Annotated in this window: 59 protein-coding genes, 1 tRNA gene and 1 pseudogene (2 of these 61 running past the window's edge); 35 read left to right on the forward strand and 26 right to left on the reverse strand. The window is 33.8% G+C overall.

Annotation, left to right across the window (positions count from 1 at the left end; translation table 11 throughout):
• The 3 genes in view from ACXX80_RS14205 to ACXX80_RS14215 are tightly spaced (at most 57 nt apart) and all read right to left on the reverse strand, a layout consistent with a single transcriptional unit that may run on beyond the window.
• On the reverse strand, positions 1-262 hold the 5' end (the start) of the coding sequence (locus tag ACXX80_RS14205; RefSeq protein ID WP_121365143.1) for a tRNA threonylcarbamoyladenosine dehydratase. Its footprint begins 452 nt before the window's first position; only the first 262 of its 714 coding nucleotides appear in the window; it begins with the start codon at positions 260-262; its stop codon lies off the left edge, out of view.
• Positions 263-319: 57 nt separating this feature from the next.
• Entirely contained in the window at positions 320-973 is a 654-nt protein-coding gene (locus ACXX80_RS14210; protein ID WP_458553779.1) for a TatD family hydrolase, read from the reverse strand.
• Positions 973-1,575: a DUF1684 domain-containing protein gene (locus ACXX80_RS14215; protein ID WP_458553780.1), complete on the reverse strand. Its 603-nt coding sequence runs from the start codon at positions 1,573-1,575 to the stop codon at positions 973-975. Before ACXX80_RS14215 ends, ACXX80_RS14210 begins: the two co-directional genes overlap by 1 nt.
• Before the next feature lie 96 nt (positions 1,576-1,671).
• On the opposite strand from ACXX80_RS14215, the gene ACXX80_RS14220 reads away from it, so the two are divergent.
• The 4 genes from ACXX80_RS14220 (at position 1,672) to ACXX80_RS14235 (ending at position 5,323) form a co-directional block, all read left to right on the forward strand.
• On the forward strand, positions 1,672-2,889 hold the full coding sequence (locus tag ACXX80_RS14220; protein ID WP_417991943.1) for an MDR family MFS transporter: 1,218 nt from the start codon (positions 1,672-1,674) through the stop codon (positions 2,887-2,889).
• A gap of 146 nt (positions 2,890-3,035) precedes the next feature.
• On the forward strand, positions 3,036-3,404 hold the full coding sequence (locus ACXX80_RS14225; protein WP_417980841.1) for a BlaI/MecI/CopY family transcriptional regulator: 369 nt from the start codon (positions 3,036-3,038) through the stop codon (positions 3,402-3,404).
• 20 nt (positions 3,405-3,424) lie between these two features.
• Positions 3,425-5,104 carry a M56 family metallopeptidase gene (locus ACXX80_RS14230; RefSeq protein ID WP_458553782.1) on the forward strand — a complete coding sequence of 560 codons (1,680 nt, stop codon included), beginning with the start codon at positions 3,425-3,427 and terminating at the stop codon, positions 5,102-5,104.
• 78 nt (positions 5,105-5,182) lie between these two features.
• Entirely contained in the window at positions 5,183-5,323 is a 141-nt protein-coding gene (locus ACXX80_RS14235; protein ID WP_458553783.1) for an SsrA-binding protein, read from the forward strand.
• On the opposite strand, the gene ACXX80_RS14240 is transcribed toward ACXX80_RS14235, so the two are convergent.
• Positions 5,320-5,832 carry an adenine phosphoribosyltransferase gene (locus ACXX80_RS14240; protein ID WP_458553784.1) on the reverse strand — a complete coding sequence of 171 codons (513 nt, stop codon included), beginning with the start codon at positions 5,830-5,832 and terminating at the stop codon, positions 5,320-5,322. The two genes, ACXX80_RS14235 and ACXX80_RS14240, sit on opposite strands and share 4 nt — an antisense overlap.
• Before the next feature lie 102 nt (positions 5,833-5,934).
• Here ACXX80_RS14240 and ACXX80_RS14245 point away from each other — a divergent pair.
• A tRNA-Arg gene (locus ACXX80_RS14245) sits at positions 5,935-6,008 on the forward strand.
• Between the two features lie 153 nt (positions 6,009-6,161).
• On the opposite strand, the gene ACXX80_RS14250 is transcribed toward ACXX80_RS14245, so the two are convergent.
• From ACXX80_RS14250 to ACXX80_RS14260, 3 genes are read right to left on the reverse strand one after another with little or no spacing between them, the layout of a single operon-like run.
• Entirely contained in the window at positions 6,162-6,623 is a 462-nt protein-coding gene (locus tag ACXX80_RS14250) for a hypothetical protein (protein WP_458553785.1), read from the reverse strand.
• 11 nt (positions 6,624-6,634) lie between these two features.
• A complete protein-coding gene (locus ACXX80_RS14255) occupies positions 6,635-6,946 on the reverse strand; it encodes a hypothetical protein (protein ID WP_458553787.1) in 312 nt (103 codons plus the stop codon).
• A gap of 16 nt (positions 6,947-6,962) precedes the next feature.
• The gene (locus ACXX80_RS14260; protein WP_458553789.1) at positions 6,963-7,625 is read right to left on the reverse strand and encodes a LexA family transcriptional regulator; all 663 of its coding nucleotides are present in this window, start codon (positions 7,623-7,625) and stop codon (positions 6,963-6,965) included.
• Between the two features lie 150 nt (positions 7,626-7,775).
• On the opposite strand from ACXX80_RS14260, the gene ACXX80_RS14265 reads away from it, so the two are divergent.
• The 27 genes from ACXX80_RS14265 to ACXX80_RS14395 all read left to right on the forward strand — a co-directional run bounded on the left by ACXX80_RS14265 (position 7,776) and on the right by ACXX80_RS14395 (position 24,349).
• A complete protein-coding gene (locus tag ACXX80_RS14265; RefSeq protein ID WP_458553790.1) occupies positions 7,776-7,967 on the forward strand; it encodes a hypothetical protein in 192 nt (63 codons plus the stop codon).
• A 12-nt stretch (positions 7,968-7,979) separates the two neighbouring features.
• Positions 7,980-8,762 (forward strand): phage antirepressor KilAC domain-containing protein, encoded by a 783-nt coding sequence (locus ACXX80_RS14270; RefSeq protein ID WP_458553792.1) that lies wholly within the window; start codon positions 7,980-7,982, stop codon positions 8,760-8,762.
• Between the two features lie 150 nt (positions 8,763-8,912).
• The gene (locus ACXX80_RS14275; RefSeq protein ID WP_458553794.1) at positions 8,913-9,179 is read left to right on the forward strand and encodes a helix-turn-helix domain-containing protein; all 267 of its coding nucleotides are present in this window, start codon (positions 8,913-8,915) and stop codon (positions 9,177-9,179) included.
• Complete coding sequence (locus ACXX80_RS14280; RefSeq protein WP_458553796.1) at positions 9,169-9,429, forward strand: hypothetical protein; 261 nt, start codon at positions 9,169-9,171, stop codon at positions 9,427-9,429. Before ACXX80_RS14275 ends, ACXX80_RS14280 begins: the two co-directional genes overlap by 11 nt.
• The gene (locus tag ACXX80_RS14285; RefSeq protein ID WP_458553797.1) at positions 9,420-10,373 is read left to right on the forward strand and encodes a hypothetical protein; all 954 of its coding nucleotides are present in this window, start codon (positions 9,420-9,422) and stop codon (positions 10,371-10,373) included. The genes ACXX80_RS14280 and ACXX80_RS14285 overlap by 10 nt, the downstream gene beginning before the upstream one ends.
• Positions 10,373-10,852 (forward strand): HNH endonuclease signature motif containing protein, encoded by a 480-nt coding sequence (locus tag ACXX80_RS14290; protein ID WP_458553799.1) that lies wholly within the window; start codon positions 10,373-10,375, stop codon positions 10,850-10,852. The genes ACXX80_RS14285 and ACXX80_RS14290 overlap by 1 nt, the downstream gene beginning before the upstream one ends.
• Entirely contained in the window at positions 10,839-12,947 is a 2,109-nt protein-coding gene (locus tag ACXX80_RS14295; RefSeq protein ID WP_458553800.1) for a DNA translocase FtsK, read from the forward strand. The genes ACXX80_RS14290 and ACXX80_RS14295 overlap by 14 nt, the downstream gene beginning before the upstream one ends.
• 68 nt (positions 12,948-13,015) lie before the next feature.
• A complete protein-coding gene (locus tag ACXX80_RS14300) occupies positions 13,016-13,705 on the forward strand; it encodes a hypothetical protein (RefSeq protein WP_458553802.1) in 690 nt (229 codons plus the stop codon).
• A gap of 94 nt (positions 13,706-13,799) precedes the next feature.
• Positions 13,800-14,573: a hypothetical protein gene (locus ACXX80_RS14305; RefSeq protein WP_458553803.1), complete on the forward strand. Its 774-nt coding sequence runs from the start codon at positions 13,800-13,802 to the stop codon at positions 14,571-14,573.
• A gap of 74 nt (positions 14,574-14,647) precedes the next feature.
• The gene (gene dcm / locus ACXX80_RS14310) at positions 14,648-16,033 is read left to right on the forward strand and encodes a DNA (cytosine-5-)-methyltransferase (RefSeq protein WP_458553804.1); all 1,386 of its coding nucleotides are present in this window, start codon (positions 14,648-14,650) and stop codon (positions 16,031-16,033) included.
• A 111-nt stretch (positions 16,034-16,144) separates the two neighbouring features.
• Positions 16,145-16,321: a hypothetical protein gene (locus tag ACXX80_RS14315; RefSeq protein WP_458553805.1), complete on the forward strand. Its 177-nt coding sequence runs from the start codon at positions 16,145-16,147 to the stop codon at positions 16,319-16,321.
• Between the two features lie 22 nt (positions 16,322-16,343).
• Complete coding sequence (locus ACXX80_RS14320) at positions 16,344-16,583, forward strand: hypothetical protein (RefSeq protein ID WP_458553806.1); 240 nt, start codon at positions 16,344-16,346, stop codon at positions 16,581-16,583.
• Entirely contained in the window at positions 16,580-16,717 is a 138-nt protein-coding gene (locus ACXX80_RS14325; RefSeq protein ID WP_458553808.1) for a hypothetical protein, read from the forward strand. Before ACXX80_RS14320 ends, ACXX80_RS14325 begins: the two co-directional genes overlap by 4 nt.
• Before the next feature lie 65 nt (positions 16,718-16,782).
• On the forward strand, positions 16,783-17,586 hold the full coding sequence (locus tag ACXX80_RS14330; RefSeq protein ID WP_458553810.1) for a tyrosine-type recombinase/integrase: 804 nt from the start codon (positions 16,783-16,785) through the stop codon (positions 17,584-17,586).
• A gap of 18 nt (positions 17,587-17,604) precedes the next feature.
• Entirely contained in the window at positions 17,605-18,015 is a 411-nt protein-coding gene (locus ACXX80_RS14335; protein ID WP_458553811.1) for a single-stranded DNA-binding protein, read from the forward strand.
• 3 nt (positions 18,016-18,018) lie between these two features.
• Positions 18,019-18,192 (forward strand): hypothetical protein, encoded by a 174-nt coding sequence (locus tag ACXX80_RS14340; protein ID WP_458553813.1) that lies wholly within the window; start codon positions 18,019-18,021, stop codon positions 18,190-18,192.
• 184 nt (positions 18,193-18,376) lie between these two features.
• Positions 18,377-18,607: a hypothetical protein gene (locus ACXX80_RS14345; protein ID WP_458553815.1), complete on the forward strand. Its 231-nt coding sequence runs from the start codon at positions 18,377-18,379 to the stop codon at positions 18,605-18,607.
• Positions 18,600-19,361 carry a DUF6291 domain-containing protein gene (locus ACXX80_RS14350; RefSeq protein WP_458553817.1) on the forward strand — a complete coding sequence of 254 codons (762 nt, stop codon included), beginning with the start codon at positions 18,600-18,602 and terminating at the stop codon, positions 19,359-19,361. The genes ACXX80_RS14345 and ACXX80_RS14350 overlap by 8 nt, the downstream gene beginning before the upstream one ends.
• Before the next feature lie 4 nt (positions 19,362-19,365).
• Entirely contained in the window at positions 19,366-20,220 is an 855-nt protein-coding gene (locus ACXX80_RS14355) for a hypothetical protein (RefSeq protein WP_458553819.1), read from the forward strand.
• Position 20,221: 1 nt separating this feature from the next.
• The gene (locus ACXX80_RS14360; RefSeq protein ID WP_458553820.1) at positions 20,222-20,773 is read left to right on the forward strand and encodes a DUF6445 family protein; all 552 of its coding nucleotides are present in this window, start codon (positions 20,222-20,224) and stop codon (positions 20,771-20,773) included.
• Between the two features lie 17 nt (positions 20,774-20,790).
• Positions 20,791-21,036 carry an Acb2/Tad1 domain-containing protein gene (locus ACXX80_RS14365; protein WP_458553821.1) on the forward strand — a complete coding sequence of 82 codons (246 nt, stop codon included), beginning with the start codon at positions 20,791-20,793 and terminating at the stop codon, positions 21,034-21,036.
• 73 nt (positions 21,037-21,109) lie between these two features.
• Entirely contained in the window at positions 21,110-22,165 is a 1,056-nt protein-coding gene (locus ACXX80_RS14370; protein WP_458553822.1) for a nucleoid-associated protein, read from the forward strand.
• A 6-nt stretch (positions 22,166-22,171) separates the two neighbouring features.
• On the forward strand, positions 22,172-22,747 hold the full coding sequence (locus ACXX80_RS14375; protein ID WP_458553824.1) for an NUMOD4 domain-containing protein: 576 nt from the start codon (positions 22,172-22,174) through the stop codon (positions 22,745-22,747).
• Positions 22,723-23,004: a hypothetical protein gene (locus ACXX80_RS14380; RefSeq protein ID WP_458553826.1), complete on the forward strand. Its 282-nt coding sequence runs from the start codon at positions 22,723-22,725 to the stop codon at positions 23,002-23,004. Before ACXX80_RS14375 ends, ACXX80_RS14380 begins: the two co-directional genes overlap by 25 nt.
• Positions 23,001-23,342 (forward strand): hypothetical protein, encoded by a 342-nt coding sequence (locus ACXX80_RS14385; RefSeq protein ID WP_458553828.1) that lies wholly within the window; start codon positions 23,001-23,003, stop codon positions 23,340-23,342. Before ACXX80_RS14380 ends, ACXX80_RS14385 begins: the two co-directional genes overlap by 4 nt.
• The gene (locus ACXX80_RS14390; RefSeq protein WP_458553829.1) at positions 23,339-24,055 is read left to right on the forward strand and encodes a hypothetical protein; all 717 of its coding nucleotides are present in this window, start codon (positions 23,339-23,341) and stop codon (positions 24,053-24,055) included. Before ACXX80_RS14385 ends, ACXX80_RS14390 begins: the two co-directional genes overlap by 4 nt.
• Before the next feature lie 42 nt (positions 24,056-24,097).
• A complete protein-coding gene (locus tag ACXX80_RS14395; RefSeq protein ID WP_458553831.1) occupies positions 24,098-24,349 on the forward strand; it encodes an HU family DNA-binding protein in 252 nt (83 codons plus the stop codon).
• A 14-nt stretch (positions 24,350-24,363) separates the two neighbouring features.
• On the opposite strand, the gene ACXX80_RS14400 is transcribed toward ACXX80_RS14395, so the two are convergent.
• From ACXX80_RS14400 to ACXX80_RS14415, 4 genes are read right to left on the reverse strand one after another with little or no spacing between them, the layout of a single operon-like run.
• The gene (locus ACXX80_RS14400; RefSeq protein ID WP_458553832.1) at positions 24,364-34,032 is read right to left on the reverse strand and encodes an LPD38 domain-containing protein; all 9,669 of its coding nucleotides are present in this window, start codon (positions 34,030-34,032) and stop codon (positions 24,364-24,366) included.
• A gap of 3 nt (positions 34,033-34,035) precedes the next feature.
• Positions 34,036-35,451 carry a hypothetical protein gene (locus ACXX80_RS14405; RefSeq protein WP_458553834.1) on the reverse strand — a complete coding sequence of 472 codons (1,416 nt, stop codon included), beginning with the start codon at positions 35,449-35,451 and terminating at the stop codon, positions 34,036-34,038.
• The gene (locus ACXX80_RS14410) at positions 35,451-36,113 is read right to left on the reverse strand and encodes a hypothetical protein (protein WP_458553835.1); all 663 of its coding nucleotides are present in this window, start codon (positions 36,111-36,113) and stop codon (positions 35,451-35,453) included. The genes ACXX80_RS14405 and ACXX80_RS14410 overlap by 1 nt, the downstream gene beginning before the upstream one ends.
• Positions 36,106-36,744 (reverse strand): GIY-YIG nuclease family protein, encoded by a 639-nt coding sequence (locus ACXX80_RS14415; protein WP_458553837.1) that lies wholly within the window; start codon positions 36,742-36,744, stop codon positions 36,106-36,108. The genes ACXX80_RS14410 and ACXX80_RS14415 overlap by 8 nt, the downstream gene beginning before the upstream one ends.
• 341 nt (positions 36,745-37,085) lie before the next feature.
• On the opposite strand from ACXX80_RS14415, the pseudogene ACXX80_RS14420 reads away from it, so the two are divergent.
• The 3 genes and pseudogenes from ACXX80_RS14420 (at position 37,086) to ACXX80_RS14430 (ending at position 38,255) form a co-directional block, all read left to right on the forward strand.
• A pseudogene (locus tag ACXX80_RS14420) lies at positions 37,086-37,159 on the forward strand.
• A gap of 15 nt (positions 37,160-37,174) precedes the next feature.
• Complete coding sequence (locus ACXX80_RS14425; protein ID WP_458553839.1) at positions 37,175-37,861, forward strand: NUMOD4 domain-containing protein; 687 nt, start codon at positions 37,175-37,177, stop codon at positions 37,859-37,861.
• Positions 37,833-38,255 carry a GNAT family N-acetyltransferase gene (locus tag ACXX80_RS14430; protein WP_458553841.1) on the forward strand — a complete coding sequence of 141 codons (423 nt, stop codon included), beginning with the start codon at positions 37,833-37,835 and terminating at the stop codon, positions 38,253-38,255. Before ACXX80_RS14425 ends, ACXX80_RS14430 begins: the two co-directional genes overlap by 29 nt.
• A gap of 12 nt (positions 38,256-38,267) precedes the next feature.
• On the opposite strand, the gene ACXX80_RS14435 is transcribed toward ACXX80_RS14430, so the two are convergent.
• The 15 genes from ACXX80_RS14435 to ACXX80_RS14505 form a co-directional block, all read right to left on the reverse strand.
• Positions 38,268-39,002 carry a hypothetical protein gene (locus tag ACXX80_RS14435; protein WP_458553842.1) on the reverse strand — a complete coding sequence of 245 codons (735 nt, stop codon included), beginning with the start codon at positions 39,000-39,002 and terminating at the stop codon, positions 38,268-38,270.
• 17 nt (positions 39,003-39,019) lie between these two features.
• Complete coding sequence (locus tag ACXX80_RS14440) at positions 39,020-43,744, reverse strand: Ig-like domain-containing protein (RefSeq protein ID WP_458553843.1); 4,725 nt, start codon at positions 43,742-43,744, stop codon at positions 39,020-39,022.
• The gene (locus tag ACXX80_RS14445; protein WP_458553845.1) at positions 43,737-44,441 is read right to left on the reverse strand and encodes an NUMOD3 domain-containing DNA-binding protein; all 705 of its coding nucleotides are present in this window, start codon (positions 44,439-44,441) and stop codon (positions 43,737-43,739) included. Before ACXX80_RS14445 ends, ACXX80_RS14440 begins: the two co-directional genes overlap by 8 nt.
• Positions 44,441-45,292 carry a hypothetical protein gene (locus tag ACXX80_RS14450; protein ID WP_458553847.1) on the reverse strand — a complete coding sequence of 284 codons (852 nt, stop codon included), beginning with the start codon at positions 45,290-45,292 and terminating at the stop codon, positions 44,441-44,443. Before ACXX80_RS14450 ends, ACXX80_RS14445 begins: the two co-directional genes overlap by 1 nt.
• The gene (locus tag ACXX80_RS14455) at positions 45,292-45,990 is read right to left on the reverse strand and encodes a hypothetical protein (protein ID WP_458553848.1); all 699 of its coding nucleotides are present in this window, start codon (positions 45,988-45,990) and stop codon (positions 45,292-45,294) included. The genes ACXX80_RS14450 and ACXX80_RS14455 overlap by 1 nt, the downstream gene beginning before the upstream one ends.
• A 669-nt stretch (positions 45,991-46,659) precedes the next feature.
• Positions 46,660-47,715 (reverse strand): hypothetical protein, encoded by a 1,056-nt coding sequence (locus tag ACXX80_RS14460; protein WP_458553849.1) that lies wholly within the window; start codon positions 47,713-47,715, stop codon positions 46,660-46,662.
• A 62-nt stretch (positions 47,716-47,777) separates the two neighbouring features.
• Entirely contained in the window at positions 47,778-49,127 is a 1,350-nt protein-coding gene (locus tag ACXX80_RS14465) for a hypothetical protein (RefSeq protein WP_458553850.1), read from the reverse strand.
• 22 nt (positions 49,128-49,149) lie between these two features.
• The gene (locus tag ACXX80_RS14470; protein ID WP_458553852.1) at positions 49,150-50,295 is read right to left on the reverse strand and encodes a hypothetical protein; all 1,146 of its coding nucleotides are present in this window, start codon (positions 50,293-50,295) and stop codon (positions 49,150-49,152) included.
• A 135-nt stretch (positions 50,296-50,430) separates the two neighbouring features.
• Positions 50,431-50,736: a hypothetical protein gene (locus ACXX80_RS14475; protein ID WP_458553854.1), complete on the reverse strand. Its 306-nt coding sequence runs from the start codon at positions 50,734-50,736 to the stop codon at positions 50,431-50,433.
• 77 nt (positions 50,737-50,813) lie between these two features.
• On the reverse strand, positions 50,814-53,234 hold the full coding sequence (locus ACXX80_RS14480) for a hypothetical protein (RefSeq protein WP_458553855.1): 2,421 nt from the start codon (positions 53,232-53,234) through the stop codon (positions 50,814-50,816).
• A 6-nt stretch (positions 53,235-53,240) separates the two neighbouring features.
• Positions 53,241-55,517 (reverse strand): hypothetical protein, encoded by a 2,277-nt coding sequence (locus ACXX80_RS14485; protein ID WP_458553857.1) that lies wholly within the window; start codon positions 55,515-55,517, stop codon positions 53,241-53,243.
• A complete protein-coding gene (locus ACXX80_RS14490; protein ID WP_458553858.1) occupies positions 55,517-55,894 on the reverse strand; it encodes a hypothetical protein in 378 nt (125 codons plus the stop codon). The genes ACXX80_RS14485 and ACXX80_RS14490 overlap by 1 nt, the downstream gene beginning before the upstream one ends.
• Entirely contained in the window at positions 55,891-56,472 is a 582-nt protein-coding gene (locus ACXX80_RS14495; RefSeq protein WP_458553859.1) for a hypothetical protein, read from the reverse strand. Before ACXX80_RS14495 ends, ACXX80_RS14490 begins: the two co-directional genes overlap by 4 nt.
• A gap of 49 nt (positions 56,473-56,521) precedes the next feature.
• The gene (locus tag ACXX80_RS14500; RefSeq protein WP_458553861.1) at positions 56,522-57,199 is read right to left on the reverse strand and encodes a hypothetical protein; all 678 of its coding nucleotides are present in this window, start codon (positions 57,197-57,199) and stop codon (positions 56,522-56,524) included.
• 28 nt (positions 57,200-57,227) lie between these two features.
• Positions 57,228-57,671, reverse strand: partial view of an N-acetylmuramidase domain-containing protein gene (locus ACXX80_RS14505; protein WP_458553862.1) — the 3' portion only. Its footprint extends 117 nt past the window's final position; 444 of the gene's 561 nt are visible here — the last part of the coding sequence; its start codon lies off the right edge, out of view; its stop codon occupies positions 57,228-57,230.

A 57,671-nucleotide genomic window follows, 5' to 3' on the forward strand; every position in this document is an offset into this window, starting at 1 on the left:
TATCCATTAATCTATCTCCAACAACAGTAACTTTAGGTTGTCCCACGGTCGAATGTAAAGCAGGTAATTGTCGGTTTATATTGGTAATATCAACTACGTCACCATCTACAATAGTCATGGTTCCCACTCCTGCTCTTGCCAAAAATTCAGCTGCAAAAGAACCAACACCACCCAATCCTACGACCAATACATTTGCATTTTTCAAATTATCTAAACCTTCTTTTTTGAATAAAAGTTCGGCTCTTTCTGTCCATTCTGCCATTGTTTTTTTGTTTAAAGTTTAATGTTTAAAGTTCTAAAACTTTAACTCTTATAATATCTAAATTCGAATATTGAATACATCCAAAAAATTACTACTTACCAGTTCTTGTATTTCTTTGACAGAAACTCCTTTGTATTTTGCTGCCAATTCATAAACAGCCTCAATTCCCTCTTCAACCGTATCTGTTTCTAGAAAAAATCGATTATTGGGAACGCTTTTAAAAACAGCTTCCAGTTCCTGATTTAGCAATAAATATTTTCCAAATGAGATATAAAATCCATTGTCCACTAATTGCTTGGCGACTTGTATATTTTTCGAAAATCCATGAATCAAAATTGGAACTGATATATTCAATTTTTTCTTGATGGCAATCAATTCCTGAAAAGCCGCGACACAATGTATCACAACCGGTTTTTGATATTTTTGTGCCAAAAGCAATTGTCTTTCAAAAACCATTTGTTGCAATTCCATTGGAACTTCGATGCGCTTATCCAATCCACATTCGCCAACAGCGAGACAATTTACCTCTTGCAATTTACTTTCGATTATAGCCAAGTCAGATTCTATTCGTCCTTCAACGATAAACCACGGATGAATCCCGATGGAATAATACGGAATCGTTGTGTCAAATTCCTGTGGATATTGATTCACTAATTCTAACACATTGGGCTGATTGGTCCATTTATGCGTATGCAGATTAAAGAATTCCATTAGTCGTGAAATTTTTTAACTCCTGCTTTTATTTCGATATCCAAATCATTTTCCAAAGGAACTTTTGGACAGGAATACTTGTGATTATAAGCGCAATATGGATTGTACGATGTATTGAAATCAATCACAATCGTATCTCCTTTTGGGATTTTTAAATCGATATATTTCCCGCCAATGTAGCTTTCCTTGCCTGAAGTCAAATCAGAAAACGGCAAAAACAAATAGTCTTTATATTCTTCTTTTTTTGAAAGCTCAATATTCTTGTACACATTCAGTTTCAAATCCCGACCATCAATCGTAAAGTAAAGTTCCCCATATTTTACATACAATGGTTTTCTGTCTGTTGACGTTTTCATTTCAAAAGGCTTCTCGTTTTCTGTTCTGACAAATGCAGCTGTCACAAAAAACTTCCCGTCAATAGGATAAAAATCAAGTGTTTTGAATTCCGCTAAATCTTCTGCAGTCAAAGGACTTGTCTTTGCATCCGCATATTCTGTATTTAATTCCTTTTGAAATTTGGCCACAGCCGAAACATCAAATTTTTCTTGGCCAAAGCCTAAATTCAATTGAACCAAAAGAAATAAAGTAAATAGCGTTCTCATATTCTTATTTTTATGCAAAAATAGTTTAAAAGTTACTAGGACACAAAGACGCATCGGTACAAAGTTTTCTACCTTTGTGAAATTATAACTTTAGATATGCTCAAAACTGCTTTTCAACGCTACATAAATAATTTCAGAGGATTTACAAGAGAAGTTTGGATTCTTACGCTGATTACTTTTATTAATCGTGCCGGTACGATGGTTTTGCCTTTCTTGTCCAAATATTTAAAAGAAGATTTGAGTTTTTCCTATGCACAAGTAGGATGGATTATGGTTGCTTTTGGTTTTGGTTCTATGCTAGGATCTTGGCTTGGAGGAAAATTATCTGATAAAATAGGATTTTATAGAATCATGGTTTTCAGTTTATTCACCAGCGGAATATTACTGTTTTTAGTGCAATACATCCGTACGTTTTGGGGATTATGCATTGGAATGTTTGTCATTATGACTGTAGCTGACATGTTTCGTCCCGCCATGTTTGTATCTCTGGGTACGTATGCAAAACCTGAAAACCGTACTAGAGCATTGACTTTAGTTCGACTAGCGGTAAATTTAGGATTTACTGCAGGACCGGCTTTAGGAGGTTTAATCATTATGAATTTAGGCTACAGCGGATTATTTTGGGTAGATGGAAGTTCTTGCATTGTATCTATTTTGATTTTTACATTATTAGTAAAAGAACGTAAAAAACCAGCCGATTTAGACTCCGCAAATAGTGAAACCGAAATACCTGCTTCCGTTTTTAAAGACAAGATATTTTGGATTTTTCTCTTTATCTGCTTTATAACGGCCATGCTTTTCTTTCAACTTTTCACCACTTTACCCTTATACCACAATGAAAAATTTGGGCTGACTGAATTTCAAAGCGGACTTTTGTTATCCTTAAATGGACTGTTGATTTTCTTTTTGGAAATGCCAATTGTAAGTATCAGCCAAAGAAAAAATATCGATAAACTCAAAATTATTCTTTGGGGTTCGCTGTTAATGTCTATTAGTTTCTATGTTTTAATGATCGATGTTTGGGCGGGAATACTAATTGTCAGTATTCTTTTTATCACTTTTGGAGAAATGTTCATCTTCCCTTTCTCTAATTCTTTTGCTTTAAGCAGAGCGCCAAAAGGCCATGAAGGTCGCTATATGGCTTTGTTTACAATGAGTTTCAGCTTAGCACACATTGCAAGTTCCAAAACCGGACTGGAAATTATTGCTGCATTTGGCTACCAAACCAATTGGTTTGTCATGGGAAGTTTAGGAATTCTCTCGGTAGCTGGTTGCATTTGGCTGCAAAAATTAATTAAACTTGAAAATAAATAGTTTCCCAATTTACTTACTTGATTTAAATGTTTTTGTGTTAAAATAAGTTTGACATCAGTACTAAACCTGTTTTTTTAGTTATTTAACTATATTTTTAGTTGTGTAACTAAAAATATAGTTGTAAGTTTGATTCAAATAAAAAAATCATGCAAAAACTGACCAACAAAGAAGAAGAAATCATGCACATTTTATGGAAGCTTAAAAAAGCATTCGTAAAAGAAGTCTTGGCAGAAATCACAGAAGATCAACCTCATTATAATACACTCTCGACTATTGTGCGAAATCTGGAAGAAAAAGGTTTTGTGTCGCACAATGCTTTTGGAAACACTCACCAGTACTATCCTATAGTGAGTTTAGAAGATTATAGAAAGCGTTTTATGAATACAGCTATCGATAATTATTTTGACAGTTCCTATAAAAATATGGTCTCTCATTTTGCCAAAGAAGAAAAAATTTCTGCTGCTGAATTACGGGAAATTTTAGCCATGATTGAAAATCAAAAAGAAGAAATATAAACTATATAGTAACAATATTTATGGAAGCATTCTATATTTATCTTATCAAATCTAGTGGATTAATTGCGCTGTTTTATTTGGCTTACCATTTTATGTTGCGAAAAGAAACCTTTTTTACCAGCAATCGTTGGTTTCTGTTATTGGGTTTATTTACTTCAGTCCTTTTGCCGTTAGTTATTTTTACTAAAATAATATGGGTTGAACCTACTCCTGTAAATTATGATTGGTCATCATTGCCCATAACTACAACTGTAAATGAAGATCATACAGAAGAATATATTTACCGGGGACTAGCAGTATTCTATTGTATGGGAGCATTGTATCTATTAACTAAATTTGGTATTGATTTTTACAGTTTACAAAAAGTATTTAAAGGAAAAATAATAAAACGTCAAGCGGATTTTAAATTTATAGACGTACAAGACAACCTCGCTCCTTTCTCTTTTTTTAATACTATCGTTTATAATTCGTCTTTGTACAGCAGTTCCGAATTAGAAAATATTTTGGAACACGAAAAAGTGCACAGTGAACAAAATCATACTGTTGACGTATTGCTTTCAAGACTCTTTTGTATCCTTTTTTGGTTCAATCCATTTATTTGGTTATATAAAAAAGCAATCTTACAAAACTTGGAATTCATTGCTGACAGCGAAGCTACCAAAAAAATATCTGACAAAAAAGCGTATCAGTTCACGCTTTTAAAAATAACAACACATCAAAATTGTGTTGCCATTACCAATCATTTTTATCAATCATTAATCAAAAAACGAATCGTTATGTTAAACAAAAATCAATCAAAAAAATCGAATTCCTGGAAGTACATTTTAATTCTTCCAGCATTAGTCGCATTTGTGTTTTTATTTCAAATTGAAACCTTTGCACAGGAAAAAAAATCAGAACAAATTATTACGGGACCTTCAAAAACAAATGAAAATTCAGTAGATGTATATAAAATAAATAAAAATACTACTGATGAGGAATTTAAAGAAAAATCAAGCAATTTGAAAGAAAAATATGCCATAATTGTTACTTTTTCCGGAATCAAAAGAAATTCCAAAAACGAATTGACTGCTATAAAAGTTGATTTAAAAAAGGGAAAAGAAATTGCCCAGAAAATGGAAATAAAAGGAACTCAGGCCATAAATGAATTTGGAATTATAGTATCTAAAAATGATAATGGAATGCTTACTGTAAATTTTGGTTCACAAGAAACAATTAGTAATCAAAAAAGTATTCTTATTGCCCCAAATGCACCATCAGTAACTGAAAAAGAAATTTTCATCAATGGTAAAAAAGGAAGTCAGGCGGATTTAGATTCATTAGATGTGAATGTAATTGAGCGAGTTGATGTTAAAAAAGACGACAATACTATTTCAATATGGGTTAAAAATAAAACAACCGATATTCCTGATGATTCACAAGTACTGATACACGGAGTTAATATGACCGAATTGAATTTAGAAAAAATTGACCCCATAAATATCAATAATAAACAAACTTCCAAAACAACCAGTACTATTAAAATAGTTACCCAAAAAAAGATTGACGTACCAGATGAAACTGAAATTTATATTGATGGCATAAAATCAAACAAAACGGAATTAGATAAAATAAATCCAAACATGATTGAACGAATGGATGTGAATAAATCCAACACGGATAAAAATACAATTAAAATAATCACTAAAAAAGAAAAATAATAACTCCCATAAATATCCAAAAAAGACGGTTCTAATCAAGACCGTCTTTTTTTATATCTTTGTCCAAAACAAAACTGTATGTATAAAATCTTGGCACAAATCAACAAAGTCATTTTACCTAGTTTCACCAAACAGCGATTGGATTTAGCTAAGGCTAAGAAATGGCAGATGGTAATTATTGGTTTTAGATATTACGTAACCACACGTGCATTAGATTAATATGTAATAGCTGCAAAAATTTCATTGCCTTTTATTTTCGCCCTTCCATTCAAGAAAGCTAATTCCATCAGAAAATTGCATTGCACGATTTCACCCCCCAATCGTTCGACTAATTCACAAACTGCTTTGGCCGTTCCTCCGGTTGCCAAAACATCATCGTGAATCAGAATTCGGTCTCCTTTTTTAATCGCATCGATATGAATTTCCAAAGTATCTTTTCCATATTCCAAATCATACGTCGCTGAAATGGTTTCGTAAGGCAACTTATTTGGTTTTCGAACCGGAATAAAACCAACATTTAATTCTTGTGCAATCAACATTCCAAAGAAAAACCCTCGACTTTCCACTCCTATTACCTTGTCAATTTTTTTATCTTTCAAGGATTCAATCAGTATTTCAAGGCATTTATTCCTTGCTTCGGGATTAATTAGTAACGGAGTGATGTCTTTAAATAAAATTCCTTCTTTAGGAAATCCCTGAATATCACGTATATACTTTTTTAATGACATATTTTTTTGTTTTTTTACAATTTTAGACTTGCAAATTACACATTTATACTTATATTTGCACCCGCTAAGACGCCTTAATTAAGACATCAACAGCAAAAAAAAGGCCTTGTGGCGCAACTGAATAGCGCACTTGATTACGGCTCAAGAGGTTACTGGTTTGAATCCAGTCAAGGTCACTGATTAAACCCACAAACCCCAGTAAACACTGGGGTTTTTTGTATTTATATTGTAAACTAATACGACAATCAACACGACAATTACCACTCAAAAACAAACAAAAACAAGTATAAAAAAACGACTAAATATATATAGTTTAGTCGTTTTCGTTATTACTTCAATATATTTAAGAAATCATTTTTATTAAAATAAGGAGCTATCTTATATAAGTCACTTGCTTTAAAAAGGTAGTCGTAATTTATATTTTTGTAGTCCGCTGTTAGTATGACGTGCTTTACAAAAATATAATTTGAATTATAAATTTTTTCATGATCACTAGAAATAACAGACTTCAAAATTTCTGTTGTTCTATATGCTAATTCAGTAGATAAATCCTTTGCTTCAACTGATCGCTCCACTATGTCTGCATAAGGGACTCCAATAAAAGTTTCGCAAACAACAAATAGATCATTATTTTTAAAATAACAATTATACTTTTTTTCTTTTGTATTGTTGTTCTGCAAAATTACATTTAATCCTCTTTTAAAAAAGTCTTGTGATTCTAAGTAATACTTATCCTGCCCAAAACAAACCCCACAAACAAAAAACAATCCTAACAGTAAAAATTTTTTCATAAACTTTTTTTTTAGTCAACTCTTATTCTATAATCAACAGCGCGCTCTCCTTTATCTACTTGAGTCAATTTTTGATCAACAAAATAAAAAAACATGTGATCCGATCCACTACCGTCAGAATCATACCACACTCTTTTTACTACCTTGTAAATAGAAACTCCATTCTGCATACTTACCATTTTTTTTCTGCCTTCCAGCTTCATAAAATCACTAATAGACATACCAATATAAGTTTTACTTGTAAAATCATCTATTTGGCGACTTCCAGAAGCGCAACTTATTAAAAAACAAATCGAAATACCTAAAAACAAAAACTTTCTCATATATTAATTTTTAAAATTACTCTAATCTAATTACCCCTATCACTAATGCGACTGCATTGATTTGATTTTTATGCAGTTCAAAAGGCTCGTATTTTTCGTTATCCGAAGCAATCAAAACACTTTCCGTTGTACTGCCTTTTCTAATTCTCTTTACTAATGCACCTTGAATAGTATCTAATACATATACTTTGTTCCACTGAAAAAACAAATCATTCAAAGGCAGTTTTTTACAAGCTACAATATCCCCACTATTGTATTTAGGCTGCATACTGGAACCTTTTACGGTAATCAAAAAATCAGCTCCTTTGAACGTAGGTATAACGAAACGTTCGCAATCCACTTCTAAAACCGCACTTTCTCCTTCGCCAAATCCAGCCATAGCACTTAACGGTATCAAAGGGATTCCCTGTTTATCATCCTTTAGTCCGTAACTATCCATTGGATCATTTAATACGTTATTAAGAGCGTTCATATTTTTCAACATATCTCCTTTACCTGTTAAAAGCCATTCTGAATTAAAAACTAAACATTTTGTGTAAACTAATTCAACATCAAAAGTTTTTCTTGATTTCCAATTTGATAATACTTGTGGACTTATTCCTAGAAAATTAGCGAAAACAGTGTCGTTTTTAAAAGAATAATATTCTTTTATCTTATTTAAAATCAATAATTTATCCATAATATTAAATTTATTTTAAACAATTTGTGTAAAATATTTTTTTATTTAAACAGTTTGTTTATATATTTGCCTTAACGAAAACAAACACAAACAAAGATAAAGATTTGGATTGTGTTGATGAAATTATTAGTTAAGTAAACCTTATTAATTATGGCAGATATAAGTAATCTAAAAAAGTCAATCGATGCTATCACGCCTTTATTTGAAGATTTAAAGATTGAGTTAGACAAATACCCAAACGCTTTTAATTTAAAATTAGATAAAGAAAAAGGCTATTTATTAACTATAGATCTCGATGTTCTAGAGCAAGTTTCAAGTCCTTCATCTGGACAATATAATTAATCACTTACAATTATGGGAAGTCAAATTTTTAATTACAATGGTAATAATATCACTTTTCAGTTAGGGAATGGCGATGTTATGGTAAACGCAACCGAAATGGCAAAGCCGTTTGGTAAACGTCCAGTTGATTATTTACAAAATCAGCAAACACAAGATTTTTTAACTGAATATTCCAAAGTGAGAAAAAGCACTTTGGCTGATTTAGTAAGGATTACAAAAGGAGGCAATAATCCTGGTACTTGGATGCATGAAGATATTGCACTAGAATTTTCAAGATGGCTCTCTCCTTCATTTTCTATTTGGTGCAACGACCGTATTAAGGAACTCCTAAAACACGGTATGACCGCCACCCCGCAAACATTAGAGCAAATGCTCGATGATCCTGATGCTTTAATCCTAACGCTACAAAAACTAAAGCAGGAGCGTGCTGAGAAAGAAGCATTACAAAAACAACTTAAAGCACAAGAAATAAAAATCGATTTTATTGACCGTGTGCTTGATCTTGACGAAAAAATAGATATTGGCCAGTGTGCTAAAATACTTGAATTGCCATTTGGCAGAAACACACTCTTTAAAAACCTCAGAGAAAAAGGCGTTTTCTTTAAAAACAGAAACGAACCACAACAAAAATACATCGATAAAGGATATTTCCAACTCAAAGAAAAATTTATCGAGCGTGACAACCACGACAGCTTTATGGTTGTAAAAGTACTAGTCACTCAAAGAGGTTTAGGCTTTTTAAGCACCCTATTTAAAGCCTCTCCTAGATCAAAAAAATTAGCAAAACTAGAGTAATGACAAAAACCGCTACAATATTCTTAAAACACAATCTCATGTTATTGGATAAAATCCTTAATAACGTTGAATTTTTAATTGAAGCTAACGGTTTCACTGATCCAAATGATGAAGTATTCAATAATCCAATAAACAAACAAATCCCACAAAATGGAAGTAACCGTAAAAATTGCACCCGAGAGTATGCAGGAATTAGCCGAAAAAGTTGCGCTAATTAATGCAAAAGGCAACCCAACAAAATCAAAAACTGAGTTCGAACGCTACTACACAGTTCCTGAAGTAGCCAAAATGCTTAAAAAGGCAGAAGAAACCGTAAGACTACATATTCGTATGGGGCTTTTAAAAGCAGGAAAAACAGGCAAATCATGGTCGATTTCACAAACTAACTTAAACAATTACATTTCAAATGAACGATAATAGATTTTACGTTGCCACAGACAAATTAGCAGAAGTAACCGACGCTTTATTACATCAAGGGTTCACAGAGCAAGACGCTTGCCTTGATAATGACGAGGAATTGTCTTCACATATTTTCATCGATAGTTTAAAAAAGACTTTTTACCACACCGATGAAGAGTGCCTAAAACAAACAAGCCTCATTTTAATAGAAAAATTTCAAAAAACCTATTCAACAACAAATCTTAAAAAAATCAAGAAATGGAACTAAATGCCGAAATTATCAAAACAGAACAAGTGAGTACCGAAATGATCTACCAACAAGACAAAGCTCAAATTGATACTCAAATTGCAACAGCAAAAGCATATCCTAGAGACTTAAAAAAAGCAGTTGAAGATTCCATATTTACAGCTACGCTAGATTTAGAAACAGCCTCTTCATGCAACTACGCTCTACCCAGAGGAGGAAAAACAATAAATGGACCGTCGGTGCACCTAGCGTTAATATTAGCTCAAAATTGGGGTAATCTTAGAATTGAAGCCAAGATTGCCGCAATCGAAAAAACCTCTATCACTTCACAAGCTGTTTGTTTTGACCTTGAAAAAAACATTGCTATTAAAGTAGAAGTTAAACGTTCAATTATGACCAAAACGGGAAGAATGAACGACGACATGATTACCGTAACTGGTAATGCTGCAAACTCAATTTCTTTACGAAATGCAATCCTTAAAGTAATCCCTAAAGCAGTAGTCGATAAAGTTTCAAAATCTGCAAAGCAGTTAATCACTGGAGACATTTCAGACGAAACCAAATTTATCAAGAAAAGAAATTCTGTTTTAGATGGTTTTAAAAACACTTACGGAGTTACTGAGCAGGAAGTTCTTGAAACAATTGGTAAACCTTCTACAGCCAATATAACTGCTGACGACATTGTTACTCTTATTGGTTATGCCCAATCTATTAAAGACGGTGACTCTACTGCTGATTTAATTTTTAGATCAAAAAAAGTTGATTCAGCAAAAAAAGCAGAAAAAGTCGATTCAGCCAAACTAGTAATGCGTATCAATCAAGCCAAAACATTGGAAGCCTTAGAAAAGCTCAAAAATGAAATTCCAGAGGAAGACACTGATACTTATACGCTTTATGCTGACAAGAAAACAGAACTGAGTTCTAAAAATCAAGCGCCAGCTACTCCAAAAACCAATATGCCTTAATGAGAACAGCAGAATACAAAGGCTACACTATATACGAAGATGGTCGTGTTTTAGGAATTAAAGGAACATTCTTAAAACCTGGTTTATCTGGAAATGGATATTATACCGTCGCTATATGTTATGATGGTACAAAAAAATCAGTTCCGATACATCGCTTAATTGCTGAATCTTTTATTCCTAATCCAGAAAAAAAGATATACGTAAACCATATAAATAGCATCCGTACAGACAATAGAATTGAAAATTTAGAATGGTCAACTCCCTCCGAAAATGCAATTCACATGTTTAAAAACGGAAGGTGTAATAAAACTATTGATTCTGTTATAAAAAGAATAAGTAAACCTGTAATTGATAAATCCACTGGTAAGACTTATCCTTCTGCAAAAAACGCAGCACTTATTTTAGGAATAAACAGAAACACACTTGTCGCAAAACTTTGTGGAAAAAGAAAAAACAATACAACTTATGAGTATCTATAAAACATATAGCCCTGAACAGATAGAAAATCATTTATCTAAATTTTTAGTAAATAGCTGGTCATATTCGTCCGTATCTACATTTTCTAGGAATCAAAAATGTTACGAAATGCAATCGGTTTATGGTTATCGTTCTAAATCGTCAGCCACCACCGTAGCGGGTAATGCTTACCACGAAGCTCTACAGCACTATTTTAATCAAATGAAAGCAAAAGAAATTTTGCCTGATTTGATCAATTTAGAAACTATTGCCTTCAATTATATTGAAGAATTTGAACCTAGAAACTGGAAACTTCAAAAAACCACTCCTTCAGTTGAAGAAAGCATTAAAGAAGCAAGCAGTACCGTATCAAAATTACTTCAAAATTTCCTAAAAGATATTTCAGTTTACACAGATGAAATAGATGAAGTCCTAGACGTTGAATATTACGGAAAAGGAATTTATGTAAACATTAATGGCGTTGACATTCCTTTGCCCTTGTATTACAAAAGTGATTTAGTCGTAAAACTAAAAAACGGTAAAGTTGTAATTATCGATCACAAATCAAAACAATCGTACACCCCAGAAAGTGCCGTAAAACTTACCAATGGAAAACAAGCCATTACTTATGTGATAGGTTATGAAGCCGAAACAGGAATTGCAGTAGATGAAGTTTGGTTTATTGAAAACAAATACAGCCAAAACCGAGACAAGTCGCCTCAGCTCGTAAAATTCCCACTTGACATGACAAGTAAGGACGAACGAAAGTATTACGAATCTATGCTTTACGAGGGCTTACGTGCGCTAGTTCAAGCGGTAAGTGATCCTGATTACGTGTACATAATGAACGACAGCGACAACCTAGTCGATTTAGCCGAAATGTACGAGTTCTGGACTAAAACGATGCTCTCAGAAGTAGAAGATTTTACAGACATAGATCCAACCAAAACGGAGCTTATCAAAAACCGTCTTAAAAAGATTAAAGACAGCGGAATCAAAACCATAAATCCAAGCGTAATTAAACAATTCAGACAAAAAGCTTCTGAATTTATTCAATACGATTATTCAAACAAAGACATGACACAAGAAGAAAAAATAGAACACGTACTTCGCAGATTTGGAACCGTTGTAAGAGTTGCAAAAGTATTCAACGGTTACTCTAGTAATACTTACTTATTAGAAATTGAAGCAGGAACAAAAATTAGCTCTATTCAGTCTCATAAACTCGATTTAGCCAATGCACTAGATGTTTCCACGGTTCGTATTTCAAAAGAACTTACGGTTTATGAAGGTAAATCATATCTGGCTGTAGAACTTTCTAAAAAACGTGAAAGAGATTTACTCTTTACCAAAAAAGATTTGGTAGATATGAAAATACCAATTGGTAGAGACAATTTTGAACAAATTGTACATTGGGATTTAAACAATCATTCTACACCACACGCTTTAGTTTGCGGTGCAACTGGATCAGGTAAATCAGTTGAACTAAAAACCATGATCGAATTCGCAAAACTTGCCGGAGTAAAACATATTTTCATTCTGGATCCAAAATTTGAGTTCTGTAGAATGGGATTAAAAGGAGTAAAAATATTTAGCGAAATACTAGACATTGAAACCGCCTTAGAGGAATTAGTAATCGAAATGAATGAGCGTGTAAAAGCAGGTACAGAAGAAAAAACGCTTATCATTTTTGATGAATTTGCAGACGCTCAATCCCAAGGAAGAAAAGGGAAAGAATTAGACATCATGGAAATGGTTGAAGTTGGCCAACAAAAAATGAAAACAATGTTTGGAGAAACATTGGTCCCTAAAATGAAACTTCAAAAAGTAGGATCCAGAAATACTCTTGAAGAAAACCTTCGTATTCTTTTACAAAAAGGTAGATCTGTAGGATTCCGAATTGTAGCAGCTACTCAAAGAGCCTCAGTAAAAGTTATTACTGGTGATGCCAAAGCTAACTTTCCTGTTCAAATTTGTTTCCGTGTACCCAAAGAAATTGACTCTAAGGTTGTTTTAGATGAAGGTGGTGCAGAATCATTAGCAGGCGCGGGAGATGGCTTAATTCGTTCCCCTGAGTACCCTGAATTAGTAAGGTTTCAAGCTTACTACAAACCTTAAAAAAATATAACTGACCGACATCAGTGTCGGTCAGTTGTTTATCTATTTATTTAAAAAAAAACAATAAAATGGGAGCAACAACTCAAAGAACATTCAAACCAAATTTGCAAGAATTACAACCTTTTGCAACTGAAATTTCAAACGATGAAATTAAAAAAGAACCGATGTTCTTTAATTGCGATTTGCAATATGCTTATGAGAATGGTGGTGCAATTACAAAATCATTTATTGACAACTTACCGAATGATTGGAAAGAAAATGTAGTATTTGATAGCCGTGTTCATATGCTAATGCCTAAATGGTACCCTGCAATTCCTGGATGGCATCACGATGATGTACCAAGACCAATAATACCAACAGGGCAACATTTTATAACTGCTGGACAACCTGATTATGATAATCCAATTTATCAAAGTGAGCATATTATGGGATTGGTAAATGCTGATGTTTGCCCAACGCAATACATAAATACTGAATGTACAATGCCTTCAATACCTGATGGAGAATTGATCTACAGAAAATGGCATACTGAAATTGAAAAGCTAATAAAAGAAAACAAGGTTGAAGTAATTGAAGCTAAAGATAGAACATTGATTTATTTTGACTGCAATACTTTTCATACTGGTATTGGTGCAAGAAGTAACGGATGGCGGTGGTTTGGTAGAGTGAGCCGAAATACTGATAGGATAAACAAAATCACTAACGAAATACGTGTCAATTGTCAAGTCTATTTGGAATTTCCAATGGAAGGATGGTAGTTCTTAAAATGGCACATAACGGATTGCGGCTTGCAGAAGTGGCGGATTTAAAGACTGATTATTCAAACACAAACTAAACTTTAATTAAGAAACAATGCTTACAAGTACAAAATATTACCCGCCATTTTTGCAAACCGCTGTTAACTGCAGTACGGTTTTTCAAGAAGATTGTATGCAAACTATGGCACGTTATTCTGATGGTTATTTTGATTTAGCTGTTTGTGATATTCCTTATGGAATTAATTTAGGAAATATGGCTTTTTTGAAAGAAACCAAAACACGAACCAAGCAAAAAAACGGAACTATTTTAAACGCCAATAAAAACAAAAAAGTTTATACTTCAAAAGATTGGGATTTAGAAACGCCAAGCCAAGAATATTTTAATGAATTGAAACGTATTTCTAAACATCAAATAATTTTTGGAGTTGAATATGTGAATTGGGAAGGTTTAGGAACGGGCAGAATAAAATGGAATAAAGGAGCAGCTGAAGGAATGAGTTTTAAAATTTATGAAATGGCTTACTGCAGTATAATAGATTATGAAATGGAAATTAATCTATTATGGGCTGGAATGCAACAAGCAAAAAGCATTACCGAGCCAATGACCTCGCAAGGAAATAAAAAGCTAAATGAAAAGCGAATACATCCTTGCCACAAACCAATAATGTTATATGATATAATTTATCAAACATTTGGATTTGATGGGATGAAAATAATTGATACTCATTTGGGCGGTGGAAGCAATAGAATTTCTGCTGATAAATTTGGATTTGAATTTGTAGCTTCTGAAATAGACAATGAATATTTTGATAAACAAGAAAAGAGATTTTCTGATTACAAAAAAACGCCATTTTTACCGTTCACGTAGTATTGCAGTTAACGTTATCTCGCTTGGCGAGGTTGGGAAAAAGAAACCCGAATAATCAAATTTAAGACTAAACAATGAAAGTACAAGACCAACATCAAATTAAGCCAAAAACCCAATCTTGCCAAACAAGTGTTACTGGCTGTTTCTCTCCTGTAGTAGAAAATTTGATTGTAACTACTGGTTCAGACTTTTCTGGAGTTGGAGCGTTTGACCAAGCACTTGAAAGATTAAGAATTAAGCAAAATAAAAAGTTTGCTTGTGATATGGATAAATACGCTAGACAAACTTATATCTATAATTACGGACTTCCTGCTTATTATCCTGAAAATGTTTATGATCGTGAAATACCAAAAGAAAGTTTAGATATTTATATGACTTCGCCACCGTGCCAAAGTTTCTCTCTTGCTGGAAAACGTAAAGGAGAAGATTCTAAAAATGGAGTTTTGTTTTATAATTCACACGAATTTATTGTAAAAAACAATCCTCGTTATTTCATTTTTGAAAACGTGAAAGGATTACTTTCTGATGATAATGGAAAAACGTTTCAAAGATGGATTGATTATTTAGGCGGAAAATCTGTAAATGGAAATCCCATAATATTTCCTCACGAAAACGCAACGCCATATCACGTTTATTACCAGGTTATGAACGCTAAACATTACGGAGTTCCACAAAATAGAGAACGTATTTTTATAATTGGGATTCGTGATGATACAGATAATACTTTTAGTTTTCCAAAGCCGTTTCATTTAGTAAAAAGATTGAAAGATGTTTTACAAAGTGAAGTTGATGAAAAGTATTTTTTGAGCGATAAAATGCTGAATTATTTTGATTCAAGAGCTTCTAATTTTAATAACGGAAATATCAATTTTAAAGATGAAGAAAGTGTTGCATCAACAATAACATCAAGTTCAAAATCATTAGATATTTCCGATAATATCATAAGATTAGCAAATGTAAATCCGTCCGGTAACGGAATGAACGGAAACGTTTATGGTGATGAAGGAGTTTCTCCAACATTATCAACTAATAAAGGCGAAGGAATAAAAATCGGAGCAATTCGAGGTCGTAATCCGACAAATCCATTGAGTAGAGTTTCGGGATTACCAACAGAACAAATGCTTGAAATAAACGAAAACGGAACTTCTAACGCATTAACAACGGTTCAGAAAGATAATGTGGTTATTTATGATTTGACAAATGATTTTTCAGAAAGCGAAACAAGGGAATATGAAAATTATAGTCCATCATTAAGAAGTTCAAGAAGTGGTTTAGCAACTAATTACCAACAAAGAATAAGAAGATTAACACCTTTTGAATGTTTCAGATTAATGGATTTTAACGAAAATTTTAAATGGAATGTGAGCGATTCACAAGCATACAAACAAGCTGGAAATTCGATTGTAGTAAGTTGTTTAGTCGAGATAATAAAACGTCTTGATTTACGTCAACCGAAATAGCCAGTAACGTTTGGCAGCCTTGTACTGCCAGCCTATTTACAAATTCGATTCGGCTGGTAGTTCAAGACTGCTGTTAGTAGCTGGACGGATTATTGAAAACTAAATATTGTTATGGAAAAAATTATTGAAGAATACAAAAAACTAAAATCAATGCTTACATCAAATTTAGGATGTGAAGAAAGTATAGATGAAGTTGGATATAATGATTCTATAAAGGAATCAATGGAAAAATTACTAAAAGGTTTGCATCCAAAAGTAGCACAATCTATTAGGTTAGGACATTTTTAAAAACAAAATTTAAAATAAAAAAATGGAAAAAGGATATTATTATACTGTTAAATACGGTTCGAAATTACAGCAAGGAGGTTGTAACGGAACTTTTAAAATATTTGCAATTGAAAATGAAACAATAGTTTTAAAACTTGTTCATAAACAGAATATTGTAACTATGAGTCCAAATTACTCAAGGACTTTAGATGAAGTTATTAAAAGAGAAATAAACCAAAACGGATTTTTAGTAGGTGATTTAGAAAAATTACAAATAAAATGAATTTAAAAGAAGCAATAATAATATTAGAGTATTACAATAAATGGAGATTAGGAGCGGAATTAGACCAACCAAAACCAAAAGAAATTACTGAAGCTTTGGAAATTGCAATTAATATTTTGAAGCAATTAACGTAGTCTTGCTACTAACTACTATATGTAAAAACCATCTGTAAAGACTAACAAAATTAATACCTAAGACTATGAATATCGGAAAGTATGTGGAATTGTATTCCGAAGATTTAAAATTGAAAAATTATTCTGAAAATACCATTTCAAACTATTGTAGTCAAGTGAAATTGTTTTTGGAGTTTTTTAATAAAGTAGCTACCAAACCATCTGAAATATCAGAAAAGCAAATAAAAGAATGGTTGCTATTAGCAAACTCAATTAACGGCAGGAAACATCGAATTTCTGCTATAAAATTGTTTTATAAACTTACAGGAAAACAACCTTTAAAATTCAAGCATATCGAATATCCGAGATCAGAAAAAAAACTTCCTAAAATTATAGAAAAGGAATTTTTATTGGATTCTATTGCCAAAATATCCAATACAAAACACAAAGCAATAATAGCATTAGCGTATAGTACGGGAATGAGAGTTTCGGAAGTGTGTAACCTTAAAATATCTGATATTGATAGCAAACGAATGATTATTACTATTAGTCAAAGTAAAGGTAGAAAAGATAGGATTGTAGGCTTATCGGAAAAGATTCTTGATATTTTACGAATTTACTTTTGCGAATACAAGCCAAAAGAATTTCTTTTTAACGGACAATTCGACTTGCGATATTCACATACAAGTTGCAACCAAATCGTAAAAAAATATTTAGGAAAAGATTATCACTTTCACTTGTTAAGGCATTCTAATGCAACGGCTCTTTTAGAAGCAGGAACTGATTTAAGAATCATTCAAAAACACTTAGGGCATAGTTCAAGTAAAACGACTGAAATATACACTCACGTTTCAACCGCATCATTAAAAATGATGCCATTACCCATATAATTTTAAAACAAAAATAACATGCAACAAATGACACTAGTAGGGCATATAGGAAACGATGCCGAAGTAAAAGATTTAGGAAATATTCAAGTAATCAATTTTTCTGTAGCAGTAACCGAAAAGGTGAAAGAAGAAAAAGTAACCACATGGTACAAAGTTGCCTATTTTACAAACAATGTAGGTCTAGCACCTTGGTTGCTTAAAGGAAGTTTAGTTGGAGTTACTGGTAAACCAGAAATTGAGTCATACACGGCCAACGACGGAACCCATAAAGCCAACCTAAAATGCCTTGCTAGAGAAATAAAACTGTACTCTTCAACAAGAGAAAGAACAGCTTCTGCAGCACCTACGCAACAACAAGCTCCAAATCCAGCACCTCAGAATTTCGCACCACAAAGCAACGAAGAAGAAGCTGACGATCTACCTTTCTAAATAATGGAATCCAACTTTTACATAATACCAGCTATGCTTGATAAAGACACGTATTTCTTATTCCGTGATTACGCAATAGAAATAAAGTTTACTATCATAAACGGTATTTTAAAAGTGCATGGAAACCATTATTTACTACCAGCAGAGGTAGATTTCATCAAAAAAGCATTTTTTTGATGTTTTTTACATAAACTTTTATGTTTATAACATAAAATTAATATATTTGCTCTGTAGATCCACCTACTTTTAAGAGCTATGGTTTTAAACCAAAACAACCCTTGAATGAAACGGAGTGGATGCCGTTAATTTTAAGGGTTTTGTTTTTTAATTTTTGTTTGTTTTAATAAAACATTCATGGAATATGGCAGATATATCAATCATTTTTAACGGTGCTAAAAATACAGGAACAGAAAATTTAGAACTTGAAGTTTTTGCTAACACAATGAACAACATAACTGTTTCATTAAAAAACAAAGACCATTTTTCAGAGTATCCAGAAATCATACAATTATCAAAATCAACAGCAATTAAACTTCACCGTGAATTAAAAAAACAAATCTCTTTTTTAGAAAGCGAGGTAGACAATGGCTAAAGATAAAACATCCTTTATTCTCTATACCGATTCTTATGGTTTAGTTAAGCAATTACCAGATGATGTAGCAGGAAGATTATTGAAACACATCTTTGCTTATGTAAATGATGAAGAACCAAAAACGGATGAACTTTTGATAAACATTGCTTTTGAACCCATAAAAATGCAACTAAAAAGAGATTTAATCAAATGGGAAGCTGAAATAGAAAGCAAAAGTGAAAGCGGTGCTATTGGCAACTTAAAACGTTGGAATTTAGATTTATACGAAAAATTTAAATCCAAAGAAATAACACTAAAAGAAGCTATATCTATCGCAAAACATCGCAAAGCATCGCACCCCGATGTTTTGGAATCGCACCCCATCGCAAAAATCGCTGTTAATGATAATGTAAGTGTTAATGATAATGTTAATGATATTCTTTTAAAAAAAGAATCAAAAGAGATTTTTAGTTTCAAAAACGCATTGATGGATTTTGGTTTCGAAAAAAATTTAATTGAAGAATGGTTGAAAGTTAGAAAAACAAAAAAAGCAACAAATACAGAAACGGCTTTTAAAAAATTTATTAAGCAAGTTCAAGATACTAATGCTCCAAAAAATGAAATTTTAGAATTGTGTGTTGCAAGAAGTTGGGCCGGATTTGAAACTGAATGGTTTTTAAAAGAAAAAAAGCCAACAACAACAGAAAAAGAAGCTCCACTGGTGGGCCGAATGACAGAATCAGCAATCAACAACAGTGTAAACGCATTTAGATAATCCAATGGAAGAGAATCACTACAGAGTAGATAAATCAGAAATTCTAGCGCAGCAGGAATCCAGATCGTTAGAAGTAATTGCTACAATCGAAGACAATTGCAATGTAAGTCCCGTTCAGTTCTTAAAAAACAACTTGCGCAACAAAAAAATAAAAGAAAGAGTTACCGAGCCAGACATTAAAGTTTTAATCGGCCTCATGATTGTAAAAATAGGAACTCTTTCAGGAATGAAAAACCAAATAGATTTCCTGATTGCACAAGATATTTTGAAAATGATTTTTAGCGTGTACAAAGAGCTAACTATCGAAGAAATATACAAAGCCTTCGAATTAGAAAGATATGGCGCATACGACGAAAAAACAGATCATTTTCAGTTAATCGATGCGGAATATGTTGCCAAAATTCTAAAAAAATACAAAGTATGGAAGCAAAAAATCAGGACACATCACAACATCAGTACAGATGCTTTACAAATTGAAGCCATGACCGAGAGTCAAAAAGATGAAATCGTAGAATCAGGAGTCAATCGATTTTTTGAGGAATACAAAAAAAGCAAAACGATTGAAGATCCTTCGGAGTACATTTTTGATCACCTGGTTAAAAAAGGATTGATAAAAAATAACAACAATCCTAAGCTGCTAGAGTACTATCAAAATCATTTACAACTTGCAAGAGAGCAACTTGAAAAAGAGAATTCGCAATCAGTATCAGTAGATAAATCAGAACGTTTGCAAATAAAAATTGATTTAGAGCAAATAATTGCTGGTAGTTCTCCAAAGATACTACTGAGAGCCAAAAAAAACATTTTAACCGATTTTTTCGAGAAACAAATTTCCGAACAAGTAGAAAAAATATTTTAACATGACTATAACCGACAACTTTTTACCACCAAAAGCATTTCAAGACCTGCAGCAATATTGCAACAGCAATGATTTTCAAATTGTAACCCTTGGACAAAAACAATTTTCAGTATTAGAAACGCCAAATGCTTTACTAGAGTTTTTCAAAATCCCAGATCACAACCTGATTTTAACATTTATTCGAAGCGCCAAAAATGATTTTGATACTGATTTACGCATTCATGCAGATAACATCATTAACGGGCACAAAACAGCGCTTGCCTCGGTGCTTTATATCAATGATGAAAACGAAGTATCAAAAAACGGAACTACTTTCTGGAAACATCACATTCACGGGCACGAATTGCAAAAAGAAGTGAGCAATAAAGAGTTTGATCGCCTTATCACGCAAGACAGTAACGACCCCTCCAAATGGGAACAAACCGATATAGTTTTCGCGCGCCCCAACAGACAGCTACTTTATAACAGCAACTCGTTTCATTCAAAATGGCCCGCAAAAATAGACAAAGGCGAACGCAAAGTTTTAGTGTGCTTTTACAGTAAAAAAGAATAACCAACTATAAAAACCCGATGGCAAGGTATGCCGAAAACAAAATGGAAGGAACAAGAAACCCAACAGTAGGAGAACAAAGAGTTCAAAGAAATTTTAATCCAAGTGCAAATCCAATTGTAGAAGGATTAAAAGCAAAATACGCTGATTTAATTGACGATTTAGAAGCTTTAAAAGCCACAGGTAAAAATGCAAGGTGCATTTCTATTGCACAAACAGAATTAGAAACAAGCTGCATGTATGCAGTTAAATCTTTATTCGCCTAAAAAAAACCTCACTCCCTCCTAACCCGAGGGAGTATTTAAAAACCGATTGGGAAATCACAAAAACAAACAAAACATGATCAATTTATTCAACACACAAATCGAGAGCTTATCTATTCACAAAGTAGGAAACAAAAGCCGCAACGAACCACTATTTATTTCTGAGGAGCCTTATAAATTAAGTGACGAAATTACGCCACTTATCAAAGAGTTCTTCTTGAAACCTTTCAGAGAAAAAGAAGAAAAGTATTTTCAGTTTTCTCACGAAATTGATTTAGAGTACAACGAAATTTTCATGCAAGCAACAAGATTATTTGACAGCCCATGGAAAGCTCACGAAATTTCGACTGCTATTACAAATTACCTCTATGAGCAATCCAATCACCCACACATCAAGAACGGAGAAGTTTACATAGCTTATTTAAAAAACGTTTCCATTGACAATGAAACTGTTGATGCAATTGGAATTTTCAAGTCAGAAATAAAAGCCGATTTTATCGAATTAGAGGAAAAAGGCAGCCACTTAGATATGATCCTAAAACAAGGAATATCACTTGAAAAACTTGACAAAGGCGCTCTTATTTTCAACTACAAAAAAGAAGAGGGCTACAAAATACTAACAGTAGACAGCAACCGTTACGACGCGCGCTACTGGTTAGAGCATTTTCTTTCGGTTGATGCTTTTCACGACGAAAATTTTTATACCAAAAGCTATTTGAAATTTGCTCACGATTTTGCAAAAGAAGTGGTAGCACCTGCAGAAGACCGCAAAGAGGAAGTTATGTTCATGAACAGAGCCATTAATCACTTTGCTAAAAATGACGATTTTGAAGAGTCAGCATTTTTAAATGAAGTTCTGGATAATCCTGATTTAATTTCAGAGTTCAAAAGCTTCAAGGTTGACAAAGGCGAGAAATATTCTATTGAGGATTTAACCACATTCCCAATTTCAAACACGGCCGTAACCGAGGCACGCAAGAAGATAAAAAACATCATCGAGCTAGACACCAACATTACCATTAAAATGGATTTTGTTAATCCGGAAAGTGCCGAAAAGTATCTGGAGCGTGGTTATGACGAAGAAAAACAAATGTATTACTATTTATGTTACTACAATAAAGAATTAAAATAGAAGTATATGTACTACCTAAACTTTAACCTAAAGAGTATTTATTATCAAATAGAATCTGTTCTATGTGAAGAAGAATGGATTGATATTAAAGGATTTGAAGGACTTTATAAAGTATCAAATCTTGGAAGAATAAAATCTTCAAAAAGAAAAATAAATACTCATTTAGGTTTCAGGATAAAAAGAGAACTTATACTTAAACAAAAAATACATCCTTCAGGTTATTTATACATTAATCTAAATAAGGAAGGTAAACAATCAACATTTAAAGTTCATCGATTGGTTGCTTTTCATTTTATTATAAATCCTTTAAACAAGCCAGAAGTAAACCACAAAGAAGGAAACAAGTTGGATAATAGATATTTTATGCTAGAATGGAATACATCTAAAGAAAATAGTTTTTATAAAAACAATAATCTTAAAAAAAACGACTTACGATGGAAGCTAACCTCGATAGATGTAAATATTATTAGAAAAAATTCTAACATAAATAAACAAGTGATTCTCAATTTATTTCATATCAGCAAACCACATTTACATAAAATTTTATCAAACAAATCATGGACAAAGAACAATTCAGCCTAAAAAACATTAGCAAACAGCCTTTAATACAATTAAATCCCAAAAAAGCAACTTTGGAAGAAATTAAAGTCTCAACATTAATACGTATAGCCGAATCTACAGAGATAATGGCTAAAAACTATACCGATTTACTATCTGATCTAAAAAAAATGGACCAGAAAAACAATACTCTTTTAGCGGAAAATCAAGCCCTAAAAAGAACAATTTCTAATAACCGCAGCTTAATTACTAAGATGCAGCAAAAAACAGATGCGGCATGAAAATAGAAGAGTTTGACCAAATAGTTGACGAAGTAATCGAAACTATCAGAACCTCATTAAAAGAAAAAGCAAAGGAATACATGCGGGACAATGATCCTTTGCATAATTTTAATGTAGGTGCCCGTAAAAAGAACTGTATTCGAGAGTATGTAATTGAAGGAATGGCTCTCAAACACGAAATCAGCATTGAGGATATGATAAACGATATTGACAAAGGTATCATTCCAACAAAACAAATGGTTGACGAAAAGTTTAAAGACAGTATCAATTATAGGATATTGACAAAAGCCAGCATCATAGACAGAATAAACACTATTAATAACCACGAAGTAATATGAAAAATAGAATAGGAGAAAAGTTTGTTACTAAAAATGGAGAGGTAGTTGAAATAATTTTATACAGAAATTGTAACGACGTAGATGTTAAATTTGAAGATGGTAATATTCGCTATTCTATTAAGTATGACAATTTAAAAAAAGGTTATATTAAAAACTTAAAATCAAAATTAGGTTTTATAGGTGAAGGAAAACATAAAGCCAAAATAGATGGTAAATATACAAAAGCATATAGAGTATGGAGAAGTATGCTTACCAGATGTTATAATAATAAATGGCAAATAAGATTTCCTGCATACAAAGGATGTTCTGTTCATGAAGATTGGCATAATTTTCAAATATTTGCAGAATGGTTTTATAAAAACTATAAAGAGAGCTATGAACTTGATAAGGATATTCTTTTTAAAAACAATCGAGTCTATTCAGAAGAAACATGTGTTTTTGTTCCAAGAGCATTAAATTCATTGCTACTTAACAGCAAGGGAAAAAGGGGTAAATATTTCATTGGGGTTTCATTTAATAAAGAAAAATCAAAATTTACAGCAAGCTTAAATAGTAAAAGAATCGGTTTGTTTGATACCGAAATAGAGGCGTTTAATTTTTACAAATTAGGGAAAGAAAAACACATTCGTAAAGTAGCTAACGAGTTTAAAGATTTAATTGATAAAAAAACATATTTAGCATTAATAAATTTTAAAATTGAAATAACAGATTAATAACCAAAACCTCGATTGTATAGGTCAAATCTAATATCTATTATGAATAAATCAGAATTAATTACAAAAGTAGCAGACAACAACGCAATTACTAAAATTCAAGCAAGAGCCATTGTTGAAGATGTTTTTACACAAATTAGTGAGGCTGTAAAAGTAACAGGCAAAGCAAGTTTCTTGGGTTTTGGTAACTTTTCAACAACGGAGCGAAAAGCTAGAGTTGGAAGGAACCCACAAACGGGTGCTCCAATAGAAATTGCTGCCAAAACAGTTGTGAAGTTTAAAGCACAATTCTAAAAACAAAAAACGCCCTAATCAGGGCGTTTTTCTTTGTTTAGTATTTCTACCTTATCCTCTTCAAATTTCTTTATCAGGTCCTCTGATTTGGCGTAAATTTCTTTTAAAATTTCTTTACGCTTAACCAAATTGGTTTCTTCATAGAATTTTTCAATATTATCGCGCAACGATTTCATAGGCTTACTATTTACTTTTCCTATTTCTACCGCTAATTCAGTTGCTTTTTTCACTGATTTGGCATTATAGGTAGGTATATCCTTTGCAAAACCTGATTTTGTAATCCAGAAATTTAATTCAGCGCGATCTTCCTTGGCTAAATCCGATATTGCCATTCCTTGATTAGCAAAGTAAGTTCCGTAACCTCTCAAAATATGATCAATATTTCTTGGATCCACGCTCCATCCTGCTTTTTTGAATAGGTTTGATGTTTTTTGGCTGATAAGAGAGGCGTTTTCTACTCCTTTTCTCAACTCTAGTAATTTACCCGATTCCCATTCTGGAACGATACTTCTATCAGTAAAAGTATTTCTATTCATTTGAGTTTCAATAATAGGTTTTAATCCACCTAAAAATGAACTTTCATCAAATGGCATTAAGGTTTTCATAGTAGTACCTATAATACCGTCAAATGCTTGGTCATTGCCTCTTACCTTACTCACTGCTCTATCAACAAAAGCAGAAGTTAAACCTAACTCATACGGCTTCGGAATAGAAATCCAAGCATCACCAGTAGCAGCAGTTTTAAAGTTAAAAAACATATCCCTTTGATTGTCTGGCAAGTTTTCGTATTCATCATCATCGCCCATCATATTTCTTAATAGAGCAAAAGCCATACTTGGAATAACAGAATACAAGGCGGTCCTGTAAGCAAATCCTGCAGGATCTTTTTTTATTGACTTGCTTGCTTTTCTAATTGACTGAACACCCGCGTTCGAAAAAACGATTATTTTGTTAATTTCTCGCATGGTATGCCCAGCAACAGCAAAATCCATTAAATCTCTAGCCTGAAAAGCGGCATACAATCCAGCATCATAATCACTCATCCCTTGCTTTTTTGCTACTTTGTAGGCAGCATTAAACTCGGCAATTCTGTTTAAATTCTCACCAGTTTGCAGGAACTTCATGTATTTATCAGCAAGCATTTTTGGGCTCAATACAATCCCTCCTTTTTTAGTGATTTCTTTTATAGTACCTTTCATTGTCTTTGCATACGATTCCTTACTAGTGTGCAAGTGACCGGCTTGGGAACCACCAAACAATTCGAATAATTCTTTGTCGCCTGAGTTATGAATCATATCTACAAAAGTACTGTGATTGTTAGAAATGATCATTCTAGCTTGGGTATCTTTCACGATATTCCTAGCATAAAAAACAGGATTATGTGTTACGGTCCATCGAATTAATTTACTAGGACTAGAAATAATATCCATGATTGGATTTGAAGCAACAGACTCAATGTTTTTCAAACTCTTGAAAATTTCTTCGTCAAATTTCCATTTTTCAAGCTTACCGTTTCGAAATACTTTTATTGTTTCAGCGTCACCATCATTTGCCAAAAATCCTATTTTTGATAAATCAATAGGTTCGCCCTCGCCCATTCTTCGGGTACTAATAAGCGGTTCCACAAAGGAGAGCATAACTTCATTTCTGTCAGCTTCTTTGATAATGTTATTCATGTTACGCAACAATGACAAATAAGGGTTTTCAATTGTATTAGTCCCTCCTTTTGCCTTTTTGATTATTTCTTTTGCGGCACCAATACCATTTGTTCCAGTATTGAATGAAGAGAATAAATCATCACCAGGTTGTAGCTCTTTGTTACGGTTTAACGCAACATAGTACTCATTGCTTGCTTTTATTTGTTTATATTGTTCCTGACTAATTCGGCCCTTATCTACAGCGTATTGTAAAGTTGCATCGGCCATTTGACGGTAGCGCTTAACTCCGTCGTTAATTCGGTCGTATTTTGCTTTGTCAGTTTTTTTAAGATCCTCAAACTCGTTTAATGTATTGATTGCAACAGATAAATCAGTTTCAATTCCGGCACCAGCGCCCGTTAGGTTATCAGTTCTGCCAAACTTCTTAGCATACTCAATAGTTCGTTCAGCAACCGCCATAGCAATCACTTCATTCATATCTTTTTTTAGAGTCTCTTCACTAGTTGTGTCTAACCCATTTACGAGCCACGCCACATTCATAGCAGTACCGTCTTTGTATTCGGTTCTTCCTTTTGAGTTTTTAGTAAAAACGCCTCCTTCGGCCTTCAACCTTTCGTTTTTTGCATTAATCATTCCTTGTGCAAAAATGTTTTCAAGCTTACCATTAATACCAGAAAACAAACGCGACATAATTTCAAAGTTCTCACTTGATTTCACATCGGTTTTACCTTGCATGGCAAGTAAAGTTTTGAAGGCTTTAATACCAAAATGATTTGAATTTGCCATTTCAGCATAAAACTTATCCATGGCTGTAAAAGATAATTTATCCTCACTTTTTCGAAAACTTTTAAGCCATTCAATAAACTTGTTTTTGTTAGGCAAATCAATTTCCTCAACATTAGACAACGTTTTTTCAATAGCACTTGCATTGGCCAAGTCTAAATAATCATCAGAAAACTGATCGAGTACGGCTTTTGTTTTAGCATCAATAGTATTTTCAAAATGAGCTAGTAATTCCGGTGCAATAATTTTAGTTTGTGATGGGTTGGCAATATAAGAGCGTATGAATTCTGCCAAACCTTCACGTTGCAAATACTCTCTTTTTTGTGAGGCCGAAGCTGCCGCGGGTGGATTAGATCCACCGCGGTCTGAATACCATTTTAATTGTCTTAAAATAGCAATTTCGACTCCTTTGCTTATGGTACCAAGTAAATCAAATCTATCATCAAGCAAGTGTCCTAATTCATGCGCCACAGTATCAATATCTCCAGCTCTAGTAATACGCACCAAAGTATTTCTTGGGTTGTAAGTACCCAACACATTACTTTTTTTAGGCCTACTGTAAATTAAATGCGAACGTAAACCACTTGAAACTGATTTTATAATTTCAGAAAGTTTTTTTGGAGCATTTTTTGGGGTACGTTTTTCGTATGAAACGCGTTCGTTAGTGAGTTCTTTTTTACGGTTTTGCTCATTAGCAATTTCATCTATGCCATTTGCATTAGAATCGTCGTTTCTCTCAATCTTTTTTACGTTTGAAACTTGATTGCTCAAAATAAGTTCTCCACTTTCTGAAACTATGTTACCATTGTCAAGCAAGGTACCTCTTTCTCCAACAAAAGGACCCATATCAAAAGTAACTTGCCTTGCATCTAAATCTTCAATGAATTGTTCAAATGAAAGTTCCTTTTCTTCTGCTAATCTAATAATTTCATCATCAGTAAGTTGGTCCAGCAAGTTTATTGCGGTTTGCATTTCTTCAGGAGTAGCAGCGAATTCCTCTTGAACCTCTTCAAACATTTGTTGGTCTTCCTCCAATTGATTGATGTCGTCAACGGGTTGCATGTCCTCATAGGTCAACATATCTTGAACCATAGAACTTATGCGTGAATGTTCACTAATGACAGCTTCAACAGCTTCTTTAATGTCGCTAGTATCAACATCTACATCGCTTCTTCGTTCCCAAATATCATGTGCAATTTCATCAATAGACTTGCCGCTATTTTCAAAGGCATATCCTCCAATTTTAGTTCTTGCTTTGAATTCGTTTTCTGAACCTCTGTACAGTTTTAAAATTGCTTCTTTAGTAACGCGACCACCACCAATAAAGTATTGTAAAACCAACGATTTTGCATCTACCGGCTGAATATTATTTGCTCTTGCTCGGTCGCCTCTAAATTTTCTTTTGGTTAATGGTGTACGTCCTTTTAGGCTTATTTTTTTTGGTTCTGAAGATCCTTCATTTTGGCTTCCTCCGTTTTTTGTTTTTGAATCGATGTCATTATTTTTTCCATCGCCTTTTTCTTTTGTTCCCGAGTTGGTTTTTTGTTTTCCATTTTTTTCGTTTTTTGGGTTTTGTAAATTTACAGCTTTTTCGCCTAACATTTTGGCGTAAACATTCTGCATTTTAGGGCTTATCTCTAAATCAATTTCAGAGTCTTTTATGCCTTCGTAAATTTCAGTTAACCAATCTTTAAATTTTTCAAATATTTTTTGCAATTCAGCGGTTGGCGCGATACCATCAGCTAAATATTTTTCAAATCCTTTGGCAAAATTTTCAGAAGTTTCGCGAGTCCATTCCTTTTGTTTGCTCCATTCTAAAATAGTTTTTTTGTCAGCAGCCGTTAAATACTGCTCGTAAACATGCGCTAATTCATGCAATGGCGTTGAAATATTTGGATCAGTAAGTGCGTAAATTACTGCTTGGCCGTCTTCTGCTATTTCTACAGCACCTTTCCCTTCTTGAAACAAGACTATTTGCTCTTCGCGTCGAACATCTTCGGTTGACTCTAATGTTGCGTTACGTCTTTCTTCTGAAGTAAAATCCATTCTTGACTCTACATTTCTTGACTGTGTTTCACCAGAAAGACTGAGATATAGTTCAAAATCTTGTTTGCCAAGTAATTTTCTTGCTTTTACATCATCAATCATAAGCCCTGTTTGTTTTGAGAAAACAGTTCTTATAATTTTTTTGACTGAGCTTTTTATTTTTGAATTATTATTAGCGGCTTCATTCAATTTTTGTCTGATAGCGTCAGGAGTTGCACCCAAGGACCAACCTTCTTTGTATTGAATTAAGTGTTGTACTTCGTGTAAAATAGTTGCTTTAAGTTCTTTCGGATCCGTGTTAGCGGTTTCGTTGATCAAAATTTTATTTGATTCTGCAATGGCCACGGCTGAAAAATCCATGCGGTTATTTACCACAATAGAAACATTACCCAATTCTGGGTACATTTCAAATAATTCTGGATGATCAAGTAAATCAGATAGTTTTTGACCAGATTGTATTTCGTTTTTAATAGCAACTTTAGAGTCGTCAATTTCGTAACCCCATTTATCGTCAGCGCCTTTTTCCCAACCGGTAACTACTCTAATTTCTTGCGAGTTTTTACCCGCGGCTTCCATGGTTCGGGCTACTTTAAGGTTTTCTTTTACGTTCTTTGATAATTTAGCATTGGTACCCACAATTTGAAACAAAGCTTTACCATTTTTACTTAATTGATCAAAGGTTTTTTTGTCGCCTTTTTTAAAATCTAATTTTGAATAGATTTCTGATTTAGATACCTTGGCTCTTTTGGCCATGCTACCAATCATTCTATCCATTACGATTGCCGCGGCTAATGCTTTTACTCTATTTTGCCCAAAAACTTTTTGATTGATTTTGTAAAGATCACGTAAATTAGAAGCTTTGACACCTGTTTTTGCTGCTACATCATTTACTTCATTGTTTTTATTGCTTTTTTCTTCAATTGTTATGGAATCAGGATTAAAAACAACATAATTATAGTTGTCTCCAATACCGTTTTTGGAACGGTACTTGATCCCATCAATACCTGCTCTTTTAAAAATATCAGTAGCTTTTTCTTGTCCAAAAGCATCTTTTAAATCAGAATACAACCCTCCAGCAGATACTGGCTTGTCGTTTCCTCCGTAATCAACTGTTCCGTCTGAGTTTGGTTTTAAATCTTCAAAAGATCCGTGGTAATCTTTTTCATATTTAATATCATAATTTGGGCTTTGATAGTCAAAAGCTTTGTCTAAATGATCTTGATATTGTTTTCTTTCATTTGGCGTTAGCGCATTGTAAAGATCTTGCTCTTGTGTTTCATCTAAAGGCTGTCTCCATTCGGCCCAGTTAGCAGTTCTGCCACCTATAATTCTAACACTATATACAATGCCTGTTTTATCATTAGAAAGTTTTCTGGCATAGCTTTCAGCTATTTTTGAACCATCAGTAAAATATAAACCATAACCAAAAGCCTGAGCACCTTCTCCGGTACCTATTTTTTCTAACTGAAATTTATCAAAGTTGTGTGGTGTTCCATGTTTTAGAATTAAGTCGTCACCATCGATAGTTACTTCTTTGTTTTTTCCTTGATTTTCTCGACCGTCAACGGAATTTTGTACAGTTTCTCCTTTATTACTATTCCCGTTGGCCTCTCGTACTTCTTCCACATTGTTAACTCTAGGTCGAACGTTTCCATCAGCAGGATTATTACTTGGCGATGATGCTTCATTTTTTACTTTTGCATTTGAATCAATGTACTCTTTAACTTGTTTTACAGTTTCATCAATTAACTCTTTTCCTCTTAAATCTCCTCTTCTGACATTATCTAGTATTGATTGAAGACCTTCAGTTGTAGAATTGTTATCTGTTGGAATTGTAAATTCAAAATTATTTACAGAAGATCTTCCAAACGAATCCATATCAGGTGTTAAAATAGATATTTTTTTATCCCCACTGTCTAAAATGCTGTTTTCTTTAATTATTGAATTGCCTTCATTTAGAGAAATTTGTTCTTCTCTAGGCAAAAACCCTCTTGCATCTTGAGGTGTAACAATATTTTCTTTATTTATACCTTCAGAATATTGTAAACCAAATCCATTCACAGAACCATGAACGACAATAGTCGGTTTTTTATTTGAACCTTCCTCTCTTGAAGAAACACTAGGCGCAACTTCTGAAGGTTGCGCTTTCGTGTCGGGCGTAGTCTGCTCAACTACGGGCTGTTTCTTATTATCTCTTAATTCAGGTAATTTTTCATCGAGTAAAGTAAGTTTACCAGGATTGATAACATGAAGTACTTTGCTGCCGTCAATTTCCATAACGTATGCTGCATCGTAACCTTCTTCCTTGGTTTGCTCAAACATTTTATTTGACATATAATCGTCAAAAACCACATCATTACTCAGGTCTTTTATTTTAAAATCTTCTGGGTATTGGTATGCAGTATAGTCTTGATCAGCGCCTACCTTGTCTACCACTTCTCCATAAATACCTTCGTTTGGTAATGCAAAAAAAGCGTCCTCACCAACGGCACCTCTACGCAATAAGACTCTAGGTTCCTCAACTACCTTTTTTTGAACAACTGCTTTGTCTTCGTCAGTAAGTTCTATTTTTTTAGGGGAATTACCCTCTACTTTTTCACCATTTTGCTGGGATTCAGTAGGCGATAAAGGTAAATTTACCTCTGTTTTTGGTTGTGGATCAACAATATTATAATCTTCTGGAATTGGCGGTATGGTAACACTCGGAGCTGCCTCTTCCGTAGAAGTAGGCGTGCTCGTCTGTGTTGTGGTGCTTTCGTTAGCTTTTGATTCTGCAAATATTTTATTGGCGCGCTCAACTACTTGCTCATTAGTTATGGTGATGTTTTTAGTGCCATCAGGATTAAGTTCAGTAACTAAATCCTCCATGGCTTGCCTTTTAAGCGTTTCTTGCTCTTGTAGCGGCAATACGTCAACTACAGTAGTCTTACCATCAATAATTGCAGATCGTTGTTCTTGTAAAGCTTTGTAGTCTTCTGCAAGGCCTTTGAGTAAATCTTTTTTGTTTGGTAATTTACCGTCGTTGATAGCTTTGGCTTGTGCTTTTATTTCTCCTGCTTTTGAGTTTAAAGAAATAACTTCATCATACAACTCACCCGGCATGTTTTCTATTGAACCAATAGTGTTTGCAACAATTTTAGAACTTTCAGTAGTTGCCTTGTCTATTTGTTTTTGAATAGCATTTTTCTCTGTATCGGTTAAGCCTTGCGTATTTAATTGCTGAGAAAACTCAATTATTTTTCTTGAATTTTCATCCAAAACTCCTAAATCTTTTTTAGATTGAAACGGCTTTGCAATTACCCCAAAAGTATGCGGCGAAACTTTTAAAATTGAGGTTAATGTAAAAGTATCTTTGAATACTCTACCGGTATTATCAAGTAAATTGACATCTTTTTTACCTAAAACATACTTATCATTAAAGTTTTGAGTGAAATTAGTAAATTGCTCTCCGGCCATTTCTTTGCTCATATCAACCCCATAGTCTTTTGACCATTCGATTGCTTTTTGTTTTGCTGTTTTAGCAATTAATTGTGTTTCGTTCTTGGCAATAGATTCAAATACCCTGCCTCCGTTTTTAAGAATTGACAAGGTTGGTATTTCAGAAATAACTTCGGCACCTCCATATAAAAGCGGTGAAAAAGCCATTTGTAAAGGGGTATAACTTGCTTTACCTTGACGAACTTCCTCTGCCATTTCAGTATATTTTTGACCTGCAGATGCTGTGCCTACCATGGCTAAACCTTTTGCTCCTGTGCTTGTAGCCAATAAATTAGGAATTTGATTAGCTAATAAATCAGAAGCATAGTTTAGTAAGCCTTCGCTACTCTCAATGCTCTCAACCGATTTTCTTAGTTTATCTCTTTCTTGCTTTAAGTCCTGTTGAGCTGCATTTAAATCATTTTGAACGCCTTGATTTTTTTTATCATCACCAATATTACCACCAAGTGTGCCTAAATATTCTAATCCAGATAATGTGTTTATTGCTAGTTCTCCTGCGGAAACTGAAAAATTACTCGCAAAATTATAGAGGTCTCCATACTCTCTTTTAAACAAATCAAATTCTTGTTCAGTAGTACCAAGATCTTTTTTGTTTTTTTGAATGTAATCTTGATTTTTTTTAATCGTAGAACTTAAATTTTTAATTTCACCACTTAGCGCGGTATATTTAGCATACAACTCCTCCGGGAAAGGCTGCTTGTTGCTTTCCAATTTTTTTAATTGAGACTCTATTGATTGGTACTCTTTTATTTTATCTTCGGCCACTGTTTGCAAAGCGGCATTGTATTTTAGTCTTTTTACGTTGTCTTCCTGAAGGTGAATGCCTTTATCGTAACGGTCCTGTTTTAATAAATTTCTGTCTTCGGCATCCAAATCATCTAAAAAGGAATTGGCTCTGTCAATGAATAGATTTTCTTTTTCTTTTTCCTTAAAAATTTCCTTTGCGCGCTCGTTTATTTGATCATCAGAAAGTTTTTCATTGTTTTTTAATGCCTCTTTTTTAGCAAGCTTTTTTTCGTCTGCTAGTGGATCTTCATTTACTCCCATAAAAGCCAATCCAGCTAATGTAGGACTTGTAGAAGCTACTGCTCCTAATACTGTATTGAACGCGCTTTTACTAGCTGAAACGATATTGTTTACAAAACCTTTGTTGTTTAATTTATCGTTTAGGCGTTTATCAGCTTCAATAGCATCATCGTTATTTTGAGTGGCGGCATAAAACGAAGTTTCAAGTTTTTTTACTCGCGCACTTTTAGCTTGCTCTGCTGCTTTTTTGTTTTGTTTTACTGATTCAGAAAGAGCGTCTGTGTCAGCCATTACTTGATCCATGTTTTCAGGTGTAACCTTTACATTGGCCAATTCTTTACGTAATCTTTTTTCTTTAGCTTGTGCTGTTTCAGCCGTGGGTTGCACGCCCATTCCTGGGGCTACACTATTGGTATCAATTTGAGGAAATCCTTGCGTAGCCTTTCCACCCAAAGAACCAGCCTTCGGTTCCGAAACCGATTTTGTATTGGGAGCAATAGAAAAATATTCGTTTTCTTTGGGTGTACTTTTTTTTTTAGTAGATATAAATGTTTCTCTAAAAACACGCAAATCTTCATCAGAAGCCCCTTCATTTGCGTAATTGGTAAGCTCTTGAATCAATATTTTATTGTCTTCAGGTGTAAGTCCGTTTTGTTTTTTTGGCTGTAGCATAAGTTATCCTCCGTTTGCAATTCTTAAAGCGCGTTGTGCTGCTGATTCTTTTTTTGATTTAGTATTAGCACTTCTTGAGTTTTTTGATTTAATATCATTTAAAACTTTTAAAGTCTCTTCATAAGATTTAGTCCCAAGAGTTCCTCCAAGTATAGATTGTACTTCTTGCTTATCCTTTATTGTAATGGATTTCCAAGCATCTTCAGTTATTTCAACTCCATCTTCTTCTTTCTTTCTTGTACCGATTTTTTGTTCTCCTTTTAAAAAAATCATACCTGATTTAGATGTTGTTATTCCACTAATAAAACCATCTTTACCTAAGCTACTTTTTTTATCTTTTAATTGATAAGGTGTAGAAAAAGAAAAACTATCAGCTAGACTGGGACTAGCGTTATTAATTCTTTCAACGTAAGAAATTGTTGGTTTTTCAGTATTCTCTTGGGCTGCTCTTCTTCTTCGTTCACGCTCGTCATTGGCTTCTTTTTGAACGTCAAGGTTGTTATAGTTTCTTGTTACTTCGGTACCGCCTTTTACCCTTAAACGAATATCGTTTTCAAAATCAGAAGCTATTTTTTGCAGCCCTTTAACATCTGAAAAATCAACGCCTTGCTCCTTGGCAAACGACTTCATTTTTTGAGTTGGCGTTACGCCATCGGCTTCAAATAATTGGTTGCTGACGTACTCTTTAAGCAGTTCCGGATTAATAGCGGTAGTCTTTACTCTTTTTGTGCCATCATCCGTTTGATTGGTTTCTGGCTGTAATTTTGTTGAAGCCTCAAGCAATTCTTTGTCTCGATCAAAACGTTGTGTGAAATCGTATTTTTTAGTATTTAAAAACTCATTGTAGGTCTCAAAGTCTTTTGTTCCATCAGGGTTATTAAATAAAGCTACTATTTCTCCGTTTTCATCAAGTGCTAAACTTTTGTTTTCCCATCCTTCTTGAAAATTTTGGTCATATTCTGGATTAGCAAATAATCTTCCTTCGGCAACTCCTTTTTTTATCGCCAAATCCCTTTCAGTTAATGCTTTAGTCATGGTGAGCATTTTTTCAGGAAGTCTATTGATGTTTTCCAATTTAAGCGTTGCTTTTAAAACTTCTTCATCCGAAGAATTCGGGTTGTTAAGTATAGCCATTAAAGGCACGTATTCTTTTTTAGCTTCTATGAGTAAACGCCCTTGAACTTCAGTAAGCGATTTAGATCCAGTATCGTAGTTGTCTAAATTTTTGGCATACTTATTATACAACTCTTTTTTTTCAGCCGCTTTTTTGTCAACTTTCTGTTGCGCAATTTGATCAATCTGCCTTTTTTCGGCACGCCTTTGAAGACCAAGTTCTTCTTGGGCCAATATATCCTGAGACACATCGCCTTGAAGGGGTTTTAGTTGACGGTAAGCGGTAAAAGTTCCTTGTGCTGCCATTAATATAAAGGATTAGGTTTGTAGATTTTATTGAAATCAAATCCCGGAGTTGAAATTTTAGTATTGCTAGGAATTGAAACTAATCCTGCTGGTTTTAAAGAATTAACTGAATCAACTTGTGGATTAGGCGATGCTGAATAATTATTAGCAAATGACATAGCAGCTGTTCCTATGCCTCTAATTCCGCTCCACATGTTTTGTTGTCCTACTTGCATTTGATTACCAATACCTGCCAAATCAGCAATTTCACGCTCTTCTTTCAGTGAGCGAATATTTTGATTGTCATTTGCAATTGCGTAATCCCTTTTTACAATTTGATCATCTAGGTAAGCACGAGATTCCATATTGGCGCGATTATTACTAGCTATAATAGCGGGTAACATTGCGGCACCACGAGAGCCCATGTTTCGGGCCGCCTCGATAGCGTTAGCTGATGCACGCTGACTCTCTTCGCGCATAACGTCACTACCTACTGTACTTATAGAAATATCTTGAAAAGGATTAGAGCTGTCTAAATCCTGACGGTTATAATTATTCAATGCGTTTTTAGCGTCTTTTTGCTGTTTTGCTCCTTGGTAAGCTTGAAATCCAGCCATTCCTACGCCAATTGCCGCTGTGGTTATGGCAGCTTCTTTAAAGTGATATTTTTCTATATTATACATGTCTTAATGATGTTTTGTTTTTATAGACTCCTTGCAGCATGTAGTTTAAACTACTTTTGCTTATGCTATTATATTTCGCAGCATCTACAGAACTATTGTAAAATACCCCTGTATTTATATCTAATATTATTTTTGCATTATGAGTAATTATTCCTTTAGAGCCTTCGGACATTCTTTTTTTTGATTCTTCGCTCCATTTTTTACCTTTATTCCAAGATGACCTCCCTTTCTTTTTTAATGAAATTCTTTTTTTCATTTCTTCAGAACAAGGAATTCCTTTATTATGAGGTATATTTCCTTTTTTAAAGTCACCTCCACAAATTCTTTCTTTAGAAAAACCTCCATAAACTTCACCGTCTTTTGGTAATCTGAGGTTTAATCCTGATTTTTTATCTAATACATTATAAAACAATCCCCAATGAGTTTCTAATTGCAACATGTTTGCCACATCGCATTCGGTAATAATTTCAAATTTGTGCTTATCAACTCCATGTTTTAATAAAGAACTGTAGAGTTTTCGTTGTGCTTCGCATTTCATTCGTCTATAAGAACTCCATCTTCTGGTTATGTTAGAAGTTGATCCCACATATACTTTGTTAGAAGGAGAGGTTATCTTATAAATATACGCCATGTTGTAAATAATTTATGTTAATAATAGCAAAAAACTATAATAAACACAAATGTAATAAATATTTAGTATCAATTGTTTATGTTTTAAATATAAAGTTTTTATACTTTTGAAAAATAAATAGTGGGGTGGTGTAATGGTAGCACAGCGGGCTCATAACCCACAGGAGTGGTTCGAATCCGCCGACCGCAACTATTAAAGTTTAGCAAGGTGTAAACGATAAAGAAAACCCATTACAGGTTTACATTAATTTGCAAATGGGCCTACATGCTACAGGTTAAAAGGGGTTACTCATAAACTCCAGCAAGCATAAACTAACGAGTGACAGCCGGAAAGACGTCGGGGAAACATTAGCTCAGTTGGTAGAGCCGTGAGCGAAAGCATAACGTGGTCTTGGGTTCGATTCCCAAATGTTTCACAAAATTTTTTTACTATGAAAATTTGGAAAGACATTCCTGGATATGAAGGATATTATCAGGCTAGTGATTTAGGAATGATAAAAAGTTTAGATAGATTAGTCTTTCATCCTAGAGGATTTAAAATGTTGATTAAGGGTAAAAAAGTAGCTTTTACCATTGATAAAAAATCCTATTTTAGAGTAGGACTAACTAAAGACGGTAAACAAAAACATTTTAGAGTTCATCAACTTGTTGCTATGGCTTTTTTAAACCATATTCCAGATGGTAAAATGAATTTAGTGGTTGATCACATCAACAATATTAAACAAGACAATAAGCTATGTAATTTGTGTATAATTGATAACCGAAAAAATATTTCAAAAGATATTAAGTACAAAACATCGAAATACACTGGTGTATATTGGAATAAATCAAACAAATTATGGCATACAACAATTTGTATTGAAAAAATTGTTTATAATTTAGGTTATTATAAAACAGAAGAGGAGGCTTCATTACAATATGAAAAAGCACTAGATAACTGGAACAAAAATAAAGTCATCCCTGCATACAGAAAAAAGACTAAATCTTCTAAATATAAAGGTATTTATTACAGATCAAGAGATAATAGGTGGGAACTTTATATAAATAAAAAATATATTAAAAGTTTCAAAACCGAAGAATTAGCTATTAATGCTTACAACAGTTATGAAAATGTTTAATATTCGTATTTTAGAAGAAATAGATTATCAAGAGTTGTTATCTTGGTGGTCTTTTTGGAGATTCCCTGCTCCTGCACAAGAAATGCTCCCCAATAATGGATTGTGCGGAATTATGATTTACAAGGAAGAAATAAATATTTGCGCTGGCTTTTTATATTTTACAAATTCAAAAATATGTTGGTTAGAATTTGTAGTATCTAATCCTCAATACCGTTTAGAAGACCGATCACAAGCAATACAATTGCTAATAAATGAACTTTCTGATATTGCTAAAGAAAAAGGGTTCAAGATTATGTTTACTACATTAAAGAACCCTAATTTAATAAAGCATTATGAAAAATGCGGATATTCTAAAGGAAGTACAGGAACTTGCGAAATGGTGAAAGTACTATAAAAACGTTTCCTACTAACTTAAAGTAATACCTGATTTAACGGCATTTGTATTAACCGCAAAAAGCTCTACTTGTTCATTGTCATTATTTTCAAGATCTACTTGCATGTAGTAGCCGCGAATTTCTCCGCCTTCAATACGAGAATCTTTTTTAGAGAAACTAAAAAAACCAACGCTAGGAGGCGTGATAATTGTGTCAACTGTGATTGAGTTGCTAACGATACTAATAATCGTGCCTATGGCTTCATTTTCACCTCCGTTAAGTTGATACAGTACATCACCAGTACTGACAAAACTTGAAACAGAATTAAAAGTAATTTGATTACCAATCACGTTTTGAATAACTCCAATTCCTTGAACCGCGTTTCCATGAAAATCATTTGGGTTTTCATTTTTACGAATGTAGGCAAAGTGGCGGCTCTCTCTTTGGTCAAACTCCGCACTGCTAATAGTGCTGTTTGCCATGTTCGTTTTTACATTTACATGCCAAGGTCTATTACCTTCAAGTACAATGGTTTTGAAAATTTTATCTTCTCCATTTGCTTCATTAAAAACCATACTAACTTTAGAAGGATATTTAGTCCCGTAAAATGTATTTTTATTCCCCTCTTCATCATTATGCAAATACAATTGTCCGTTTTGAATAGAATAAAAACGGTTGTTGAGTTTTAGCATTAGATCAGGAATGAAGCTCCAAAATGAAGTCCAACCTTTTGTTTTTTCGCTATGTGATAAAGTATGCTCTGCCATAATTGTATTTTTAAATATTAAGAAACTGAAGGTGTTTGATTAGTACATAAACGAATCAAATCCCAAGCGGTTCCTTGTATTCCAGTAACTCTAACAATTACCGAAGTTGCAACTTTGTAATCAGCTGCAGTATAAACGAACCAAATCAATTGCTGCTTTGTTCTTGTAACATCAGTTATACCAGTTTCTGCAAGAAAAACGGCTTCTCTTGTTGGTATAGCTCCTTTTGATGTACCTATAAATTGGTCTGTCGCAGCAGCCTGAGCACCAGTAGGAACAGTAGGGTTTCCATATAAATCATCAAATGGACCTGAGTTTGGCGTTGTCATTCCAGAAGTAGCTTTTTTAACTCCATTATGAATGATTTCCAACTTATCTACAACTCCTTGTGCATTAAAGTCCATAATAACAATTCCTCCCGCTGGGTTTTCTAAGGCAATAGTGTATTCTGTTACGCCTTCTCCTCCAGAAGAAGCCGATGCACTACAAGGAATCGTTGGCAAAGTTTCTTTTGGATTTATAGTAATGTTTATTATGGCAGTGCTAGAACATGTACCATTGCTTACTTGATAAACAATTGTATCTGTCAGCGTCTCGGTGCCATTGTGGGTGTATGTAATGGTATTGTTTAAATTGACAATTGCGGTTCCGTTTACCGGTGGCGTTACTATTGTAACAATTGGCGAAACAATAGCTTCGTCATTTGCTAAAACATTAATATCTCCGGAGTCTTCATTATCAACCGTTATGCTGTCGTTAACCAAAATTGGCTTTCTATTGGTGTAATCCCAAATAAGATATAATATTTGATCAGGCTCCGTTCTATTAAAAAGAAAACTAGCTGATTTTGTCTCAAAAAAACCAGGTTCACTAATTTCGGAAACACTTAAAAATGTAGCAGATGATAATATCGCATCAATATCCAATTCTGAGTAAACCACATCAGATACCAAGTAGCCAATTCTATTACATTCAGTAAGTAAAAAAGATCCCGAAGCAAGACTATCTTTGAATGACTCAATAGTAAAAACCGAATTATTTAAAGGAAACTTACCTACGCCTTCAATACCAGATTCAACAAGAAATTTACTAACCGGTAACTCACTAAATAAATCGTCACTACTGTAAAACGAAGAGCTACCCCACTTAAATCTATTGGTAATATTTTTCCCTTCGTCCTCTGGATCGTTTACGACAATGCTTACTATTTTTAGTTCTGATCCAGTTGGGCAGCTATTAGCAATTTCATAACTAATAGAGCTAGATACTGCTGTAACAGTTACAGTTACAATATTATCTAACAAACTAGTTCTGTTAAATGTAATATTTCCTATTCCGTTTACATTAGATACTACATGGTTAATACCATCAAATACAGCTTGTATAGTAGCATTACCTAAAGTGATATTATAATTTAAAACAACATCACCACTAAGGTTGTTTAGCTTTAATTGATAAGTAAAACTACCGTTTTGAGCGTTTTTTATAATAGTATTATTGCATTGTAATTCCAGAATTTTTTCAGGCTCATTACCAATAGAAACAAAATACTGTTTACTATAAGGGTCAAAGCCTCCAAGTTTTTTAGCGTTTGGCTGTGTTCTAAAAATATCACGGAACCAATCGACCATGCCATCTACAATATCGGTTGTGCCATCAATTGACAATCGGACAATACTACCTTGTTTCGTATTAGCGTAATACAATTGAAAATCATTTTCTGCAAAACTTTCTGGGTTTTTTCCAATACCATTATCACCCAAATAAGTAACCTCTGGACCAAGTACGTTATCGCTAGCTGTAACATTTGAGGAACCATCGGCATTATAAAGCAATCCTTTTTCAAACATTACTTTGGATGCTTTGTATTCTTTTAAAACTAAAATGTCATTATCACGGCTATGCAATTTCTGAATACTTCCGTATTGTTTATCCAATTCTTTAAAATTTAATGTAGCAGCGTTAAAAACGTTTAGCCCATTAACATTGCTACTTTCTACATACGGTTCGCTATAAATTAAATCAGCGTATCTCCTTATGGCTTTGTAGCTATCTACGGTTACAATAGAAGGTCGAAGATCAATATTCAAATACGGTTTATTGAAAGCGTCTTTTACAATATAACTTTCAGCTCCGTTACCCATATTGTAACAATTGAAAAAATCTAAGTCAATTTCTGCGGGTAGTAAATTAGTTTGGTTCTGTAAATTACCTTGATGCCTTCCGTTTACTATTTCAAATGTTTGAGCAGTTTGATAATAAACTTCTTGTTCAATCCCTTGCTTTTCCTCTGTTTCAAAAACTAATATACCTTCAGAAAAAACAACTTGAAAACTAACTTTAGTTGTAATGTTTCTTGATGCGGTACCGTCTCTGTGGGACCAAACATAAAATTGTTCTCCTTCTGGTGTAAAACCATACTCACGAGTAAAATCCTCGCCAAACTCACCTAACGTAATTACTTCTGAGTCATACCATTGTTTGATGCTATCGTAGTCGCTTTTTACTTTAAAATCTTTGTCGTAGGTTTCTTTGAATGCAATAGAGCCTCTAGCTTCGAACTCAATAAATATTTTAACAGAACTCCCCGCTTTTATTTTAAAAGGAACAAAATCAGTTGTTGCAACGCTACCAGTGCCAAAATAAGGGCTTGTATAAGTCTTTGCTGTATATCTCAAATGTGAAGATCCTTCAAATGATTTTGATACCGCAGTAATCAAATTCATATTGAAACCAACCGGCTTGATTTTCATGTACCTTCCTGCTTCTTTTATAACGGTGTCCGCTTCTGCATCTATCTTTCTATCAATAGTTGCTAATTCTAAAACCCTAACTTTTATAACCTCTTCAAGAGGGCCGCTAATGTCTGATTTTACAATTAAAATATCACCTTCTTTAATTTTATCACGGTTCGAGCCTTCTAATTTTACCCAACGAAATAAACCCTCAATATAAAATATAGAGGCGTATATGGTTTGATATTCTAATGTTTTTTGTTTTACAACTATTTTATAGCGATCAGCAAACGACGGAGGTAAATGGTTCACGGAAACCTTTATCCTGTTTTTAAAAAGCAACAGTGATTGTGGAATAAATATTGTATTTTTTAATTGAGTGAGCACCGTTGTTTCGCGGTTAAATTCATCTAAGTAAACAAAACCTATTTCAAGGCTTCTATTCGTTTTTACGGATGAAGAAAAACCAATTTTATAGTATGAAACAACGGTGTTGTTTTTAAAGCTCCAATTTACATCTTGATTTACAGTACTAACGGTAAAAACTAATGCAATTGATTTTACAGCTATACTTGTACTGCTATAGTTATCAATCGTAAAAGTTGTGTTAGAAGCTAAAACTGCTCCTGGAATATCTGTAATACTGTAGTTTTTTAGAAAAACATCGGTAACGTAATTTTCAAAGAAATAAATAAAATCAGGATCTTGTGCTAATTCAGCAGCATCAACAAAATCCTTTAATAATAAAAAAGAAAACGTCTCATTAAAATTACTAGCTGGCGTTTGGTTACTATCTAGGCTAATGAAAAAATTTATTCTATTGCCTTGCTTTAGCGCGGCATCTTGAAAATTAAAGCTTAAAATGTTATTTGTTACACCGTCGGCATTACTATAATTCAAGGGTAAGTCATTGCCTTGTAAGCTATCTGAAATTACAGAAAGATTGTAATTAAGTTTTACTTTCTTGTTATTAGCATCTATTAAATTATAGCCCTCTTCAAAGTTACCCATTACAATTCTATTTCCAATAACTGTTTGTGCTTTTGCTTTTAAAGGGATATTATCAAATGATCTGAATAATTCTAATTCAGGCAATACCATGTAATTTTTATCATTTGAAAAAACAAAACTTCTTGCTTCATTGTTTCCCCATCCTTCGTCTAGTTTATTGAAGGTTTCAATAATGTAAAGATTATTGGAATTACTGCCTTTTGCTACGCATTGAATATCCGTTACGCGCTTATCTCCAGTATTAATTGTTACTCTTACAGAGTTATAAGAGTTTACCATGCCAAGATTGTCTAGAACTTCAAAATCAAGTCTAAAAAGTCCGGGATAAAAAACATAATTAGAATAAGAAGACAAAGCAGAATACTCTCCATTCAAATATTTATAGCGGTAACTAAATGAAAGAAACTTTTCCTCAATACTGTTACCTCCATTACTTAATAAAACAGGAGCAACTTCAGGAGCAAAACGAGGTGGTTTTTTTATTAAAAAAATATCCTCTTTATCAAAACCGTTTAATCCGTATGCCTTGGCCATTTCAATATTAAAACATAACGGCTGCATATTATCGTCGTTCATAGCGATTAAATCCCTTGAAGGATCTCCGCTTAAAATTTTGTTGATAGCAGTAACAAAATTAGTGTCTTTCAAATCAAATACGCGAGCGCTGCCAATACGCGTGTCTTCTAAAACTTTTGATACGGCAGCATTAACAGCATCGTATTCTAAAAGGTAACTACCAATATCCGACTTGATCAACCAATACAATTTTTGAGTTGCTTCGTCAGCAAAACCGCCAAGGCAAATAGAATTGGTCCCAAAATCAATATTGGTTAATTTTTTATTTGGCAATGTATTTTGAACAGCGCCTACATCAGATCCTTCAGAATGTAATACCAAAACGTTTTCCGCATGACGATACTCTCCGTCTTGAAGTAAACGTTCGTCTTTATCTTTCTCCATTCGACCTGAAAGAAAATTTCTTCTAAGATTACTCATTGTATCTGATTAAGGTTGTGTTGTTAATACTTATATTATTTAGTTTGTTTTTTAAAGTGCTGTAATTAATTCCAAAATAATCAGCTGCTTCTCTTGTAGAAGAATAAATTAAACCAGTAGAAGTATCTAAAACTTTTTTGCTTTTTAATAATTTGTTACTTTCCGAAAGCTCTGGTCTTTTTTGGCCCCACATAGGATTGTCTTCTTGTAAAAGCTTATTTTTCTTTTTTTTAGAAATAATTTCTCTAGCTTCTAAAGTGTGTTTTTTGCCAAACATCGGATTGTTAGCCCCTGAAAAAACGCCAACCATGTTAGGTTTTTTTCTTCCCTTTAATTTTAATCCATGATCTGGTCTCTTAACTCCTTTCTGTTTTATGCTTTGATTTAGTCTTTTTTCTAAAGATGGTATATGTCCAAGAGCTCCTTCTCCTCCATCGGTAAGATTTGATAAACTTCCTTTGTTTAAATCTTTTCTACCGTAAAGGTTTATAAATTCTTTTTCCTTTTCTTTCACAATTTCGTAGTCGTCATGCTCAAAAATTATTTCAATATCGTAATCTGTTTTGGATACTATTTTATTCCATAGATTATTTCTTTTTGCTTTTGACTTAGCTCTATTGTAATATTTATCCTTGCCTATACCGATATAAAAAGGCTCTTTTTTATCTAATCTTATGTGTCTGTAAACGTAAGCCATTAGAATTTAGATTTAGAACGCATTTCTCTGGCAATACGTTTCATATTAATGTTTGATGCCGATTTCTTTGCCTCGAATCGAGTAGTTTTATATCGGTCTAAAGCGCGTCTTTTTTCGTTAATAGGTACATTTTGTCTTTTCTCGATTGTCGCGTAGTAAGTCCAATCTTTTAGAACTTGTTCTAAGTATTTTGGAACCCTAATTTCAGTTTCCTGCAAATACTCCCATTGCAAACCATCTGATTTATATTTTAAAACAATCTCTTGGTCAATCAATCTTGAATCAAAAACAATTTTACCATTTATGGTATCTACTTTGTATTCTCCGTTAGCGCTAAAAACAGATCCATCTATAAAAGCATTAGGATCATTACAACTTCTAACATACTCATAAGAGGTATGCGGCATGTTATAAACGTTTGAGGCATCAGCCGTTATAATATTCCCATCACTATCAAACAAAATTTTAGCATCATTGTCCTGCAATATTCCTACAGCTGTAATCATATTGTTATTTCGGTCTAAAGGGAATAGTTTTCTGGCTCCTGTTACGGAGTCAACTACTACAACAGAAACACTAGCACCACTTACATAATCTTGCGGAAGCACAATACAAGCATCATTACCAATAGTCATTTCAATAGCTAATGTTTCCTTGGCTACCTTTCTGATCAGTTCTTTTAATCCCATCTTAGCATGGTAAATCAAGATATTTCTATTGGTGTTTTTAATATAACTATCTTCTTCAAGACGGTCTATTAAAAGGCCGTCAATAACTTCACTCAAAGGCGTGTATTGGTAATTACCGTGTGAAGCTTCATCTTCGTGATATTCTTGTGGAGTCTGGGCCATTAGTTGCTATTTTTTTTATTCTCTTCGTTTACCTCTTCATTATTTCCGGCTATTTGTAAGTCTTGTTCTTTTAAGTTAATTCCAAACTTAACAAGTAACCTAGCCACAATATCATCCTCTTCCGAAGGGTGCATATCAATATCTTGAAAATCGGGAGCATCTGGATTAAATATCTCAACCCCATTAAATGCAGTATAGGTCCATTTAGGAACTAAAGGCTTTCGTAGGTAATACGCTGTTACATTTGTGGTGATGGTTGCAGGAAGTATTTCAACAGTATTTCCAGTTCTAAATCCAATAGGAAACTTAACACTTGGTTGTGTATGTTTAAATCGTCTCAAATGATTAAATTCTTGACTGTCCTTACACATACTTACTTCGTTTACTGAATTATAAAATATTGATTCTAAATAAACTATATTATCTGGAAGGGTAAATTTATCAGATGTGTACAGCAATGGATTTGGAGTTAAAAAATGTTTCATTTTGGCGCGAACAATGTCAGTAAGATTCTCTACCCCGTTTCCGATTAATCCTCGGTTTTGTCTATTAATGTACTTTGTTAATTCAAATGGGTATTCCTCATATTTTTCTAGCATTACATTATAAAGAGCTTTGTCAAAATCAGCAGGCTTGATGTTTCCACGAACCTCGCTATTGGCAAGCATTTTTACAGTTTGATAAACTCTATCGATCATAACGCCTTAAATTAATTTATGTTTAAAATAGTAAAAAACTATACAGAACACAAATATAATAAATATTTAGTATCAATTATTTATGTTTTAAACATAAAGTTTTTTATATTTTTGATAAAAATAAAACTCATGAAATTTAATGACAACTTAGACGACGAAAGAACTGAACTTATTTGGAGTTTAGTAAAAACATTCCTTTTGGTTTTTTTGGTAATGGTTATTTTATTCTTTTTTGTATGTCAATTATTGATCAAATAAAGAATGAAATTGAGCATAAACATAAAAGTTCCAATGGCAAATGCGGCCTTTACATTGTAGAATTATGTGCTAAAATAGGGCTTGATTATAATACAATAAGACCAAATCTTGAAAGTCTGTACAAAGAGAAATTCTTTACTGTTAAAGAGGGTATTAATGGAAAATTATTATTTAAAAAATAACAAAACAATGAAGCCAAATTATTTCACTGTTCACAAAAATAAAATTCCAAAAAAAGCGAAATATTCCAAGCCATACAGCAAGTTACAGTTGCAAAAAATGCAAGAGTGTACTCAGTTTTTTATTGACGAAACAAACAAGATTAAAAAATTATTATCGCAATAAAAAAGCCCCACTCAATAGCGGGGCTTCTTCGTGACTGGGAAAGTCAAACCAAACGAAAATGGTATTTTATGTATTTTTAGCTTCTGCAATTTTATTTTTTATCCACTCTGGATCATTGTAATATCTTGGAGAAACTTCTTTTCCGGTTACTTTTTTGTATTCCTCTTTCAACGCTTCCATGTCTTCTTTGCCTGTATCATCAGTTTCAGTAGCAAGATTGGTTTGCGTGTCTTCATTTCCTGCGGTTGTAGTGCTCATTTCGGCTAATACTTCAGCTCTAATTTCAGCTTCCGTTTTTACTGGAGGCAAACTAGCTTTGTATTTAGCAATAGCCTCAGCTTCAATTTCTTCAACTGTTTTTCCTGATTGCACTGTTTCAACTTCGGTGGTGCTTGAAAGTATAGCATCAGCTTTTTCGCCAATGCGCTGTAATACAGAAGTAGAAGATTCGTTTTCTTTTGATAAAAACTCACCAAGCTTATCTACACCTTTTTCGCCTTCAGCTACACGTACAATTACACCTCCATTTTCATCGGCCCACAAAACTTGTGTTTGAAACTGGTCGTATTTCACAATTCCTTTTGCAAAAGCTAACGCGGCAATAAAACGACCTTCGTAACCCGGCTTAGACATTTGTTCTAACAATGTTTTGCTGTGGTTTTTAGCATACTTCAATAACTCTGATTTGCATTTGAATTGCTCCCAATTAACAGCATCTAATGAAATCAAGATCATAGCCATAGCTTTTAATCTGAAACCATCTTTTTCATTGATAATGGCATTTGATGCTTTTGTCAATCTTTCAAAATCAACAATCTCTTCTTTTGCAGTAGCTTCTTCGTTAACTAAAACAAATTTTTCTTTAAACCATGGGTGCGCTTGCATCAAGTCATTTAAAACCTTGTCGTCTGGATTTACTCTAATCTCACCATCATCAAACCAAATTGGTTTTGGTTTAGCATCACCTTTGTGATCTTCCTTGTAAAAAGAACTAGCGCCAGGAACGTATTGAATTTCTTTTAAAAGTTTTTCTCCATTAACTTCTCTTGAAACTAGAATACCTCTTAGTGGTAATTGAAACCCTCCGCTTGTTTTCCCTGATTTTAATTTGTAAACATTCATGTTTATAATTTTTAAGTTAAAAAAATACAGGAGCACCTTTTACAGTGCTCCTGCTATTATTTCTAGGCGTAAGCAGCGTTACGTCTTCCAATGAAGTACTCATTAGCACCAACAAGTTGGTTTAATTGTTCTTGTGTAAAGTGAGACTCCATAGTATCTTTTTTGTGATCTGTAAATCCAGGTCCAAAAAGCTTAACTTGTTTCTTTCTGTTTGTGAAACCAGATTTACGGTACTTGATAGTCAAGTAAGCCGCATCTTTAGATTCCCCATCTTGCATGATAGATTTGTTACCAGCAGGAACCATGATGAACGCAGGAGCCGTAGCTTTAAAGTGTTCAGCACCCATAAATTGTGGGTTGTCAAGGATTTGCAATGCAGTAATAAAGAAAGTGATTCCTAAGATAGAAACCGCTTGGAAATCTAATGCCATAGCCATTTCTTTACTGTTATTGAAAATACCATAGTTGGCGCCATTAACAAAACCTGCATTAACACCTGCTAACATAGTGTTAAACTTGAACATTTGCATGTGATCAGCATAGATTGTGTAACTAGTACAACCACCTTGTTGCTTAATACGGTAAGCGATGTCAGCTAAATCTTCAATGTTTTCGATGTACTCATTAGCAACGTTTCCTCTTTCTTCAATTTGCTGAACAATACCCTTCATACCTCTTGGTTTTCCGGCAACTGTTGACGCTGCACCATCAGTTGATCTTCTGTGGTAGATATGAGTGATCTCAGCTAAGTTGTCGAAATAACGAGAATGGTTTGCCAACTCATGATTAAACCACATCGGACCATCTGGAGTTTCTAACCAAGTATCATGTGCTCTATCAGAGTCATTAATATCGTAGAAACCTTTGATGATATGCGTGTAGTTTTTGTAGATTGTAGGATCCCAATGAAAACCTTGTGTGAAGTTTTCAGTTCCTTTTGCAAAACGGTTTGAACCACTAAACAAAGTCACATTTCCAGCAAAAGCAAATGAAGCAGCAGTATCACTCAATGCAGTAAACACTTTTGAAGTAGAAACTGCTGTAACAATTGCCTGATCTTCATTAGTACCGTCAGAAATGATAATTACGTCGTTAACGCGCAATTGGTGGTCAGTTGGCGATGTAAACACGTTTCCTGCTACAGCTACATTCTTAGAAATAGTGTGCAAACGGTTTTGTTCTCCGTGTTGGATTTCATCTGAGGCGTAAGTCCCTTCGGAACCCGTCATACGTGTGAATCCTAAAATAGAACCTTTTCCAAATCTCATGTGAAATTTAGAGATAAGTTCTGGTTTATAAATCATTGCATAGTCATACGGATCGATGAAGTTTGCAGAAGATTTAATTGTGTTAGCCGGTGCATCAATAATTGACGGGCCTAACAAGTTGTTGTCGGTTAATTCGAAAGCCATGATTGAATGGAATTAAGAGTTTTTAAATGTCAAACTGAATTCCAAATCCTTTTGGTTTATTGTTGAAAATGTCTTTTCCTTTAGAGCTGTTTCCTGAATTTGGAATACGGTTTCTGTTGAAATTAACATTGTTCTCATTTTTCGTAATTCGCTCTGTAGTATCAGCAATAGCTTTATTTACAATGGCGCTTACTTCTTTTTCCCAGTTTTTAGGATCTAATCTCCAAATAGATTTTGCGAATCCTTGATGATCAAAACCCTTTTCGGTTCTAAAAAGATTAGCTGCTGTTTGATCAATGTCTTCGGTCAACTCCAACATACTTTTTCTGTCGGCTTGATCGTATTCGTAATCAAATGCGTAATTCTCTTTAACCCCATTATTATCAAACTCAATGCTTAAAGAAGTTTTGGCGACACTGTCCACCGCTACTTTCATGTCTTCAATATAGGCTTGACGTTGTTTTTGATGTGCGTCAAAAACAGTTTTTTCAACTTTTTGGCCGTTATCTAACGTAATCATTTCCACATCTGGATTTTGATCACCTTCTTTTGCTAACGGTGCTTTAAATTTTTCTTGTGCAGCTTTTAGGCTCTCTCTGTATTCTTTTACAAATTTGTTGAGCTTTAAAGTATCTTTTGTGCTTAATTCATCATCAGATAAATCAATGTTTAATTCATCTTCTATGTAAGCAATTAAATCGTCTTGTGAAGCTTCTACTCCAATTTCTTGCTTAACCTTTTCAATTGCTAATTCTAAAACAGGCACTTTGTCAAAATCTCTTTGCAACTGTTGGTAATCGCTAATGCCTCTACCAGTTTCAGTATGATAATCCAAAATAGCTTTTAGCTCTGGATTAATATTTTCGTATGGATTTACTGTTGCTGTTTTTTCCTGAAACAACTCTTCAAAACTAGTTACCTCTTTCCCGTACTTAGCTTTAAAAAAACCACGAACTTTTTCTTCATCAATATCATCAGCCGGAGGAGTGTCAGCATTATTGTTTTGCTGCTCTTGGTTTGAATCACCTCCTGAATTTGAATCACCATCGTTAGCCGATCCAGAAGTGTCATTAGCATCTACATTTTCGGCTCCCTCGCCTGCCGCTGCAGTATTAACTTCTTTTTCTTCTAAAGCGCCTTCCATGTTTTGTATTCCAAATGCACCCATTTTTATAGATTTTCGTTATAGTCTTTACAAATGTAATCATATTTATTTATGATATGCAAATAAATTTATGTTTTAAACATAAAAAAAGAGCAAGATTTTAAGTCTTGCTCTTTTTTTATATTGTTTGTTGTATTTCTATTCTTTAAATATCGTCTGCAGGTGTGGTATGACGTATAGATTCCGACAATAATTATAGTTTAAATAATTGGGCACCGGTTCCGGTTCAGGCTCCTTTGCAACATCTAATTTAGCCTTGGGCATTTCAATGTTTCTGCGGACAACAGCATCAAACAACACTACTACAGTAATTTCATTTGATTTCTGATCAACAAATGTTTTTTCAATTTTTTCTTTTTCGTTTTTTAACTCAAAAGCCTTGACGGGTGTAAACGCTGAGAGCAAAAAACAAAACAATACCGATAACATAAATACTTTTTTCATTGGTTTTATTTTTGATTAAAAATTAATTCGAAAACAAATATATAAAAAAGTTAATACAAAAAACATAAAAATTTATGTTAATCTGTAAACAACGAATTAAAATCAAAATTGTTTTCAAAGTCTATTGGTCCAGAGTCTTTTTTACGCTGCTCTATCATTTCTGAGCTTTGAGTAGATTGTCTATCTAAGCGTTTGTCTTTCGCTTCTTCTTTGAACTGGTTTTCGCTCATTTTTACATTAGCTTTTACCTGCTCTAAGTAAACGTCTTGTTCAAATTTTATTTGTTCTCCTGGCGCATCTATTTCCTTTTTCTTTTGGTACTCCATTAATCGAATACTAGATAAATTGGCTTCGGCCTCTACATCAATTTGTTTTTGGGCAACATAAGCTTGTGTTTTAGCTTGCGTGGCTGCTTGTGCCGATGCCATGTCGTTTTGACTTTTTTCCTTGCCCATAATGGATTGCTCTTCCATTCTTTGCTTGATGCGTTTTCTACGACGGTATTTCATGTATTCCATTGCTAATTTCATATTAGTCATTGCAATACGTTGAATTTCAATTTTATCCTCTACATCAATAGTACCTTCTTTCATTGCAATACTCAAATCATCATAAAGTTCTTGTTGTTGTTTTTGCGAAGGAACCATTTCAACAGTGAAACCAAACTCATGAAGACTTCTATCAGCCAAAACTTCAAGTGCTTCTACATTATGCTTGCCTACTGCATTTTCATAAATTCGTTTTAAATAACCTTCTTTGTCGTGCTTGAAAATAGAATGCAAACGTGAAGAAATTAATTCAGCTATTTTTTTATTAAAATCAGTAGCCGCCTCAACGATATGTTGCGTAGCGGTATTACTCGCTAATTGCGCCATTTGGTTTACCCCTAATAAAGCATCAGAGGGTAATGATCCGTCGCGGGCTGGGTTTACTCCGGTAACATCACGAATTAAATTGTAATAGTGTGCCCAAGTATTTAGTAAAGGAATCAAGGCGCTACCTTGTGAGTTGCCCATTGGTCGTGCTGGAGAACCTTCTTTTGATCCTCCTTCACCCATTTCAGTTCGTTGGGTAATCACCACCCCTTTTACGCTTAGCAAACTAATTGCCATTTTCCACTTTTCGTCTTTGCTTCCGCCTTCATCCTCATCTTCATCATCGCCACCAAGATCTGCCAAACTATCCAAATCAATATTAATCAAATCAGGTTTTAACTCTGAGATTAAGTGCTGTATTTTTAAGTGTTGTCGTTGTAGCTGCTTACACATTGGTTGAATATCGCTAAGGAAAGAGTGTAATCTATTTTCATAAATATTGGTTGCAATAACTACAAATGAAGATTTAGCACGGTTAAGATCGTCACGCTCTAAGTTTTCGCATTCTTGGTAGCCGTAAATTTCGTCGGCACCAACTATGTAGTTTCCTTCATACCAAGTATCAAGAGTTTTTGACATTTTTAAACCTGCTAAATTTTCTGGAGGATTAAAATTTTCGTCTTTTTTTGATACCTTAGTTACTTGACCTTTTCTGTTAACGTTCTTTTTATAAACCATAGTCTTTGATGATTTATAAGTAAATCGCATTACATGAATACGCATATCAAGTAGTTTTTCCATGTTACATTGGTCGTAATCCGTTTCAAAAAGAGTGTTTGAAACACTTTGCTTTTTGGCTATTTTACGTAAAGTAGCATCATCAAAACCGCTTTCTCTTTTTATATCATTTATGGTAATTGTATCTACAACAAAATGATAAAAAGCATCGCTAAAATCATCTTCTTCAACAAAGCTGTGACCGTAATATTCTGGGTTAACGGACTTGATAACTACCCCGTCATTTTTATCAATGTAACAGCGACCAACTGCAATACCTATCTCAACAAGATCTTTGTTTTTGGTACGCTCAATTGTTTTCCAGTTGTGCGTATTTTTCACATAATTGATCATTACCTCTTCGGCAATTTCAATCATTGGCTTGTCTTTTATCTGCATATAAAGATCTAATTCTTCCTCGTCTTCCGGAACAAATCCTTTGGGCGTTAAGTCAGGTAATCCAAGTTCCTTTGCACGCTCTAACATAGGTCGTGCATACATTTTACTTTTAAGTAAATTAACGCGATCCTGTTTCAATTTTAATGAAACAGCGTCAGCGGCACGAATATCTAAATTGTAATTACTGTCTTGAATACCATTAGAAACGATACGGCAAAATTTTTGAGCCAAGTTCAATTGTTCCCAATCTAAATTTACATAATCTAAATCACCTGCATTTCTGGCAAACAAATCTTTGTCTGCTTTTGTATCAGATTCAGCGCGAACAAATAATCTTTTTTCGCGGATCCAGTTTCTACGCGTCATAAAATTACAGTTCTTTGATTCTATACCGCCATTAAACCATTCACTTTCAATAAAGTGTGCCATTTGTAAACCGTAAGTGTTTTGTTTTTTTTCAGCATCAGGTGCTAATGGATCGGGTATTCTGTAGGTTTTTGAACTCATGGTTGGTTATTCTTTATAAGTTGATATGTTTCCTTTGTTGTTGTATTTTTGAAAAGGGTTTCTTCTTTTCTTTTTTGGCGGTGCTTTGATCTCGATTTTTTGGTTCCCAACTAATGAAAGTGAAGAGCTGATATAAGCATCAAAGTCGGTTCTTTTTTCAAGATCTACTGTTTGCCATTGTGTAAGCGTTCTTGTAAAAGGCATGTTACCCATTTGTCCTTTAGGACGGTTTATTTCTTCCATAGCAACACCGATATAATCTTCGATATAAGAATTGGTTGCATTAGCCTGAGCAATGCCAATTTTGGCGTTTTGAGGTGGGCAACCCCCAAACTCTAATTCCGTAGGTATTAAATCTTTGAAGGCTTTAAAAGGATTGTTCATAGAGTAATGACGGTAGCCACGGTTTTTTATCATTCGTAAAAAGTCATAGTTACTCAACTCACAAAGCATTGGCATAGAATAATATACCATAGCCATTAAAACATCTTCAAAAAACATTTCTATTTTAGGCGCACGGTCCAAGTATTCTAAAATAAAAGTATTGTTGGGTAGGCTTGTGGTATTCATTTTTGTGCTTAAATGAATAGCACCACGCGAACCTTTGGTAGCTGATTTTGTAACGTTGTATGGATCGACTCCGAAGCAGCCAATATGTTCGGCCATTGGTGCCCAAGCAAAAACACCGTTTATGTGTTTTTTTTCTTTTATGTTTTGAAATTCTTTTGGCGGGTGGCAACCTTTAGCAATCCAGAAACGGCCATTTGGATCAGGATTCCATTTTACTCTAGTGTCAGCAATACCGTTTTCCCATGAAAAATTACCGGTTTCAATTTCGTCCGGCATCATTTGATGGTTGTTGTAAAACACTTGTTGTTCTAGCTTGATAGAGTTGAAAGCACAATTTCCAGATTCATCACGAAAAGCATCATATATCGTATCAGGAAACTGACGTTTAAATTCGTTTAGATCTTCGGGCTTATTTGCTAATGCTTCAGCTTTGTTTTTTAAATAGGTTTTCGAACCAATGCTAGTATATTTTCCTTCATCCGTTTTAACTGGTTTTTCTGGATCTTCTACAATAGTAAATCCGTATTCATCAAACATTCCTTCCAAACAGTTTTCTGCTGGAATAAAAATTCGATACAATCCTGAAGTAGTTTGGCCGTTACCGTCACGTTTGCTTACATCGCTATCGTTCCAAACATCTTCGTATTCAGCTCCTCCCTTGTTTTTAGCATTTACAGTAGAAACTACCATAGATTTACCCGTGATACGAATACCTTTCGTATGTGAGGTTTTTACAATACCCCAATATTTATTAAAAGGAACATCAGGTGGGTACTTTCCAGATTCATCAAGCAATGATCTAAAAATGGCATCACCATCCATGGCATTTATTGCTGTGTTGTGCCAAGAAACTTTTGACCCTAAACCATCATCGCTAACAATTTCGTTTTTTGCTCTACGTTTAGTAGGTACATCAAGAACTAATTCTTTTTTAGGAGTAGATGTACCATCCCAAAGCGGTTGAAAAAAGCAAGGCAACCTTTTAAATCCTTTGATCAAACGATTAAAAATGTTACTTGAATCATTTCCTGTTTTTGAAATAATTCCAAGTATTTTATCCTCGTTTATAGTAGAGGCTTCTAATAATTCTACAACAGCCAAATAAGAAGCGCCAATACGTCTGTTTTTCACATATTGCATTCCGAAGCAGCGATCATCAGCTTTACAAGCCTCCCAAAAAATCATTAATTCATTTTGAATTACACGAAAATTAGGATAATCAGTCTCTTCGCGCACCCACTGAATACCGTAATAGTAAGTACCTGGAATGTAAATAGGAAATCCTTTTACATAAACCCACATTCCTTTTTCACGTCTATCGTATTCATTTTCAATATATTCAGAATGTTTGTTGTATAATGAATTGAGGTATTTAGCTGCTTTGTCTGATTTTTCTTTTTCGGATCCAGTTAACTTTCGGTTGTAATTAGCAATAGAGGTTTCTGTAAGTTCTTCCGGCAATGGCTCTCTGGTGAACTTTTGGTTTAAAGCCGTTTTATTGTGGTTAAGAATTTCTTCTTTTAGGGGTTGTTGTGGCAATCCAATGTTGATACCACTGATGTTGTAAATTTCTCCAAGAGTACCATCTTTCGAAATAATAACGGTATCAATAGACGCGTCATAGCCGTACTTCCAAGACTTGGCCTTGTTTCTGGCTAAACGGTTTTTATCATCCGTTAAATTTTCAACTTTTTCTCCTAGATAAAATATCATTAATCTTTATTTTTTTGGGCGTACCTTTTGGTTGGGTTTTTTACTGTTGTTGCTTTTTCTTCTGGCTCGGCTTCTAGTTTTACTATAGCCTCAAATAATTCTGGAGCATTCAATTCCATTTCAAGCATGTTGATTTTCTCCATCATTTTATTAGCGTTATCAAGCGCTCTATCACGCACATTGATAAAAGCAAACATTTGTTGTTCAGCGGTGACTACTAATGAATCTCCGTTTTCGCCTTCTTTTTTAACCTCTTTAAAATCAGGTAATGGAGCCGTTACAGCTGTAAAAATTTGATTGACTAATGTTTGGTATTTATCCACTAATTCAGGAATAGATTTCCTTCTACTCTCTTGTAATTTGCTTTCTTTACTCATGCTGCTAAAACATCTTTAGTACGGATCCAATACAAGGTTTCGTTTTTAAAGAAAAATGGTATTCCGCACGTTGGGTTAATAAATATTTCTTGTCCGTTTTCTACATCATTCTCTTCCAAAAAAGCATTGCGGTATTTTACGGTAGCCTTTCCTTTTACAGTTTTTTCTTTGTCAGTACCGGTGATTAATCCTGATATTTTTTTTGGCTTTTCAGTAATAAATGAAACCATCAAATTATCGCCATAACCTTTCCATTCAGCAGCATCGCTCTCACGATACAGCACAATCATATCAGGTTCGATTTTATACCACGACTTTTCTTTATCTACTAAATGAATGCTTTCCTGCACACCTTCTTTGTAGATTTGTCGGTATAAAATGGTAGCGTCAAAAATCACTTGATACCCTTTTTTTAATATTGTTTTGCCTTGTGCTGGAACATTTACAATTGTTCCAAAACGATTTGCTGCTCTATCTCTTGATATTTTTTTATCTATAAAAAGTTCAATGTCGCCAACTTCAATTGTGTCATTAAAAGCCTTTTCGACTTCTAGTATAAAATGATTTATTCCTTGCATTGTTTATGTTTTTGATATAATAGTTTATGTTTTATTGAGCATAAAAAAACTATTTTTTAATGTTGAAAATTGATTTCTTAAACCCAACCATTCCAAACTGTTGACCGCCAACATTCAAATATTCAGCCGATAGAATATCGCCCTTTCTGTTTTGAAAATTCAGATCCAGTTGATAAGCTGCTTGGTTGAGTTCTTTGTTTACGCCAATCGATCCACCAACCAAAACCCGAAGAACCGTTTGTTTTTGTTTAACCTGAACTTGCGTTTCAATTTTCTTTCGAACGTAACTTGGCGTAATTTCCTTTACCTCACCTTGCACAATTCCTTCTATGTTTATGATAATATTTTCATCTTCAAAAGGAGTCGAAGAAAATTTATTTAATTGCATTGATTTATTGTAAGCAATTATCCTTTTTAAAGAGTCAGTTTCTTTTGCAAAATCAGACTTTAGTTTTTCGTTTTCAGTAATTAATTTTTCATCAATCGGATTGTCTATGTATTCAGTCACACCTTTTTCCTGACGTCGGGAAGATGGTTTTGTAACCGCTTCATGAACTGGTTTTTTAGCTTGAAAACTTCCCTTTACTTCGGGTACTGTCACTTTTACAATTTGTGGCGTTGGCGTGCTTCCTGAACATCCACGAAGCCACAAAAAGACAAAAAGCAATATCCATCCTAAATATTTAAAAAACTCTTTGAGATAAGGACTTTGTAAATTGATTTGCATGATATTTTTATTTTGTAAATGTTTTAAATTATGCTGCTTTTGCCATTTCTGCATACATTTTATCGGCTTTCTCTAATTTCTCATCATACTTCAATTTCCAGTAGTGTTCCCCGTTGTAATAGTAAGCGACTACTTTCCAGTTACCGACAACCAAGGCGTTGAACATTTTCTTATTTGATTTAATAAAAAGCAAACTGATCCGCAATTGATTGAATTCGGATTCTTTAGCGTAATCCCACATCGCACCAACGGATTTGAATCCTAACAATTCCCAATGAAAGCCCATCACTTGCATAATTCCAATGGATGTTGCTTCCATCGCTGCGTTTGGATTTTTGGTAAAAGCATCATTGAAGGCAATCCACTCTTCTGCTTGACGTTCTACACCATTCACGGACCATTTACCCGAAGGAGTATAAGGTGACTTTCGCTTAAACCAAACCGGCTCAAACTGGATGATGATCTTACCCGT

This window comes from Flavobacterium sp. GNP002 (assembly GCF_054343795.1).

Excerpts from the sequence above, each read along its gene's own strand:
- ACXX80_RS14210 (WP_458553779.1), bottom strand. The coding sequence starts at position 973 with ATGGAATTCTTTAATCTGCATACGCATAAATGGACCAATCAGCCCAAT.
- ACXX80_RS14215 (WP_458553780.1), bottom strand. The coding sequence starts at position 1,575 with ATGAGAACGCTATTTACTTTATTTCTTTTGGTTCAATTGAATTTAGGC.
- ACXX80_RS14220 (WP_417991943.1), top strand. The coding sequence starts at position 1,672 with ATGCTCAAAACTGCTTTTCAACGCTACATAAATAATTTCAGAGGATTT.
- ACXX80_RS14225 (WP_417980841.1), top strand. The coding sequence starts at position 3,036 with ATGCAAAAACTGACCAACAAAGAAGAAGAAATCATGCACATTTTATGG.
- ACXX80_RS14230 (WP_458553782.1), top strand. The coding sequence starts at position 3,425 with ATGGAAGCATTCTATATTTATCTTATCAAATCTAGTGGATTAATTGCG.
- ACXX80_RS14235 (WP_458553783.1), top strand. The coding sequence starts at position 5,183 with ATGTATAAAATCTTGGCACAAATCAACAAAGTCATTTTACCTAGTTTC.
- ACXX80_RS14240 (WP_458553784.1), bottom strand. The coding sequence starts at position 5,832 with ATGTCATTAAAAAAGTATATACGTGATATTCAGGGATTTCCTAAAGAA.
- ACXX80_RS14250 (WP_458553785.1), bottom strand. The coding sequence starts at position 6,623 with ATGAAAAAATTTTTACTGTTAGGATTGTTTTTTGTTTGTGGGGTTTGT.
- ACXX80_RS14255 (WP_458553787.1), bottom strand. The coding sequence starts at position 6,946 with ATGAGAAAGTTTTTGTTTTTAGGTATTTCGATTTGTTTTTTAATAAGT.
- ACXX80_RS14260 (WP_458553789.1), bottom strand. The coding sequence starts at position 7,625 with ATGGATAAATTATTGATTTTAAATAAGATAAAAGAATATTATTCTTTT.
- ACXX80_RS14265 (WP_458553790.1), top strand. The coding sequence starts at position 7,776 with ATGGCAGATATAAGTAATCTAAAAAAGTCAATCGATGCTATCACGCCT.
- ACXX80_RS14270 (WP_458553792.1), top strand. The coding sequence starts at position 7,980 with ATGGGAAGTCAAATTTTTAATTACAATGGTAATAATATCACTTTTCAG.
- ACXX80_RS14275 (WP_458553794.1), top strand. The coding sequence starts at position 8,913 with ATGGAAGTAACCGTAAAAATTGCACCCGAGAGTATGCAGGAATTAGCC.
- ACXX80_RS14280 (WP_458553796.1), top strand. The coding sequence starts at position 9,169 with ATGAACGATAATAGATTTTACGTTGCCACAGACAAATTAGCAGAAGTA.
- ACXX80_RS14285 (WP_458553797.1), top strand. The coding sequence starts at position 9,420 with ATGGAACTAAATGCCGAAATTATCAAAACAGAACAAGTGAGTACCGAA.
- ACXX80_RS14290 (WP_458553799.1), top strand. The coding sequence starts at position 10,373 with ATGAGAACAGCAGAATACAAAGGCTACACTATATACGAAGATGGTCGT.
- ACXX80_RS14295 (WP_458553800.1), top strand. The coding sequence starts at position 10,839 with ATGAGTATCTATAAAACATATAGCCCTGAACAGATAGAAAATCATTTA.
- ACXX80_RS14300 (WP_458553802.1), top strand. The coding sequence starts at position 13,016 with ATGGGAGCAACAACTCAAAGAACATTCAAACCAAATTTGCAAGAATTA.
- ACXX80_RS14305 (WP_458553803.1), top strand. The coding sequence starts at position 13,800 with ATGCTTACAAGTACAAAATATTACCCGCCATTTTTGCAAACCGCTGTT.
- dcm (WP_458553804.1), top strand. The coding sequence starts at position 14,648 with ATGAAAGTACAAGACCAACATCAAATTAAGCCAAAAACCCAATCTTGC.
- ACXX80_RS14315 (WP_458553805.1), top strand. The coding sequence starts at position 16,145 with ATGGAAAAAATTATTGAAGAATACAAAAAACTAAAATCAATGCTTACA.
- ACXX80_RS14320 (WP_458553806.1), top strand. The coding sequence starts at position 16,344 with ATGGAAAAAGGATATTATTATACTGTTAAATACGGTTCGAAATTACAG.
- ACXX80_RS14325 (WP_458553808.1), top strand. The coding sequence starts at position 16,580 with ATGAATTTAAAAGAAGCAATAATAATATTAGAGTATTACAATAAATGG.
- ACXX80_RS14330 (WP_458553810.1), top strand. The coding sequence starts at position 16,783 with ATGAATATCGGAAAGTATGTGGAATTGTATTCCGAAGATTTAAAATTG.
- ACXX80_RS14335 (WP_458553811.1), top strand. The coding sequence starts at position 17,605 with ATGCAACAAATGACACTAGTAGGGCATATAGGAAACGATGCCGAAGTA.
- ACXX80_RS14340 (WP_458553813.1), top strand. The coding sequence starts at position 18,019 with ATGGAATCCAACTTTTACATAATACCAGCTATGCTTGATAAAGACACG.
- ACXX80_RS14345 (WP_458553815.1), top strand. The coding sequence starts at position 18,377 with ATGGCAGATATATCAATCATTTTTAACGGTGCTAAAAATACAGGAACA.
- ACXX80_RS14350 (WP_458553817.1), top strand. The coding sequence starts at position 18,600 with ATGGCTAAAGATAAAACATCCTTTATTCTCTATACCGATTCTTATGGT.
- ACXX80_RS14355 (WP_458553819.1), top strand. The coding sequence starts at position 19,366 with ATGGAAGAGAATCACTACAGAGTAGATAAATCAGAAATTCTAGCGCAG.
- ACXX80_RS14360 (WP_458553820.1), top strand. The coding sequence starts at position 20,222 with ATGACTATAACCGACAACTTTTTACCACCAAAAGCATTTCAAGACCTG.
- ACXX80_RS14365 (WP_458553821.1), top strand. The coding sequence starts at position 20,791 with ATGGCAAGGTATGCCGAAAACAAAATGGAAGGAACAAGAAACCCAACA.
- ACXX80_RS14370 (WP_458553822.1), top strand. The coding sequence starts at position 21,110 with ATGATCAATTTATTCAACACACAAATCGAGAGCTTATCTATTCACAAA.
- ACXX80_RS14375 (WP_458553824.1), top strand. The coding sequence starts at position 22,172 with ATGTACTACCTAAACTTTAACCTAAAGAGTATTTATTATCAAATAGAA.
- ACXX80_RS14380 (WP_458553826.1), top strand. The coding sequence starts at position 22,723 with ATGGACAAAGAACAATTCAGCCTAAAAAACATTAGCAAACAGCCTTTA.
- ACXX80_RS14385 (WP_458553828.1), top strand. The coding sequence starts at position 23,001 with ATGAAAATAGAAGAGTTTGACCAAATAGTTGACGAAGTAATCGAAACT.
- ACXX80_RS14390 (WP_458553829.1), top strand. The coding sequence starts at position 23,339 with ATGAAAAATAGAATAGGAGAAAAGTTTGTTACTAAAAATGGAGAGGTA.
- ACXX80_RS14395 (WP_458553831.1), top strand. The coding sequence starts at position 24,098 with ATGAATAAATCAGAATTAATTACAAAAGTAGCAGACAACAACGCAATT.
- ACXX80_RS14400 (WP_458553832.1), bottom strand. The coding sequence starts at position 34,032 with ATGCTACAGCCAAAAAAACAAAACGGACTTACACCTGAAGACAATAAA.
- ACXX80_RS14405 (WP_458553834.1), bottom strand. The coding sequence starts at position 35,451 with ATGGCAGCACAAGGAACTTTTACCGCTTACCGTCAACTAAAACCCCTT.
- ACXX80_RS14410 (WP_458553835.1), bottom strand. The coding sequence starts at position 36,113 with ATGTATAATATAGAAAAATATCACTTTAAAGAAGCTGCCATAACCACA.
- ACXX80_RS14415 (WP_458553837.1), bottom strand. The coding sequence starts at position 36,744 with ATGGCGTATATTTATAAGATAACCTCTCCTTCTAACAAAGTATATGTG.
- ACXX80_RS14425 (WP_458553839.1), top strand. The coding sequence starts at position 37,175 with ATGAAAATTTGGAAAGACATTCCTGGATATGAAGGATATTATCAGGCT.
- ACXX80_RS14430 (WP_458553841.1), top strand. The coding sequence starts at position 37,833 with ATGCTTACAACAGTTATGAAAATGTTTAATATTCGTATTTTAGAAGAA.
- ACXX80_RS14435 (WP_458553842.1), bottom strand. The coding sequence starts at position 39,002 with ATGGCAGAGCATACTTTATCACATAGCGAAAAAACAAAAGGTTGGACT.
- ACXX80_RS14440 (WP_458553843.1), bottom strand. The coding sequence starts at position 43,744 with ATGAGTAATCTTAGAAGAAATTTTCTTTCAGGTCGAATGGAGAAAGAT.
- ACXX80_RS14445 (WP_458553845.1), bottom strand. The coding sequence starts at position 44,441 with ATGGCTTACGTTTACAGACACATAAGATTAGATAAAAAAGAGCCTTTT.
- ACXX80_RS14450 (WP_458553847.1), bottom strand. The coding sequence starts at position 45,292 with ATGGCCCAGACTCCACAAGAATATCACGAAGATGAAGCTTCACACGGT.
- ACXX80_RS14455 (WP_458553848.1), bottom strand. The coding sequence starts at position 45,990 with ATGATCGATAGAGTTTATCAAACTGTAAAAATGCTTGCCAATAGCGAG.
- ACXX80_RS14460 (WP_458553849.1), bottom strand. The coding sequence starts at position 47,715 with ATGAATGTTTACAAATTAAAATCAGGGAAAACAAGCGGAGGGTTTCAA.
- ACXX80_RS14465 (WP_458553850.1), bottom strand. The coding sequence starts at position 49,127 with ATGGCTTTCGAATTAACCGACAACAACTTGTTAGGCCCGTCAATTATT.
- ACXX80_RS14470 (WP_458553852.1), bottom strand. The coding sequence starts at position 50,295 with ATGGGTGCATTTGGAATACAAAACATGGAAGGCGCTTTAGAAGAAAAA.
- ACXX80_RS14475 (WP_458553854.1), bottom strand. The coding sequence starts at position 50,736 with ATGAAAAAAGTATTTATGTTATCGGTATTGTTTTGTTTTTTGCTCTCA.
- ACXX80_RS14480 (WP_458553855.1), bottom strand. The coding sequence starts at position 53,234 with ATGAGTTCAAAAACCTACAGAATACCCGATCCATTAGCACCTGATGCT.
- ACXX80_RS14485 (WP_458553857.1), bottom strand. The coding sequence starts at position 55,517 with ATGATATTTTATCTAGGAGAAAAAGTTGAAAATTTAACGGATGATAAA.
- ACXX80_RS14490 (WP_458553858.1), bottom strand. The coding sequence starts at position 55,894 with ATGAGTAAAGAAAGCAAATTACAAGAGAGTAGAAGGAAATCTATTCCT.
- ACXX80_RS14495 (WP_458553859.1), bottom strand. The coding sequence starts at position 56,472 with ATGCAAGGAATAAATCATTTTATACTAGAAGTCGAAAAGGCTTTTAAT.
- ACXX80_RS14500 (WP_458553861.1), bottom strand. The coding sequence starts at position 57,199 with ATGCAAATCAATTTACAAAGTCCTTATCTCAAAGAGTTTTTTAAATAT.